The sequence below is a fragment of the Fluviibacterium sp. S390 genome (assembly GCF_049800695.1).
In the GTDB taxonomy this organism is placed as follows: Bacteria; Pseudomonadota; Alphaproteobacteria; order Rhodobacterales; family Rhodobacteraceae; genus Meridianimarinicoccus.
This window is the reverse complement of the sequence record NZ_JBNAFN010000008.1, coordinates 110,828-154,615: the sequence shown is the minus strand read 5'-3', so window position 1 is coordinate 154,615 and position 43,788 is coordinate 110,828. Positions and strand designations below refer to the sequence as shown.

Genomic DNA, 43,788 nt, shown 5'->3' with positions numbered 1-43,788 from the left:
GGTTTTGGGCGCTCAAGAGGTGGGTTCACGACCAAGATCCACCTCCGCGTCAACGCGGCAGGCCTGCCCATGAGAACCGAAATCACGCCGGGCCAGACGTCCGATTACATGGGCTTTGATCTGGTCATGGCTGACAATCTGTCCGAGCCAAGCGTCCTGTTGGCCGACAAGGGCTATGATGCTGACAGCATTCGCAAAACAATGGGCGCGCGGGATGTTTTAACCCAGATCCCGATGCGCAAATCCCGCAAAATGCGCGTCGGCGTGGATCACTCTCTGTATTCCCTACGCAACCTGGTCGAGCGATGCTTCAACAAGCTCAAGAATGCCCGCCGCGTCGCCACACGCTACGACAAAACGGCTGAGAGCTTCCTCGGTTTCATAGACATCACGTCAATCCGCCTCTGGGTCCGCCTTTTGTCAACATGACCTAGTGCGAGGGCCAGAAAGAGGGCGCACCACAGGGCCACCAACGGAAGTGTCATCGCCTTGGGCAAAGTGGCGAGCTGCAGTTCCTTTCGTGTTGTTTCCGGCAAGCCGAGCGTGGCGAAGAACCGCGCGACGGCTAGGACGAAACGCGCGCAAAGGACAAGTGCGCCGAAGAGAACCACAAGTAGGAGGGGGCCGCGCCACGCCCAAGGAACGACGATCTGAATGCCGGCGCCGGTTGTTTGAATGAACGTGTCCAATGGCTGTCCTGAAATCTGGGGGCGTGATCAAATTGCTCCCATGGTAAATGACTCAAACTTGATCTGTTAAGCCTGAATTAGCCCTGCACGCCTAAGGCTGGTGCCGAAGACCAGTTTCTGACGCAGAAAGGCACAGGCGTGACGATTTCCTCTTCTTTGAATGCCGGGGTCATGGGCCTGTCGGCCAATGCCAGCAAGCTGGCCGTGATCTCGGACAATATCGCCAATGCCGGGACCTATGGCTACAAGCGGTCGGTGGCGGATTTCCATTCGATGGTGATCGGCAGTTCCGACAACGCCTATTCGGCGGGCGGGGTGCGGATGACGCATCAGCGGCTGGTGGACGAACGTGGGGCGCTGATCGGCACCAGCAATTCCACCGATATCGCGGTGCGCGGGCGCGGCTTCTTCCCGGTCACCGACGCGGCGTCGGTCAATGTCTCCAACGGCGATCTGCCGATGATGCTGCAGACCACCGGCTCCTTCCGCACCGACGAGGAAGGCTATCTGAAAAGCCAGACCGGGCAGGTGCTGATGGGCTGGCCGGCGCTGGCCGATGGCACCATCCCCAACTATCCGCGCGACACCGTCGACGGGCTGGAGCCGGTGCAGATCAACATCAACCAGTTCGCCGGAGAGCCGACAACGCGGATGACGCTGGGCGTGAACCTGCCCGCGACCTCGACCAAGCCCGGCGCGGCGGGCGATACCGAGATCCTGTCGGTGGAGTATTTCGACAACCTCGGCACCTCGGAAAACCTGAACGTGACCTTCACGCCGGTGGTGCCGGCGGCGGGCTCGACCGTGGCCACCAACACCTGGACGCTGGAATTGCGCGACACCGGGTCGAACGGGGCGGTGATCGGCGAATACCAGATGACCTTCCACGACACCCGGACCGGCGGTGGCACCCTGGCTTCGGTCACAGCGATCTCGGGCGGGGCCTACAACCCGGCCACAGGCGAGGTCTCGGTGAATGTGGCCAGCGGGCCGCTGGACATCAACATCGGCCAGCTGAACAACCCTGACGGCATCACCCAGCTTTCCGACAGTTTCGCACCGGTGGCGATCACCAAGGATGGCTCGCCCGTGGGCAACATCATCGAGATCGACATCGACGCCAACGGCATGGTCAACGCGCTGTATGACATCGGGATTTCGCGCACCGTCTATCAGATCCCGCTGGTGGACATGCCAAATCCCAACGGGCTGATCGCGCTGGACAACCAGTCCTACGCCATTTCGAACGAAAGCGGGTCGTACTTCCTGTGGGATGCGGGCGACGGGCCGACCGGGGACATCGTGAACTACGCCCGCGAGGAATCGACCACCGATGTGGCCTCGGAACTGACCGAGCTGATCCAGACCCAGCGCGCCTATACCTCGAACGCCAAGGTCATCCAGACCGTGGACGAGATGCTGCAGGAAACCACCAACATCAAGCGCTGAGGCGCGGAAAGGACTGAGCGATGAGCATTTCCGGTGCCCTGGCCAATGCCCTGTCCGGGCTGAGCGCCGCCAGCCGATCGGCCAGCGTGGTGTCCGACAACCTCGCCAACGCCCTGACCGAAGGCTTCGGGCGCCGCGAGGTCGAACTGGGCGCGCGCGCCTCGGGCGCGGGCGGCGGCGTGCAGATCGTGTCGGTCGACCGGGTGCGCACCCTGACCCTGCTGACCGACCAGCGCGCCGCCTCGGCCGATCAGGCCGGCGCCGAGACCCGCAGCGCCTTTCTGGCTCGCGTCCAGGATCTGCAGGGGGAACCCGGATCGGGAACCGCGCTGACCGATCTGGTCAGCGGCGTCGAAACCGCGCTGGTGGCGGCGGTGGCGCGTCCTGATCAATCGGCCCGGCAGACCCAGGTTGTGGATGCGCTGTCGCTGCTGGTGGACCGGATTGCCCAGGTGTCCGACGGCATTCAGGCTGAGCGCGCCCGCGCTGACGACGGGATCGGACAGGCGGTGGCGCAACTGGAAACGGATCTGGCGCAGATCGCGCAACTGAACACCGACATCCGCAAGGCAACCATGCGTGGCGATGCGGCCAACGCCCTGAAGGACACGCGGCAGCGACTGGTTGACCGGGTCTCGGAACTGGTCCCGGTGCGCGAGGTGGATCGCGGCCACGGCATGATCGCGCTGATGAGCGAGGGCGGCCTATTGCTGGATGGCACGGCGCCGTCCTTCGACTTCCAGGCGACCCCGGTGATCACGCCGCATCACGCTTCTGGTGCCGGGCTGCTGTCGGGCATCCAGGTCAACGGACAGCCCGTCGACCTGACCCGCGACAAGCATCTGCTGTCGGGCGGGCGGCTGGCGGCCCTGGTGGCGGTGCGTGACGATCTTTCGGTGACTGCACAGGCGCAACTGGATGGGTTTGCCCGCGATCTGCTGGACCGGGTTTCGGCCAGCGGGGTGGATCCCTCGGTTGCGGCGGGCGCGCCCGGGCTGTTGACCGACGGAGGCGGGTCCTTTCTGACGACCAATGAGACCGGGTTGTCGCAGCGGCTGGCCCTGAACGCCGCCGTCGACCCGGCGCAGGGCGGGCAGGTCTGGCGCCTGCGCGACGGGTTGGGCGCCGCCGCGCCGGGTGCAGTCGGGGATGCGGCCGGTTTGGCGCGCTTGCGCGATGCGCTGGCGGCCTCCCAATCCCCGGCCTCTCCGGTGCTGTCGGGGGCCAGCCGCACCGCCGCTGGTCAGGCCGCCGATCTTTACACGGCACTGGGCACGGCACGGCTGTCACAGGATACCGCCCTGGCCCATGCCACCGCCCGCCAAAACGGGCTGAGCGCGGCACTGCAAGCCGAGGGCGTCGACAGCGATCGCGAGATGCAGAAGCTGCTGCTGATCGAACAGGCCTATGCCGCCAATGCGCGGGTGATTTCGGCCGCCCAGGGCATGCTCGACACCCTATTGGAGATCTGAGCGATGATGACAACCAACCTTGGCGACCTTTCCCGCGCCTTCCTGCTGCGGCGCCAGACCACCACGGTGAAGGCGGATCTGAACCAGCTTTCGGCAGAGCTTGGCTCGGGCCGGCTGTCCGATCTGCAAACCCGTCTGGACGGCAATTTCGGCGCTTTGGCGGGGATCGAACACGGGCTGCAACTGAACACGGGCTATGCCGCCAGCAACCGCGATGCCGGGCAATTCGCGGCGGCCCAGCAACTGGCGCTGACCGGGGTTCTGGACACTGTCACGCGCGCCGGTGCCGACTATCTGAACGTGGCCTCCACCGGAGAGGCGACGCAGCGCAACACAATCTACGCTCAGGCCGCGGACCAGCTTGACCAGCTTCTGGCGCGGCTGAACACCAGCTATGGCGACCGCAGCCTGTTTGCCGGTGTGGCCACCGATGCGCCCGCGGTGGCAGATGCCGCGACCCTTCTGGCGGGCCTGTCTACCGCGCTGAGCGGGCAGACCACCGCCGCCGGGGTGCAAACCGCGGCGGACGCGTGGTTCGACACCCCCGGCGGCGGCTTTGAAACCACCGTTTACCAGGGTGCCACCACCGATCTTGCCCCCTTCGACATCGGCGAAAACGCGCAGGTGGCGCTGACCACCCGCGCCGATGCCCAACCCCTGCGCGAGGTGCTCAAGCAGGTGGCGGTGACGGCGCTGATGGGGCAGGGGCTTCTGGCGGGGAATGTGGCCGAACAGAAGCGCCTGCTGGCCGACGCCGGGGCCGGGCTAATGAACAGCGCCGATGAGGTCACCGCGTTGAAGGCCGGCATCGGCTATGACGAGGAACGGATTGATACCGCGCGGATCCGGTCCGACAGCCAGGCGGCGGCGCTGCGCATGGCGCAGAACGCACTGGTCCAGGCCGATCCCTTCGAGACGGCGCTGCGGCTCAGCGAGGTCGAGGCCCAGCTGGAGACGATCTATACGGTCACCGCGCGCCTGTCCGGGCTGTCGCTCGTGTCGGTGTTGCGATGATCCGGGCGGGTCTGATCCTGATCTGGATCCTGCTGGCCGGAGCCCTTCAGGCGGGCGAAATCCGGCTGAAGGATCTGGTGGAATTCGACGGGGTGCGCGGCAACGACCTGGTGGGCTATGGCCTGGTGGTCGGGCTGAACGGCACCGGCGACGGCTTGCGCAACTCGCCCTTCACCGAAGAGATCATGGCCAACATCCTGGAACGGCTGGGCGTCAACGTGGCCGGAGAGCAGTTTCGGCCCAAGAACGTGGCCTCGGTCTTCGTGACCGCCACCTTGCCGCCGTTCTCGCGGGTCGGTTCGCAGATCGACATCACCGTCTCGGCCATTGGCGATGCGAAAAGCCTGCTGGGCGGGACGCTGGTGATGACGCCCCTGAACGCGGCGGATGGCCAGATCTACGCGGTGGCGCAGGGCACGGTGATCGCCGGGGGCGCCTCGGTCGAGGGCGAGGCCGCGACGGTGATCCAGGGCGTGCCGACCTCGGGCGTGATCCCGTCAGGCGCGCGGGTGGAACGGGAGGTGGAGTTCGATTTCTCGACCCTGTCGTCGCTGCGGCTGGCCCTGCGCACACCAGATTTCACCACCGCGCTGCTGATCGAGCAGGTCATCAACCGCCGCTTCGACCGGGGCGTGGCCGAGGCGATGGACGCAGGCACCGTAAGGCTGAACCTCGATGCCACGCGGGCCGGATCCCCGGCGCGGGCCATGGCGCAGATCGAAAACCTGCGGGTCGTGCCCCAGCGCCGCGCCCGCGTGGTCGTTGACCAGCGGTCGGGCACGATCGTCATGGGCGATGAAGTGCGCATCAGCCGCGTGGCCGTATCGCAGGGCAACCTGACGCTGAAAGTGCAGGAAACCCCGCTGGTGTCGCAGCCCAACCCGTTTTCCGACGGCGAAACCATCGTCGTGCCACGCACCGATGTCGCGATCGAGGAAGAGCCCGGCACCGGGCTGGCCGAAGTGCCGGACGGGACCACCCTGTCCGAGGTCATCGCCGGTCTGAACGCGCTGGGGGTCTCGCCGCGCGACATGATCGACATCCTGAAAAGCATCAAGGCGGCCGGGGCGCTGCATGCGGAATTCGTGGTGCGCTAGACGGCGGCCGGCGATTGCGGCGCGAACCGCGTGGGCGATCCCGGCCGGGCGTGGCTCAGGCGTCTGCCAGAACCGCGCCGGCCAGGTAGAGCGAGCCGCAGATCAGCACGCGGGCCTGCGGAGAGGTGGCGGCGATCCGGGCACAGGCGTCGGCGACATCGCGCGCGGGCGCGGCGGCCAACCCGGCTTGTTGTGCGGCGTGGGTGGTTTCCTCGGCGCTCAGGGTGGCTTCGGCACCGGGAATTGATACCGCCTGCACGCCCGTCACCTGGGTTGCCAGCGGACGCAGATAGCCACTGGCATCCTTGGTCCGCAGCATGCCGCAGATCAGGTGGGTTTCCCGGTCGGGCAGGCTGGCCAGATGGCGCGACAACGCTGCGCCCGCCGCGGCGTTGTGGCCGCCGTCGAGCCAAAGCTCGGCCTGCGGCAACAGCGTGTTCCACGAGGTGCCGGTCAGCCGCTGCATCCGGGCGGGCCAGTCGGGGCCGGTCATGGCGGCCTCCAACGCGGCCTCGCCAAACCCCAGGTGCCGCAACCCGGCCAGCGCGGCCCCGGCATTGGCGATCTGATGCGCGCCGGGCAGGGCCGGCAGCGGCAGGTCGCACAGCCCAGTTTCATCCTGGAAGACCAGGCGGCCACGTTCTTCCCAGACATGCCAGTGCTGGCCATGCACCAGCAGCGGCGCGCCGACGCGGGCGGCCCGGGCCTCGATCACCTCCAGCGCTTCGTCGGGCTGGGGTCCGACCACGCAGGGCACGCCGCGCTGCAGGATCCCGGCTTTTTCAAAGGCGATCTTGGCCAGTGTGTCGCCCAGAAACTGTTCGTGGTCCACCGACACCGGCGTGATCACGCAGAGCGCAGGTTTTTCGATCACGTTGGTGGCATCCAGCCGCCCGCCCAGCCCCACTTCCAGCAGGGTCCAGTCCGCGGGCGTGCGGGCAAAGGCCAGCAGGGCGGCCACGGTGGTGATCTCGAAATAGGTGATCGGGTCGGGGCCGTTACGCTCCAGACATTCGTCCAGCACCGCCGACAGCGCGGGTTCCGAAATCAGCTGTCCGGCCAGCCGCACCCGTTCGTGAAACCGCACCAGATGCGGCGAGGTATAGGCGTGGCAGCTTTGCCCGGCGCCCTCCAACCCGGCGCGCAGCATCGCCAGGGTCGAGCCCTTGCCGTTGGTCCCGGCGATGTGGATCACCGGCGGCAGCCGAGTCTCGGGGTGGTCCAGCCGCGCCAGCAGCCGCCAGACCCGGTCCAGCGTCAGGTCGATGATCTTGGGGTGCAGCGACATCATCCGATCCAGAAGGATGTCGGAGCCAACAGCCGTCACGGCTTGGATCCGGCCTTTGCGGCCTTGGCGACCTTCTTGTCGGCCGATCCCGGCGGCGGCAGTTCGCCCTTGATGGCGGGCGACTTGCGCAGCAGCAACCGCAGGATGGTGATCAGTTCCTCGCGCATGTCCTTGCGCGGGATCACCCGGTCCAGCATCCCGTGTTCCAGCAGGTATTCGGCGCGCTGGAAGCCTTCGGGCAGCTTTTCGCGGATGGTCTGTTCGATCACGCGCGGCCCGGCAAAGCAGATCAGCGCGTCGGGTTCGGCGATCTGGATGTCGCCCAACATGGCATAACTGGCGGTCACCCCGCCGGTCGTCGGGTTGGTGAGCACCACGATGTAGGGCAGCCGGGCCTCGCGCAGCATCTGGACTGCCACGGTCGAGCGCGGCATCTGCATCAGCGACAGGATGCCTTCCTGCATCCGTGCGCCCCCGGCAGCGGCAAAGACGATGAAGGGCAGGCCGCGTTCCACCGCCCGCTCGGCCCCGGCGATCAGCGCGTTGCCCACATGCATTCCCATGGAGCCGCCCATGAAGTCGAAGTTCTGCACCGCGACCACGGCGCCGGTGCGCCCCATCTCGCCTTCGGCCACCAGCATGGCCTCGGATTCGCCGGTCTTCTTCTGGGCGGCCTTCATGCGCTCGGGATATTTCTTCTGGTCGCGGAATTGCAGCGGGTCGGGCACCGGCGCGGGCACCGGAACCTCGACATAGGCGCCGCCGTCGAACAGCGAGAACAGCCGGTCGCGCGGACCAAGCGCCATGTGATGCCCGCAATTGGTGCAGACGTTCAGGCTTTCCACGAGTTCGCGGTGAAACAGCATGGTGCCGCAGCCGGGACATTTGGTCCACAGGTTCTCGGGCACCTCGCGCCGCGAGAAGAGCGAATTGATTGTCGGACGGACGTAATTCGAGATCCAGTTCATGGCCGGGCCTTTTTCCATGTTTGGGCCGAGATAAGACCCTGCAGGCGGAATTGCAATCAGCGCGGCAATATCCGGCGCAGGATCAGCCAGCTCAGCACCAGGGGAATCAGGTCGGTGAGGGTGCCTATCGGCGACCAGCCAAGGTCCTGAACCGTATAGGGCGTCACCCGCAGGCCCAGGCCGGTGATGGTGCCTGGCGTGGCCAGCAAGGCGATGGCGGCGGTGTTGTTGACGAAATGCAGCCCCCAGGCCGCGCCGATGCTGCCGGTGCGCGCGGTCAGATCGGCGGCCAGCAGGCCGAAGATCACCGCCGCGATTACCGCAGCAAGCGCGCCATCGCCCATCCGCGCCGGATCGTGATGCAGCGCCCCGAAGACCAGCGCCGGAAGCCCCGCCCAGATCAGCGGCCGGGCAAAGCGCACCGCCAGCTGGCCTTGCAGATAGCCGCGAAACACCAGTTCCTCGGCGAAGGTTTGCAGCGCGATGGCCGCCAGTGTCAGCGGCAGCAGCCGTGCCCACAGGCCCGGCGGCAGGTTTGGCTGGCTGTCCTGCGCCAGATGCCACAGCCCCAGCGCCGGGGTATAAACTGCCAGCCCCACCAGCCCCGCGATCCCGGCATGGCGCAGCAGCACCCCGCCCGGCCCGGTCAGCGAGCGCAGCGGCCGGCGATGCATCAGCCGCGCCGCCAGTGCCGCGCCCAGGGCCATCGGCGCAAAGCTGGCCAGCAGGATCAGCGCCGTCGCCGGGGTCGAGGCCACGGCGAGTTTCGCCAGCAGCATCTCGGCCCGGTCCCAGCCCGCGCTCAGCCCGTAGGCGGCCCAAATCGCGGCGTTCAGCCCCAGATAGACCACCGCCAACAGCAGCAGCCCCGGCGCCAGCCGCCACAGGGCAGGCCGGGCGCGGGCGGGGGCGATCATTGCGGCAAAGCGCGGGGGCAGGGGGCGGGCAGGCATCGGGCGATCCTTTTCGGATCGGTATAGCCCGACGCGACACGGGGGGAAGCCCTTGCACGCGGATGCGGGCCGCCCTATTCCGGTTTCCAGCCAGAATTCCCGGAGGATCCGATGCTCAAGCGCACGTTCGACAAGTCCAAACTTCCCAGCCGTCATGTGACCGAAGGCCCGGCGCGCGCGCCGCACCGGTCATATTACTATGCGATGGGCATGAGCGAGGAGGAAATTCACCAGCCGTTGATCGGTGTGGCCACCTGCTGGAACGAGGCCGCGCCCTGCAACATCAGCCTGAACCGACAGGCCCAGGCCGTGAAGATGGGCGTCAAGGCTGCCGATGGCACTCCGCGCGAATTCACCACCATCACCGTGACCGACGGCATCGCCATGGGGCACGAGGGCATGCGGTCCTCGCTGGCCTCGCGCGAGGCGATTGCCGACACCGTCGAGCTGACCATGCGCGGCCATTGCTACGACGCCATCGTCGGCCTTGCGGGCTGTGACAAGTCGCTGCCGGGCATGATGATGGCCATGGTGCGGCTGAACGTGCCGTCGGTCTTCATCTACGGCGGATCGATCATGCCGGGCCGGTTCAACGGCAAGGATGTGACCGTGCAGGACGTGTTCGAGGCCGTGGGCCGTCACCAGGCCGGGGCCAACTCGGACGAGGAACTGACCGCGCTGGAAAAGGTCGCCTGTCCGTCGGCCGGTGCCTGCGGTGGCCAGTTCACCGCCAACACCATGGCTTGTGTGTCCGAAGCCATCGGCCTTGCCCTGATGAACAGCTCGGGTGCCCCGGCGCCCTATGAGAGCCGCGATCAGTATGCCACCGCCTCGGGCGAAGCGGTCATGAACCTGCTTGAAAAGAGGATCCGCGCCCGCGACGTGGTGACCCGCAAATCGCTGGAAAACGCCGCGCGCGTCGTGGCCTGCACCGGCGGGTCGACCAACGCCGGCCTGCACCTGCCCGCGATTGCCCATGAGGCCGGGATCGACTTCAACCTCGACGATGTTTGCGACATTTTCCGCGACACCCCCTATTTCGTCGATCTCAAGCCCGGCGGTCAGTTTGTGGCCAAGGATCTTTACGAGGCCGGCGGCGTGCCGGTGGTCCTGAAGGAGCTGCGCCGCGCCGGTCTGATCCACGAAGACTGCATGACCGCCTCGGGCCGTGTCATCGGCGAGGAGTTGGACCTGATCGAGGGCGAGGCCGATGGCCGTGTCATCTATCCGGTGGACAAGCCGATCACCCAGACCGGCGGTGTGGTCGGGCTGAAAGGCAACCTGGCCCCCGATGGGGCCATCGTGAAGGTCGCGGGCATGAGCGACGAAGAGCAGGTCTTCACCGGCCCGGCGCGCGTGTTCGAATGCGAGGAAGATGCCTTCGAGGCCGTGAAAGCGCGCCAGTACAAGGAAGGCGAGGTTCTGGTGATCCGCAACGAAGGCCCCGCTGGCGGCCCCGGCATGCGCGAGATGCTGGCCACCACCGCTGCCCTGTCCGGTCAAGGCATGGGCAAGAAGGTGGCGCTGATCACCGATGGCCGGTTCTCGGGCGCGACCCGCGGTTTCTGCGTCGGTCACGTCGGCCCGGAAGCGGCCCATTGCGGTCCCATCGCGCTGTTGCAGGATGGCGACCAGATCACCATCGACGCGATCAAGGGCGAGATCTCGGTTGCACTGACCGACGAGGAACTGGCCGCCCGCAAGGAAGCCTGGACCGGCCCGCGCGACACCATCTATGCCGCCGGTGCGCTGTGGAAATACGCGCAGCTGGTGGGCGCGACCCGTCTGGGCGCGGTCACCCATCCCGGCGCGAAGGAAGAAAAGCACATCTATGCCGATCTTTGATCGCATGAGTGCCAAGGGGGCGGCTGTGGTGGCCGCCTTCGGCGTTCTGGCCCTGTCGGGCTGCGACGCCAACGGCGAATTTGCCGGACGTTCGGCCTTTGGCCACGGCCCGGTGACCGCCCTGCGCGTGGCGCAGAATTCGGTCACGGTGGTCGGCCCGTCGGGCTATTGCATCGACAAGTCCGGCAGCCGCGACCGCGAACGTGGATCTTTCGTGCTGCTGGGCAGCTGCGCCACGCTGAACGGCGAACCCGAAGGGCCCACGGCACCGGGGGTGCTGACCGCGCTGGTCTCGCCGGAAACCGATCAGCCGCAGGCGCCCACCGCCGCCCAGCTGGAACGCTTTTTGCGGTCAACCTCGGGCCGGGCGGCGCTGTCCCATGACAACCGGGCCGACACGGTCACGCTGCTGGATATCCGCCGCGACGGCGATGTGTTGCTGCTGAAGGTGCGTGATCGCAGCACCGGGCGGCCCGATGATTTGCAGGACACCTCGTGGCGGGCGGTTCTGGCGATGAAAAACCGACTGGTGGCCCTGTCGGTGCACTCCCACGAGGCGGTGCCGATGACCGACGCCCAGATGCGCCGGACGCTGGACCGCTTCCTGGCCGCCATGCGCGCCGCCAATGCCGCGCCGGTCTCTGATCAGGACGCCTGAGCGTCCGTGACGCCGCGTTGAGCGTGACAAACCCCGTGCGGGCAGGGAAACCTGTGGCCAGCAACGGGGGAGCCGCGCCAATGACAACCTATCCACATCTTCTGGCACCGCTGGATCTGGGCCATGTAACCCTGCCCAATCGGGTTCTGATGGGATCCATGCACACCGGCCTGGAAGAAACCGGCGACTGGGGCCGGGTGGCCGAGTTTTATGCCGAACGCGCCCGCGGCGGCGTCGGCCTGATGGTCACCGGCGGCATGGCCCCCAATCCCGAAGGCGCGGTTCTGAAAGGCGCGGCGGGGCTGTACCGGCCCGAGGAAATTCCCCATCACCGCATCGTCACCGACCGCGTGCATGACGCGGGCGGCCGCATCGCCATGCAGATCCTGCATGCGGGCCGCTATGCCTATTCCCCCGATTGCGTCGCCCCATCGGCGATCAAATCCCCGATCTCGCCCTTCCCGCCCGCCGAACTGGACGAGGCCGGCATCGAGAAACAGATCGCCGACATCGCCGCCACCGCCGGCCGCGCCCGCGAGGCCGGGTATGACGGGGTCGAGATCATGGGCTCGGAAGGCTATTTTCTGAACCAGTTCCTTGTGCGGCACACCAACCGCCGCACCGATCGCTGGGGCGGGTCGTATGAGAACCGGATGCGTCTGCCGCTGGAGGTCATGCGCCGCACCCGCGCCACCGTGGGGGCCGATTTCATCATCATCTACCGGCTGTCGATGATCGACCTGGTGCCTGATGGCTCCACCTGGGACGACGTCGTCACGCTGGCCCGCGCCATGGAAGAGGCCGGGGCCTCGATCCTCAACACCGGCATCGGCTGGCACGAGGCCCGCATCCCCACGATCGCCACCAGCGTCCCGCGCCGCGCCTTCACCTGGGTGACGAAGAAACTGATGGGCGAGGTCTCGATCCCGGTCATCACTTCGAACCGAATCAACACCCCCGAGGTGGCCGAGGCGGTGCTGGCCGAAGGCTGTGCCGACATGGTGTCGATGGCGCGGCCGTTTCTGGCCGATGCCGATTTCGTTGCCAAGGCCGCACGCGGGGATGCCGCCCGCATCGCCCCCTGCATCGCCTGCAACCAGGCCTGCCTGGATCACACGTTCTCGGGCAAGATCAGCAGTTGCCTTGTCAACCCGCGCGCCTGCCACGAGACCGAGCTGACGCTGCCCCCCACCGTCACCCCGCGCCGTATCGCCGTGGTGGGCGCCGGACCGGCAGGGCTGGCCACCACCATCGCCGCTGCGGGCCGTGGCCATGACGTGACCCTGTTCGACAAGGCCGACCGTATCGGCGGCCAGTTGAACCTGGCCCGCCAGGTGCCGGGGAAAGAGGAATTTCACGGCCTGGTGGACTGGTTCGCCACGGAACTGGCCGCCAGCACCGCGACGCTGCGTCTGAACCACGAAGTGTCCGCCGAAGACCTGACCGGCTTCGATGCAGTGGTGCTGGCGACCGGCGTCCTGCCGCGCGACCCGCAGATCCCGGGCCAGCAGGCGCCGCAGGTGATCGGCTATGCCGACCTGCTGGAAGGTCGTGCGACCGCCGGGCCGCGCGTGGCGGTGATCGGCGCGGGGGGCATCGGCTTCGACGTGGCCGAATACCTGGTCCATCAGGGCCACAGCCCGACCGAGGATCTCGATCTGTGGCTGCGCGAATGGGGCGTCACCGATCCCGGCCTTGCACCAGCGGGCCTTGCGCCCGAAGGCCCCCAGCCCGAACCGCCCGCGCGGCAGGTGACCCTGCTGCAACGCAAGGCGGAAAAACCCGGCAAACGGCTGGGCAAGACCACCGGCTGGATCCACCGGGCGACGCTGAAGATGAAGGGCGTGAACATGCTGGCCGGCGTTACCTATGACCGGATCGACGCCGCCGGGCTGCATATCACCCGCAACGATGTGTCGGAAACCCTGCCCGTGGACACCATCGTGCTCTGCGCCGGTCAGGTGCCCAACCGGTCGCTGGCGGATGCACTGACCGCTGCCGGGACCGAGGTGCATGTCATTGGCGGCGCCGACAAGGCCGCCGAACTGGACGCCAAACGCGCCATCGATCAGGGCACCCGCCTGGCCGCGCAGCTGTAGGACAGGCTGAGGCGCTGCCTGTTCGCGCCTCAAACGATCCCCGTTCGGCGGGAAAACGCGCCACGGGCGCGTTTTCGGTTCCGCCTCACCGTTTCCGGGACGGCGCTCATTCTTCTTGGCGAAAATACTCCGGGGGTGAATGGCCCGGCAGGGCCAGAGGGGGCAGCGCCCCCGCTACTCCGCCGGGGGCCGCAGCACCACCTCGACCCGGCGGTTGGCGGCCCGCCCCTCGGGGGTGGTGTTGGACACACGCGGCGCAAGAAAGCCCGCGCCATGGGTTTCGATCTGGCGCGCCCGCGCGCCCAACTCGCCAGTCAGGATCGCGCCCACTGCCTGCGCCCGTTGCCGCGACAGGCGCTGGTTGGCCTCGGCCGAGCCGGTCCAGTCGCTGTGACCCACCAGCGCCACGCGCCGCGCCGGATCGGCGGCAAGCCAGTCGGCCAGGTCGCGCAGAACCTGCGGGATCTCGGCCTCCATCTCGTTCTTGCCGGCCTCGAACCCCATGCCGTCCAGTGCCGCGTGGCCTTGGGTTTCCAGTCGCAGGCCAATATCGTCCCCCGCGTCCACTGGGGCCGCAACCACTGCGCCGACGGGATCGGGCGCCAACGGATCAACCACCTGCGTTTCCGGTTCCCCGCCCACCAGGGTCAGTTGCAGATAGGCACCGCCGGGCGCGGGGCTGGCGATCAGGCTGGCCAGCGCCACGCCGGTCTCATCTTCCCGCCGCAGCGCCAGATAGGCATAGCGCCCCAGGCTCACGAACATCTCGGGGCTGGGCAGCAGGGGCAGGGCATCGCGGAAATCGAAACCGCCGCAGGTGCGGCTTTCGCAGTCATAGATCACCTCGAACCCGTCCCCGGCCAGCCGCGCCTGCATCTCGGCCAGCAGGCGTGCGGCATCCGCCCCGGCGGGATCGCTGCCGCGCCAGCTGATGCGCTGGCGCGGGGCCACCAGAACCGCCTCCTCGGGTGGCTGGAACGGCGCGGCGGGGCCGATGGCAATGCCGTGGGGGGCGGCGGCGTCGCTGCGGGTGGCCAGTTGCCTGGTGCCGGCAGGCCCCGTCGTCTCGACGGCGGTGGCGGCCCCTGCAACAGCCAGCAGCAGGGCACCTGCCAGGCCCGACGGCCAGCCGGGGTTCATCTGGCGGTGCCGTGGTATTCCGGATTGGGCGCCATCGCCACGGCCGAGGCCATACGGTTGGACATGGCGAAGAACCCCGCGACCGAGGCGATGTCCCAGATGTCACGATCGGTGAAACCGTGGTCGCGCAGGGCCTGCCGGTCGGGCTCTTCGATGGTGCTGCTGGCCTCGGTCACCTTGACGGTGAAATCCAGCATCGCGCGGGTGCGCGGATCCAGATCGGCGGCGCGGTAGTTCATCACCATGGCCTCGCCCAGGGCCGGATCGCCGGACAACTCCCGCACGGCCGCGCCATGGGCCACCTGGCAGTACCAGCAGCGGTTCACGGAGGAGACCACCACCGCGATCATCTCGCGCTCCAGCTTGCTCAGGCCGCTGTTGCCCAGCATCAGATCGTTGTAGAGCGCGGTGAAGGTGGTCAGCTTCTCGATGTCGAAGGCATAGGCCCGCAGCACGTTGGGGACCAGTCCCAGCTTGTCCTCGCACAACTTGAAATAGGCTTCGGTTTCCTCGGGCAGGGGCGAGACTGCGGGCAGGTCTAGGGCGGTGGGGCCGGTCAGGGGCATCGGTTTATTCCTGTGTTCCAATGCGATAGGTGTAGCCGGGCCGCTCTTCCATGCCAAGCCCGCGATAGAAGGCACGCGCCACGGTATTGGCTTGCGTCACCGCCAGCGCCATGTGGTGGGCACCCTGTCCGGCCGCCCAGCGGGCCGCCTGTCCCATCAGCCGTGTTGCCACCCCTTGACCGCGAAACTCTGGCCGGATTTCCAGTGCGTGCACCATCGCCACGCCCCCGTGGCAGGCCACGAAGCCCGCGCCGGCGACCCGGTCGCATTCCCGGCCCATCAGGCTGCGGTGCGGGTCCTTGCAACGGGTCATCACCGCCAGTCGATCGGGACCGATCCCGGCCTCGGCCCAAAGCTCCTGCTGCACCGCAAGCGGCGGCCAGATGTCAAAGGCGGTCAGTCGCGGCACGTCGATGTCGCACAGCGGGGCCAGGTCGCAGGTCATGAACAGGGTCTCGTCCGCCACCGCATAGCCGCGCGCCGCAAGGGCGCGGTCCAGCGCCTCCTGACCGGGGGCCAGCTGGAACAGCGGCGGCTGACCGGCGGCGCGCATCGCAGTCTCGGCCCGATCCAGATCAGCGGGCGTGAAGGTCTCGGTCAACAGCCGCGCCGCGCGCACCCGTTTGCCGCCTCCGGGCGAGAGCTTCAGCAGGAAGGGGCCGTCCGTGCGGCAGGTTGCAGACGGCCATGTCGCGTCCAGAACCTCGGTTAGATGGGTGGTGGACAGGCTCATGCGGTCTCCGTCGGGAACAGCGCGTGCAGGCGGGTCATGGCGGCCCCCAGCCTGGCGGCATCCGTGCTGCGCGCCACGACGTTGGAGCCATAGGCGCCATTGCGGATGAACGGGTAGGAGCCGAAACTGACATCGTCGAATTCTGCGGCCAGGTCCGCCAGCGGCCCGGCGATATCGCCTTCGCCGCGATGCACGGTCAGCGACTGGCTGAGCATCTGCGGCCCGCCGGTGATCGTCGGCAGGACCGAGGCCACCATGGCCTGAAACACCGACGGCACCCCGGCCATCACATGCACGTTTTCCAGGGTGAACCCCGGCGCGGTGCTGACCGGATTGTCGATCAGGGTTGCGCCATCGGGAATGCGCGCCATGCGCAGACGGGCGGCGTTCAATTCCGATCCCTGGCGGTCGTAATGGGCCTGCAACAGGGCGCGGGCATCGTCGCGCACGTCCAGATGCGCGCCAAAGGCGGCGGCCACCGCATCGGCGGTGATGTCGTCATGGGTCGGCCCGATCCCGCCCGAGGTGAACAGGTGGTCGTAGCGCGCCGACAACTCGCGGATCGCCGCGACGATGACGTCGTGCGCGTCGCTGACCACGCGGACCTCGGCCAGCGGCACGCCGTGGCGGGTCAATTCGTTGGCGAGGTAATGCATGTTGCTGTCACGGGTGCGACCGGACAGGATCTCGTCGCCGATGACCAGCATCGCGGCCTGCGGTTGTGCCTTTGGGTCAGCCATGTCGGGTCTCCTTGCCGGACTGTTAATGGGGGTATAGGTCAGGCCCATGCGCTTTCAAACCCCACTGGTGCCCGGCCGCCTGATCCGCCGCTACAAACGCTTTCTGGCCGATGTCGAACTGGACAGCGGAGAAGTGATCACGGCCCATTGCGCCAACCCCGGCGCGATGCTGGGGCTGAAGGACGAAGGCCTGCGGGTCTGGCTGGAGCCCAACGACGACCCCAAGCGCAAGCTGAAATACGGCTGGCGACTGGCGGAACTGCCGGGGGGCCATTGGGCGGGCATCGACACTGCGGTGCCCAACCGCGTGGTGAGAGAGGCGCTGCTGGCCCGCGCCGTACCCGCGCTGGCGGCCTATGGCACCGTCCGGCCCGAGGTCAAATACGGCCAGAAAAGCCGCGTCGACTTCTTGCTGAGCGAGCCCGGGCTTCCAGATGCCTATGTCGAGGTCAAGAACGTGCACCTGCGCCGCGACGGCGACTGGGCCGAGTTTCCCGACAGCGTCACCACGCGGGGCGCACGGCATTTGCAGGAACTGTCCGACATGGTGGCGCAGGGGCATCGCGCGGTGATGCTATATGTGGTGCAGCGCACCGATTGTACGCGCTTCCGGCTGGCGGGGGACATCGATCCGGCCTATGCGGCGGCGTTTGATCGCGCGATTGCCGCCGGAGTTGAGATGATGTGTCACGGATGTACCATTTCGCAGGATGGGGTTATTCTGGCGGAAAACCTGCCCATTCCTGCCGCTACGGCAGAAGTGATCTGACCACCACTGGCATCCGCAGCGCCGCTGTATTACATGAATGCCAAATTTTTATCGCCCGGGAGAGACGTTTTTGGACGATCGCAGCCAGGGCCGTCTGACGAAAGACGGCATCAGGATCTATGAACCGGCGGACTTTGCCGGGATGCACAAGGCGGGCCGTCTGGCCGCCGAAATCCTCGACATGGTCGGGCCCATGGTCGTGCCGGGCGCCACCACGGCGGCGCTGGACGCGGCCATCGAGAAGGCGGTCGAGGATGCGGGCGCAAAGTCGGCCACCATCGGCTATCGCGGCTACCAGCATGCCTCGTGCATCTCGGTGAACCATGTGGTCTGCCACGGCATTCCCGGCGCCAAGGTGCTGAAGGATGGCGATATCCTGAACATCGACGTGACCGTCATCGTCGATGGCTGGTTCGGCGACACCAGCCGCATGTATGTGGCCGGCAAGCTGCCCCGCAAGGCCGAGCGGCTGATCCAGGTGACCCATGACGCGCTGTTCAAGGGCATCGAGGCGGTCAAGCCCGGCAACACCTTTGGTGACATCGGCCATGCCATCCAGGCCTATGTCGAGGCGCATCGCATGTCGGTGGTGCGCGACTTCTGCGGCCACGGCCTTGGCCGGGTGTTCCACGCGCCGCCCAACGTGCTGCACTATGGCCGTGCGGGCACCGGGCCGAAACTGGAAGAGGGCATGTTCTTCACCATCGAGCCGATGGTGAACCTGGGCCGTCCCGAAACCAAGGTGCTGGCCGACGACTGGACGGCGGTGACCCGCGACAAGTCCCTGTCGGCGCAGTTCGAGCATTCGATCGGCGTCACCGCCGAGGGCTGCGAGATCTTCACCCTGTCGCCCGCCGACCTGTTCTTCCCGCCTCAGGGCTGAGCCCCGCCGCGATCCCGACCCATCGGTGCCTTGGTGGCGCGGTCTGATCCGCGCGCGGCACGGCTTTCCACAGGAGACTTCGTCTTGACCCTTTCGCTTCGTCGCATCGCCCTGCCGCTGGTCCTTTCGGCGTTGGCCGGGATGGCCTCCGCCCAGGAGGTTACCCTGCGGTTCCAGCATTTCGTGTCGCCCAATTCGGCCAACCCGAAGTATTTCATCGGGCCGTGGGCGGAAAAGGTAGAGCGGGAGTCCGGCGGCCGGATCAAGGTCGAGATCTATCCCTTCATGCAGTTGGGCGGCAAACCCACCGCGCAATACGATCTGATCCGTGACGGCGCCATCGACGGCGGCTGGGTGATCCCCAGTTACCAGCCCGGCCGTTTCCCCGAGGCCGAGGCGCTGGAACTGCCGTTCATGACCTCAAAATCCGCCGAGGAATCAAGCCAGGCGGCCTGGGAGTTCACCCAGAAGCACCTGATGGACGATTTCGCCGATGTGCATGTGATCGTGGCGCATCTGCACGGGCGCGGGATTTTGCACACCAAGGGCGCGCCGGTGGAAACCGTCGCCGATCTGGACGGGTTGCGTATGCGCGGCCCGTCGCGCCCGGCCACGGCGCTGCTGAAGGAAGCCGGGGCCACCCCGGTCGGAATGCCGGTACCGGCCTTCCCCGAGGCGCTGGCCAAGGGCGTGGTCGATGGCGGGGTGATCCCGTGGGAGATCGCGCCCTCGCTGAAGCTGGACGAGCTGACCGACAGCCATACCGACGTGGCGGGTGACCAATCGCTGTATAACCTCTATTTCATCTGGGCGATGAACAAGGCTAGGTACGAAAGCCTGCCCGAAGATCTGAAAGCCGTGATCGACGCCAACTCGGGCGCCATGGCGGCGGCCTGGGCTGGACGCGCCCATGACCAGGGCGATGCCGAGGGCGAAGATGTGATCCGATCCGCCGGCCACACCATGGTGGTTCTGGACGAGGCCGAGACAGACAAGCTGCGCACCGTGGGCGCGGCCGTGACCGCCGGCTGGATCGAGGAAATGACCGCCAAGGGGCTGGATGGCGCCGGTCTTGTCGAAGATGTCCGCACGATGATGGGCACCTATTCGGGCACCGCCGGCGCGGGCAACTGAGGGCGGTTCCGGGCGCGCTGCGCCCGGGATTTTCTGCCTCCGACGGGAGTATTTTGACAAGAGTGAGCGCCGTCTTGCAATCGATCCGGGGGATCGATTGAGGTGCGAACGGGCGGAGCCCCAGCCGACCGGCACTTGCTCCGGCGGAGCTTCAAGCCGTGGGTCGGTCGGGCGGCAGGTCGCACCGACGCCTTCGGCCCGGCTCACCCCAGCGTCAGCAGCGTGACCTGCGTGTCGCCAAAGCGGCGCTGTGTTTCGACGGTGAACCCTTCGGGGGCGTCGTGGGGGGTGTTGTCCTCCCATAGGATCATGGCCTTGGGCGCGATCCAGCCGCTGGCGCGGGCGCTGGCCAGCGCCTGTTCGCCCAGCCCCTTGCCATACGGCGGATCGAGAAAGACAAGATCAGCGGGCGTGCCGGAACAGGGCGGCAGCCGCGTGGCATCCGCGCCCAGCAGGGTGCAGCGCGCCGCGCTGCGGGTCAGGGCGATGTTCTGACGGATCAGGGATTGCGATTTGCGGCCCTTTTCCACGAAAGTGGCGGTTGCCGCCCCCCGTGACAGGGCCTCAAGCCCCAGTGCGCCGGTTCCGGCAAACAGGTCGAGGACGTGCAGATCGTCGAAATCGCCCAGCCGGCTGGTCAGCATCGAGAACAGGCTTTCGCGCACCCGGTCGGGCGTGGGGCGCAGGTGGGCACCGGGATCGCCCTTGCCCAGAGCGGCCAGGCGCAGGCCGCGAAACTCTCCGGCGATGATGCGCATGGCTCAGCCCAGCAGCGATTTGAGATCGGTTGCCGGGTCGGCGACGGCGGCAGGATCGGCGCTTTGCCCGGCATCCACCAGCCGCTTGCCGATCATATAGGCGCGAGGGTCGTTCATGGCGTCCACCGCCAGAAGCTGATCGCCCGCGAAATACCAGTGCGAGATCGCGCCGTCGCGGGTGCCGGGACGGGTGACGATGCGGTCATAACCGGTGTTCAGCCCGGCGATCTGCAGTTTCACATCATATTGATCCGACCAGAACCACGGCTTGGGGATGTAATCGGCGCCCTGATCCAGCATGTCGCGGGCGGCGGCCTCGGCCTGATCGATGGCGTTCTGCACGCTTTCCAGCCGGATGCGCCCGCCGCGATAGGGGAAGGAGGCGCAGTCGCCCGCCGCCCAGATGCCGGGTTCGGTCGTGCGGGCGCGGGCGTTGACCGCGATGCCGTTGTCCAGCACCAGCCCCGCGCCTTCGGCCAGCGCGGTTTCGGGGCGCACGCCGATGCCGACGATCACCAGATCGACTTCCAGGGTGGTGCCATCGGACAGTTCCGCCGCGGTGACGGTGCCATCGGGGCCGGTCAGGCGGACAAGGCTGGTGCCTTCGCGCAGATCGACGCCTTCGGCCCGGTGGCGGGCAGCGAACCACTGGGCGGTTTGCGGGCAGGCGACGCGGCCAAGGATGCGGTCGGCGGCTTCGACCAGCGTGACGTCCATGCCGGATTTGCGGGCCACGGCGGCAGCCTCCAGCCCGATGTAGCCGCCGCCAACCACCAGCGCGCGGGCGCCGGGTTTCAGGTGGGGGGCGATGGCATCGGCATCGGCCAGATCGCGCATGGTAAACACCCCGTCCAGATCGCCGCCGATGGCGGCGGGCAGGCGCAGGGGTGCCGCGCCCAGGGTCAGGGCCAGCTTGTCATAGGCCAGGGTCTCGCCGCCCTTCAGGGCCAGCTTGCGGGCGCCGGGGTCGATACCGATGACGCGGGTGCCGGTGCGCAGGGTGACGTTCAGATCCGCCCAGGCCTCGGCCGGTTTCAGGTACAGCCGGTCCAGCGGCATCTCGCCCAGCAGATAGGCCTTGGACAGGGGCGGTCGCTGATAGGGCGGCACGGGTTCCTGCCCGATCAGGGTCACCGGCCCGTCGTGGCCCGCACCGCGCAGCGCCAATGCCAGCGAAGCCCCGGCCTGACCGGCCCCGATGATGACAATTGAGGTGTCCATGCTGCTCTCCGCTGGTTTGGCCCGCTGGCTGCACTATAGTCGCCACACCTGCAAGTGAAACACGAAGCGAGGACACCCATGCCGATTTCCCAAGGCGACACCCTGCCCGAAGCCACCCTGATGCGTCTTGGGGCCGAGGGTCCCGAAACCGTCGAACTGAGCAGCCTGACCAAGGGCCGCAAGATCGTGCTGGCGGGCCTGCCCGGTGCCTATACCGGCCCCTGCACCGAGGCCCATATCCCCAGCTATATCCGCACCATCGGCGATCTGAAGGCCAAGGGTATCGATGATATTGTTTGCGTGATCGTCAACGATCCCTTCGTTGCCAAGGTCTGGGGCGACACCACCGGCGCGACCAAGGCCGGGATTCGCATCCTGTGCGACCCGGAATGCACCTTCATCCATGCGCTGGGGCTGGAGTTCACCGCCCCGGCCATCGGTCTGATCGACCGGTCGCAGCGATTCGCCATGATCGTCGATGACGGCAAGGTCAGCCTGCTGAACGTCGAGCCCGACGGCGGCGTCTGCAACGTCTCGGCGGGCGAAACCCTGCTGGACGTTCTGTAAAACCGATCTGGCGGGTCAGAGGCTGTCCATCTTGCCCGCCAGCACCACATCCAGCGCCGACAGACCGCCCGCATCATGGGTGGTCAGGGTGACGGTGACGGTGCGATAGACATTGTGCCATTCGGGGTGGTGGTTCATCGCCTCGGCCACAAGGGCCGCGCGGGTCATCCAGCCGAACGCCTCGATGAAATCGGCGAACCTGTAAGTCTTGGTGATGGCGTCGCGCCCGTCCACAAGGTCCCATCCGGTGGCGAACAGCGGCTCCAGCGCACTGCGGTCGGTCAGTTTGTCTTGCATGTCTTCTCCTGTCACGGATCGACCGAGGGGTCGGATTTCCTGAACGGGCCATAGGCGGTGAGAACCTCGATCTCTTCCTCGACCGCAGCGCCTTCGGCCTCCAGATAGCGGGCGATGGCCTTGGCAAAGCCGGGATCGCCGACCCAGTGCAGCGAATGGCACGTCACCGGCAGATAGCCGCGCGCCAGCTTGTGCTGGCCCTGCGCGCCGGCCTCGACCCGCGCCAGACCGTGGGTGATGGCGAAGTCGATGGCCTGATAGTAGCACAGCTCGAAATGCAGGCAGGGGTGATCTTCCAATGCGCCCCAGTAGCGGCCGAACAGCGCGTCACGGCCGATGAAATTCAGCGCGCCGGCGACGGGGCGGTCGTCGCGCAGAGCCAGCACCAGCAGCATGTCGTCGCGCAGGCTTTCCTGGGCGCAGTCGAAGAAGGCGCGGGTCAGATAGGGGGTGCCCCATTTGCGCGCCCCGGTGTCCTGATAGAATCGCCAGAACCAGTCCCAGTGTTCGGGCTCGATGTCCTTCCCGGTCAGGGCGACGATCTGGCCGCCGAAGCCCTGGGCGGTGGCGCGCTCCTTGCGGATGTTCTTGCGCTTGCGCGAGGACAGGCTGGCCAGGAAGGCGTCGAAATCCGCGTAGCCGTCGTTGAGCCAGTGAAACTGCTGACTGCGCCGCCGCATCAGGCCCATTTGCGCGCCGGCTTCGGCCTCGGCCTCGGTGCAAAAGGTGATGTGGACCGAGGAGACCTCGTTGTTGGCGGCCAGTTGCACGGCGCCCTGCACCAATGCGGCCTGTCCCAACTCGGTGAAGGCGGGGTGGGCCAGAAGGCGGCGACCGGTGGCCGGGGTGAAGGGCACCGCGATCTGCAGCTTGGGATAATAGGCGCCGCCCGCGTTTTCATAGGCGTGCGCCCAATTGTGGTCGAAGATGTATTCGCCCTGGCTGTGCCCCTTGACGTAAAGCGGGGCCACGGCGATCACCTGCCCGTTGTGGTGCACCGCCAGATGGCGCGGCTCCCACCCGGTGCCACGCCCGACCGAACCGCTGTCTTCCAGTGCCTTGAGAAACCGATGCGTGGTGAACGGATCGAGCGGGCGTGCGCCATCGGCGGCCTCGGGGCAGGCGCAGGCATCCCACTCCGCTTGCGGGATCTCGTCAATCGACAGGTGGACAGTGACTTCGGTGGGGCTGTGCTTCATCGGGCAACCTGTGGCGGGCTCGCCCTGAACCTGACACTGCCAGCGCCAAGGTCAAGGCATGGCCCGTACACGGGCGCGCGATCAGGAGATCTGAAAGACGCCGTCGATTTCGACCGCCACGCCAAAAGGCAGTTGCGCCACGCCGACGGCAGAGCGCGCATGTTTGCCCGCGTCACCCAGCACCTCGCCCAACAGGTTCGAGGCGCCGTTGACCACCGCCGGCTGGTCGGTGAAATCGGAGGTCGAATTGACGAAAGCGTTCAGCTTGACCACCCGCAGCAGCCGCGACAGGTCGCCGTCGCAGGCGGCCCTGACCTGCGCCAGCAGGCTGAGCGCGCAGCGTGCGGCAGCCTTCTGGCCGGCCTCCACATCCAGATCCTTGCCCAACTGGCCCACTATCAGCCCCTCGGCGTTCGCGGACACCTGTCCGGACACATGCAGCAGATCGCCGGTGCGGACGAAGGGCACATAGGCGGCCAACGGGGCGGGCGCATCGGGCAGCGTCAGGCCAAGGGCGGCAAGGCGGGATTCGATCGGGTTGGTCATGGGTCTTTTTCCTGTTGGTCGGGCCGCGATCAGCTTTCGCGGAAGGCTTTGACGAAATAATCGGCCAGCGGTTTCACCAGATAGGCCATAGGCGTGCGATCGTCGGTGCGCAGGAAGGCTTCGACCGGCATGCCGGGCAGCAGGGTGATGCCTTCGGGCAGCTTGTCGATCTCGCCTTCCAGCAGTTCCAGTTCGGCCAGGTAGAAGCTGAAACCGGTGGACTGGTCGGTGAAGGCATCCGCCGAAATCTGGGTGACGCGGCCGGTCAGTTCCGGCGTGGTGCGGCTGTCCAGCGCCGAGAAGCGCAGCGTGACCTCCTGACCGGGAAAGACCTGGTCGATGTGGATCGGCTCCACCCGCGTCTGGATCACCAGCGGGCGATCCTGCGGGATGATGTAGAGCACCGGGTCGGCAGGGCGGATGACCGAGCGTTCGGCAAAGACCTGCAGGTCATAGACGATGCCGGCAACCGGGGCGCGGATGTCCAGCCGTGACAGCCGGTCCAGAAGGGCGCGGCGCTGTTCGGCCAGTTCGGCCTCGCGGCTCTGGATGTCGCGCAGGCGCGAGATGGCTTCCTCGCGGCGGGTGTTCTCAAGGCCAAGGATCTGGATGTCGATCTCGGTGATGCGGCCCTCGGCCTCGGCCTTCGAGGCCTGCAATTCGCCCAGCGTGCCGCTGAGACTGGATTCCTCGCGCAGAAGCGCCAGCAAACGCGGTTTCTGGGCCAGGCCGCCGGCCAGCAGGGTTTCGGCGTCGGCGACCTCTTCCTTCATCAGTTCCAACTGGCGGGCCAGGGCGTCCTGCTGCGCCTCGATCCCTTCGATCTGGCTGCTGATCTGGCTGCGCCGCTTGCCAAGCTGTTCGACTTCACGGGCCAGCGACTGGGTGCGCGCCTCGAACAGGCGCTGCTGGCCGCGCATCAGGCTGGCCACTTCGGGACGGGTGGCCGCGACCTGCAACAGAATCGGGTCGTAGGAGATCGCGTTCAGTCCGTCCTGCTCGGCCTCAAGCCTTCCGCGCCGGGCCATGAGTTCGTAAAGCTGGCCTTCGACGATGGACAGTTCCGAAGCCAGGATGCTGTCGTCGAGATGGATGAGTATATCGCCCGAGGCCACCCGGTCGCCCTCGTCCACAAGGATCTCGTCCACAATGCCGCCATCCAGGTGCTGCACGACCTGACGGTTCTGATCGACCTCGATCCGGCCGCTGGCGATGATCGCCCCGGCAATCTCGGTAAAGACGGCCCAACCGCCGAAGCCGCCGACAAGCACGATCAGCACAAGGATGCCCAGCGTCAGGGGCCGCCGCGCCGACCATGCTGCCGAGGTATCGGCGGGGGGCAGTTGCGGGGCCGCCGGGGCGGTGGTCGCCAGAGCGCCATTGCCCTTGGTGGGATCGGGTTTGGGTGTCGGGGCTTGACGCGGTGGCGGGGTGCCGGCGGTCTTGAGTTGCGCTTCCATCACCTTCTTGGCCAGTTCCGGTGGCATGGCGGCACTGGCCTTGCGGGCAAGGGTCGTGGCCTTGTCGCCCTTGGGTTGGGCGCTGGCCTTGTCGCCCGTTGGTTGGGCGCTGGCAGGGTCGCCCGCTGGCCGGGCGCTGGCCGGGTCGCCCGCTGGTTGGGCGCTGGCAGGGTCGCCCTTGGGTTGGGTGTCCGCGGCGTTGTCTGTCGATTGGGCATCGTCTGCCGTGGCCGGCGTGGCGGGCTTTGATGCGTCGGTTGCCGGGGTTCCCGCCGCAGCGGTGGCCTTGGGATCTACGGGCTTGGGGGTCTGGTCGTCGGTGCTCATGTGATGCCTCCCTGGCCTTGTGAGGCTTTGATCTCATTGGCGTTCTTGACCATCTTGCTCAGCACCTCGTCGCGCGGGCCGGTGGCGCGCACGATGCCGCCATCCAGAACCAGCAGCAGGTCGCATTCCTGAATCGCCGCCGGACGGTGCGCCATGATGAGCACCGCCTTGCCTTCGCGCTTCATCCGCCGGATCGCCTCGTTCAGGGCAATGGAACCTTCGTTGTCGAGGTTCGAGTTCGGCTCGTCCAGCACCAGGATCACCGGATCGCCATAGAGTGCGCGGGCCAGCCCGACGCGCTGGATCTGGCCGCCGGACAGGTGGCCGCCATCCATCGCCAGATAGGTGTCATAGCCGTTGGGCAGGTTCAGGATCATCTCGTGGGCCGCGGCTTCCTTGGCGGCAGCAACGATGTCGGCGTCGCGGGCGTTGGGATCAAGACGGGCGATGTTCTCGGCCACGGTGCCGTCGAACAACTGCACCTTCTGGGGCAGATAGCCGATGTAGCGGCCCAGCAGGTCGGGTTCGTATTGATCCAGCGTGGCACCATCAAGACGGACGGTGCCGCCCGCCGGACGCCAGGCGCCGGTCAGCACCTTGGCCAGCGTAGATTTGCCAGCGCCCGACGGGCCGATCACGCCCATGGCCTGCCCCGGATCCAGCCGGAACGAGACCATGCGCAGCGTTGCCTGCTGTTCGCCCGGCGGCAGGGCGGTGACCTGGCTGACCTCAAGATGCGCCTTGGGGGCGGGCAGTTGGGTCAGCGGCGGTTTCGGCGGGTGCTCGGTCAGCAGGCGCGCAAGGTTGTTCCACGCGCGCGAGGCCGATTGTACCAGCGCCCATTGGCTGACCGCGATCTCGATCGGGGCCAGCGCCCGGCCCATCAGGATCGAGGCGGCGATCATCGCGCCCGGCGTCACCAGGTTCTGCAGCACCAGATAGGCGCCCAGACCCAGCATTGCCGATTGCAGGAACAGCCGGAAGGTCTTGGTGGCCGCCGCGAAGGAACCCTGTGCATCACTGGCTGTCACCGAAAGCCCCAGCGACCTGTTGCGGATCGCCTGCCAGCGGGTGAACGCCGAATTGCGCATGCCGAGGCTTTGCACCATCTCGGCCTCGGTCTTGAGCCGTTCGGACATGCGGTCGGCCTCGGCCGAGGCCACATGTGATTCGACCACCGGGCGGCGGGTCATCGCCTGGTTCATCACCGTGATCGCCACCAGAATCAGCCCGCCCCCGATGGCCAGCATCCCCAGCCACGGGTGGAAAATGAAGATGCCGAACAGGAAGACAGGGGTGAAGGGCACGTCGAACATGGCGCTCAGCACTGGCGAGGACAGGAACTTCTGCACCGTCTCAAGGTCGCGCACCCCGGCGGCGGCGGCGCTGCGGTTGGATTTTGCGGCGTCGTCGATGGCTGCCGTGAACACCCGGCGATCCAGTTTGGCCTGGAACCGCGCGCCGATCCGGGTCAGCACCCGCCCGCGCACGTAGTCCAGCAGACCCATCATCAGGTAAAGAAAGGCCACCAGCGCAGCCAGCGCCACCAGCGTCGCCTCGGACCGACTGCCCAGCACCCGGTCATAGACCTGCAGCATGAACAGCGGCCCGGTCAGCATCAGCAGGTTCACGAAGGTCGAAAAGACGGCGACGAACCAGAACAATCCGCGGTTTTCGGCCCGCGCGGCGCGAAGCTCGTTTCGGCCCGCCTGGTCAGTTTTCTGCATGGATTGTTCCTCTGGATGCGGTCTGCGAGGCCACGATAGCGTGTCGCGCCGGAAATACCTCTGGCGGAAAACCCTCACGGCCTCGCGAGGTGGTGGCATCTTCTTTCCGGGTCTACTATGTGTGGTCGCGTGCTTACAAGAGGGTGATCCCCCCAGTGCAACACGTACGCAAGTGGTCGGCCATTGCTCGCCGACATGTCATCAAAGCCCTTGTTTTACCGGTGTTTCTGGCCGGTTGCGCGACATCTGGTCCCGAGGGCTCTGTCGTCGACGACCCCTATGAGAACGTGAATCGCAAGGTCCACGAGTTCAACAAGGACTTCGACACGGTGCTGTTTCGCCCGTTCTCGCAGGCGTATGGCGTGTTGCCGCGCTATCTGCGGACGCGGGTGAACAATGTTCGGGCCAATCTGGAGCTGCCCGGCGACATCGTCAACGATGCCCTGCAGGCCAAGCCCGAGGATTTCGGCCACAACCTGTTCCGGTTCCTGGTCAATACCACCGTGGGCGTGTTCGGCATCTTCGACGCCGCCGGCGCCTGGGGGATGGAGCGCCGGTCAACCGACTTTGGCGAGACCCTGTTCGTCTGGGGCGTCGAGGAAGGGGCCTATGTCGAGGTGCCGTTCTTCGGTCCCTATACCCAGCGATCCCTCACCGGCGAGGTCGTGGACCTGTTCCTGAACCCGTTGACCTTCGTTGGACTGACGCCGCCCGAGAGCTACATTCCGCCTACAACCTATGTGCTTGAGAAATCCGACTACCGGTACGAGTTCTCGAGCACGGTGGACGAAGTTCTGTACGATAGCGCCGACAGCTATCTGCAGACCCGCCAGATCTATCTTGATACCCGCCGATTCGAGCTGGGGGATACCCCGGACGACGGCGGTGTCATCGACCCCTATGAGGAGCTCTTCAGTGAATGATATTGCCCTGACCCGCCGCCATCTTCTGGCCGCGCTGGCCGCCACGGCCGTGCTGCCGTCTGCCGCCTTCGCCGCGACCAGCCCGGCCGCTGCCGAAGCCATGGTCAACAAGATGGTTGCCGAAGTGCAGAAGGCGATCAACTCGGGCCAGTCCGAATCGCGGATGATCAAGGACTTCGAGGCCCTGTTCAAACGCTATGCCGATGTGCCCACCATTGCCCGCTTCTCGCTGGGCGTCGCCGCCCGCTCGGCCAGCAGTTCCGAGCTGAGGGCCTATACCAATGCCTTCACCGGCTATTTCTCCCGCAAGTACGGACGCCGGTTCAACGAGTTCAAGGGCGGCACGGTGAAGGTCGTGCGCGCCCGCGCCGACAAGAAGGTGACGGTGGTGGATGCGGTGGCCAAAGTGCCCGGGCATTCGGATGTGAAGGTGGAATTCCACGTCTCGGACGGGTCCGGGTCGGACAAGGTGTTCAACGTGATCATCGAAGGCATCAACATGCTGACCACCGAACGTACCGAGATCGGCGCATTGCTGGACAAGTCCGGCGGCTCGATCTCGAGGCTGACGCAGACCCTGAAGAACACCTGATACGAAAAAGGGCGGCCCCGGAGGCCGCCCTTTTTCTGTCGTGATTTCGCGATCTAGCCGCCGAAGATCGATCGCAGCACATTGTTGATGGCGCGTTCGGTGTTGCGCACGGCATTGTCGACATTGTTGCTCAGACCCTGCGCCGACTGTCCCACGTTCTTGGTCGGGCTGCCGCCGCTGCCGCTGCCGCTGCCGCTGTCGCCGGCCATCTGGCCGGGGCGGACGCCGGCGGGGATCTCCATCGGCAGTTGCGAGATCGGCACGCCTTCGTGCACCCGCACCATGGTCTCGCGCCAGATTTCGGCCGGAAGCCCGCCGCCGGTGACACCGCTGAGCGGCGTGTTGTCGTCGTAGCCCATCCAGACACCGGCCACGTAGTCGCCGGTGAAGCCGATGAACCACGCATCCCGCGCGGCCTGCGTGGTGCCGGTCTTGCCCGCCGCCGGACGATCGCCCAGCTTGGCGCGCTGGCCGGTCCCGTTTTCGATGACCTGGTTCATCATGTAGACAAGCTGCCGCGCGGCTTGTGGCGCGATCACCCGCTCGCCGATGCCGCCTTCCTGCCCGAACAATGGCTGGCTGTCGCCCAGCAGGCGCAATTCGGTCAGCCCGTAGGGCGTCACCGACGAGCCGCCGTTCAGGATGCCCGAATAGGCCGCCGTCATTTGCAGCAGCGTCGCCTCGGACACGCCCAGGGCCAGCGCCGGACCGGCGGCCAGATCGCTGCTCAGGCCGAAATCGGCGGCGATGCGGCGCACGTTCTCGCGGCCCATTTCCTCGGACACCTTCACGGCGGGGATGTTGTAGCTGTGTGCCAGCGCCTGCGTCAGCGTCACCTTGCCATGATACTTGCGATCATAGTTCTTGGGGGACCATGCGCCGGACCCGGGCACGTTGATGGTCAGCGGTTCATCCACCACCTGCGCGTTGGGGGTGAAGCCCCAGTCAAGGGCCGCGGCATAGACGAAGGGCTTGAACGCCGATCCGGTCTGGCGCAGCGCCTGCGTCGCGCGGTTGAAGGCGCCCGAAACCTTGGTCTTACGGCCGCCGACCATGGCGCGCACGGCGCCGTCGGCATCCATCACCACGATGGCCGCCTGCGCCTTGGAGCCTTCGCGGACCTTGTTTTCGAACACCCATTGCAGCGCCTCTTCCGCGGCCCGTTGCAGGCGCGCATCGAAGGTGGTGCGGATCAACACATCTTCGGTGGTTTGCGAGCTGAGGAAGGACGGCGTGCTTTCCATCACCCAGTCCGCGAAATAGCCGCCCGCGCGGGCCTCGGCGGCCTCGGACAGGGTGGCGGGATTGGCGACGGCCAGCGCGGCCTCGGTCGCGGTCAGATAGTCTTCTTCCTCCATCAGGCCGATGATGATGTTGGCCCGATCCTGCGACCGCTGCAGGTCGGCGGTCGGCGCATAGCGCGTGGGCGCTTTCAGCAGACCGGCCAGCATCGCGGCCTCGGCCGGGTTCACCTCGGCAGCGGATTTGCCGAAATAGCGCTGGCTGGCGGCCTGGAAACCGCGCGCCCCGGCACCCAGGTAGGCCCGGTTCATATAGATCGTGAGGATTTCGTCCTTGGTATAGCGCGCTTCCAGCGCCATCGCGTACAGCGCCTCGCGGATCTTGCGACCCATCGAGCTGCGGCGGCAGTCGGCCTCATAGGCGGCTTCGTCGTTCTTCCATTCGTCGGGCTTGTAGGGCCGGCCAAGACACAACAGCTTGGCGGTCTGCTGGGTGATGGTCGAGCCGCCGTGCCCCTCAAGCGCGCCGCGCCCTTCGCGCAGGTTGATGGCGATGGCACCGGCCACGCCGCGCGGGCTGACCCCGAAATGGCGGTAGAACCGGCGATCCTCGGTGGCGATGATCGAATGTTTCAGATGCGGTGACACGGTGTCGGCGGTGATGACACCGCCGAACTGGTCACCGCGCCATGCGTAGACCTCGCCGTAGCGGTCCATCATGGTGACCGACCCGCGCGCACGGCCATCGACCATTTCCGAGGCATCGGGCAGCGTGGCATAGATCGACCCCACGGCCAGCGCCAGAATCAGCCCCATGACCAGCCCGAACCGCCAGCCGATGCGCCAGAACAGGCGCAGGATCCAGCTGATGATACGCCGGAAGAATCCGATGATACCGCCGCCGCCGCCGCGACCGCCCCGGCGTTGCTTGCGCGCCGCCGGTTTCGCCTTGCGCCGCTTCGCGGGCGCCGCCTTGCCTTTTTTCGCCGGTGCCGGGCGTTTCTTGGCGGTGGTGCCCGCATAGCGCTGATCGGCCCGCAGAATGCGCGGGGATTTCTGGGATCTGCTCATCTTGCGCCCTTCTTGGGGGTTCTGCCTTGCCGCAGTGTACCTCGGTTTGACGGTCATGTGGACCCGTTCCCCCTGTTGCGCAAGATTCTCGAGTGCCCAAAATTTCATCATGGCGCACAAATTGTGCAAAATTTGGGCGTTTGTCGGCCGAGCTGCCGCATTTCCAAGGCCGGTTTTCTTGAGGCCGCCCGTGTTTTGCGGCGTCAGTGCCTGTGTGAATTCTGGCGGGCCAGGCCCGCTGCAAGGAAGGGAAAGAACGTGAAACTGATCATTGCAGCAATCAAGCCGTTCAAGCTGGAGGAGGTTCGCGAAGCTCTGACCTCGATCGGCGTCCGCGGCATGATGGTGAACGAGATCAAGGGCTTCGGGTCGCAGTCCGGCCACACCGAGATCTACCGGGGGGCTGAATACGCCGTGAACTTCGTGCCGAAGGTCAAGCTGGAAATCGTCGTCAGCGCGGCGATGGCAGACCAGGTGGTCGACACCATCCAATCCACAGCCAGGACCGACAAGATCGGCGACGGCAAGATTTTCGTCCTCGACGTGGCCCAGGCCGTTCGCGTCCGCACGGGCGAAACCAATGAAGACGCCCTCTAAGCCAGCGCGACCGTAAAGGGGAATCCTTGAAATGAAACTGACCAACACTCTCATGCTGGCCGCGGCTGCGGCGGCGATGCCGGTCCTCGGCTTCGCGCAGGAGGCCGACGTGCCCACTGCCGTGCCGACGGACACCGTCTTTATCCTCAACTCGCTGTTGTTCCTGATCGGCGGCTTCATGGTGTTCTTCATGGCAGCAGGGTTCTGCATGCTGGAAGCCGGCCTGGTGCGCGGCAAGAACGTGACCATGCAGCTGACCAAGAATGTCGTGCTGTTCTCGCTGGCGTCGATCTTCTACTACCTGATCGGCTATAACCTGATGTACCCGCTGGGGGATTGGGCCATCGAAGGCATCCTTTCGGGCCTGTTCCCGTCGGTGGGTGTCCTGGAAGCAGTGGGCGTGACCGCCGAAACTGCAGACGACTATTCCTATGCCGCGACCGGGTCGGACTTCTTCTTCCAGCTGATGTTCTGCGCCGCGACAGCCTCGATCGTGTCGGGGGCCGTGGCCGAGCGCATCAAGCTGTGGCCGTTCCTGATCTTCACCATTGTGCTGACTTCGGTCATCTACCCGCTGCAGGCATCGTGGAGCTGGGGCGGCGGCTTCCTGTCGGAAGCAGGTTTCTCGGACTTCGCGGGTTCGTCGATCGTGCACTCGGTGGGTGGCTGGGCCGCCCTGACCGGGGCCTTGATCCTGGGGCCGCGCATCGGCAAGTACAAGGACGGCGCCGTGCATCCGATGCCGGGGTCGAACCTGCCGCTGGCCACGCTGGGCACGTTCATCCTGTGGCTGGGCTGGTTCGGCTTCAATGGCGGCTCGCAGCTGGCCATGGGCTCGATCGGAGACGTCGCGGACATTTCGCGGATCTTTTCGAACACCAACGCCGCCGCAGCCGGTGGCGCCGTGGCCGCGATGATCGCCTCGCAGATGATGTTCCGCAAGCCGGACCTCACCATGGTGCTGAACGGGGCGCTGGCCGGCCTCGTGTCGATCACCGCCGAGCCGCTGGCACCCACGCTGGGGCTGGCCACCATCATCGGTGCCGTCGGTGGCGTGATCGTGGTCTTCACGGTTCCGATGCTGGACAGGCTGAAGATCGACGACGTGGTCGGTGCGATCCCGGTGCACCTGATCTGCGGCATCTGGGGCACCCTGGCCGTGGTTCTGTCGAACGGTGACGCAGCCCTGGGTACCCAGCTTTACGGCATCGCCACCATCGGCATCTTCACCGTGGTCGCCTCGGCCGTGGTCTGGTTCATCCTGGCGGCTGTCATGGGCATCCGCGTCAGCGAAGAAGAAGAGATCAACGGTCTCGACATGGCGGAGCTGGGCATGGAAGCCTATCCGGAATTCGGCAAGGGCTGATCGCCCACCTCCGAACCCGAGGTTTGATCCGGGCGCTGCGGCGCCCGGATTTTTCATGCCGGTGACGATTCTGGCAACGGTGTCGGTGGCTGCCCGGATCAGCGGCGGCGCGGCTTGCGGGCGCGGTGCGGTTTGGGGCCGGGTTTGCGTGCCGGGGCTGCCACCTGAAGTTCGCGCCATTGACCCGGTGCCAGCCCGTCCAGCGACCAGTCTCCGATTTTCCAGCGGATCAGCCGCAGGGTGGGGTGGCCCACGGCGGCGGTCATCCGGCGCACTTGCCGATTGCGGCCTTCGCGGATGATCAGTTCGATCCAGCGGTCGGGCACGGATTTGCGCACCCGGATCGGCGGATCGCGGTCCCACAGGTTTGATGGGAGCGGGATCAGCCGGGCCTGCGCGGGCAGGGTGGGGCCGTCTTTCAGGTCCACGCCTTCGCACAGGGCCGCGATGGCTGCTGGGTCGGGGGCGCCCTCGACCTGCACCAGATAGGTTTTGGGCATCTTGTGCCTGGGATGGGCGATCTGCGCCTGCAGGCCGCCGTCATCGGTCAGCAGCAGCAAGCCTTCGCTGTCACGGTCCAGCCGTCCGGCGGCATAGACGCCAGGCAGGTCGATGTGGTCGGAGAGGGTTTGCCGGGGACTGTCGCCGCTGCCGGTGTCGGTGAATTGCGACAGAACCCCGAAGGGCTTGTTGAACAGAATCAACCGGGCCATGGCCGCGCTCAGGCGGTGCCGACCTCCAGGTCGCCATACATGCCCCATTCGGCCCAGGAGCCGTCATAGAGCGAATGATCCGATTTCCCCAGCCGCTCCATCGCCAGGTTCAGGACCGAGGCGGTGATGCCGGACCCGCACGAGGTGATCGCCGGTTTCGACAGGTCGATCCCGGCGGCTTCGAACGCGGCTTTCAGACCGGCGGCATCCTTCATGGTGCCATCGGCGTTCAGCAGGGTTCCAAAGGGCAGGTTCTTGGACCCCGGAATATGGCCCGCGCGCAGGCCGGGGCGGGGTTCGTCCACCTGTCCGGCGAAACGGTCCGGGGACCGCGCGTCGATGATCTCGTGATCGCCCAGTTTCGAAGCCGCCGCCACCTGTGTGACATCGCGGATCAGACTGGCCTGGCGGCGCACGGTCATGTGACGATCGCGGATCATTGGCGGCAGGTCTTCCAACTCGCGGCCTTCGGCGATCCACTTGGGCAGGCCGCCGTCCAGAACCGCGACGTCTGTCTTGCCCATCAGCCGGAACAGCCACCAGACTCGGGCGGCCGAGAACAGGCCGGCCCCGTCATAGATCACCACCTGATGGCCGTCGCCGACGCCCATCTTGCGCAGGCGGGACATGAATTTTTCCACCGGCGGCGCCATGTGCGGCAGGTCCGAGCGTTGATCCGAGATCTCTTCGATGTCGAAGAATCGCGCACTGGGGATGTGGCCGGCCTCGTATTCGGCGCGCGGGTCGCGATTCTCGGCGGGCATGTACCACGAGGCGTCCAGAATCCGCAGGTCCGGGTCGCGCAGGTGGGATGCCAACCAGTCGGTCGAAACGAGGGTCTTGGGATCAGAATTCGGCATGAAAGGCTCTCGGTTACCGGTGTAAACTTATTGCTAGACGGCCCTTGTGCGGGGCGCAAGCCCGTGCCCGCGCCGTTGCGTCAACTGGCCCGTCGCGGCGGGCGGGTCAGGTGTCGTGGCGCAACAGGCGCTGTTTCTGGCGTTGCCAGTCGCGTTTGGCCTCGGTGGCGCGTTTGTCGTGTGTTTTCTTGCCCTTGGCGATGCCGATCTTCAGCTTCACGAAGCCCTTGTGATTGAAGTACAGCACCAGCGGCACAAGGGTCATGCCCTCGCGCTGGGTGGCTGACCACAGCCGCGACATCTCGCGCTTGTTGACCAGCAGCTTGCGGCGGCGGCGTTCTTCATGGCCCCAGGTCTTGGCCTGCGCGTAGGGCGCGATATAGCCGTTGACCAGCCACAGTTCGCCGTTTTCGACGGCGGCATAGCTGTCGGCGATATTGGCGCCGCCCTGGCGCAGGGATTTCACCTCGGAGCCCTGCAGCACGATCCCGCATTCGAGGTCATCCTCGATGGCGTAATCATAACGGGCCCGCCGGTTCTCGGCGATCACCTTGTAGTTGGGGTTGGTTTTATCTTTGGCCATGGTCGTGGGGATATAGGCGCTTTGACGGCGCGCGCCAAGCGCCGATCAGCCCAGCTTGTCCTGAAGCGCGGGCGGCACGTCGATGGTGGGCAGCCAGGGGCGCAGATCGACCAGCGGGGTCCCGTCGAAACAATCGATGGCGTCAATGTCCAGCCGCCCGGTGGCGGGATCGATGCCGGTCAGCACCACGGTCGACAGCGCCAGCGTGTTGGGCCGGTTCGGCGAGCGGATGGCGAAGGTGCCGCGCGGACTGTCCACATGGCCGGGGTTTTGCAGGATCAGGTCGCGCCGGGCCCGGTCCATCCAGTAGATCAGGATCAGCGCGCGGCCCGGTTCCAGACCGGTCAGACCGTCCAGATAGGCCGGGTCCATCTCGATATGGGCCGGCTCGCCGCTGTCGCGCGCCATCCGGATGTTCTTGGGGCAATTGCCGCGCGACCACGGTGTGCGGATGCGCCCGATGAAGGTCAGGCCGGCTTCGACCCGGTCGCCCGGATCGAAGTCGAGGGTCTTTTCGCCGGGGCGGACCGGGTTTGCCATGCTCAGACCAGCCCGGCGTGGGCCAGGGCGGCATCAATGGCGTCGCGGACCGGCTGGGTGACCGGCAGCAGCGGCAGGCGCACCTCTTCCCCGCACAGGCCCAGTTTCGACAGGGCGTATTTCGCCCCCGACAGGCCGGGTTCAAGAAAGATCGCCTGATGCAGGGGCATCAGCCGATCCTGGATCGCCAGCGCGGCGGCGTAATCGCCGTTCAGCGTGGCCTCCTGGAACTGGGCGCACATGGCCGGGGCCACGTTGGCAGTGACCGAGATGCAGCCAACGCCGCCATGGGCATTGAAGCCTAGCGCCGTGGCATCTTCGCCCGACAGTTGCAGAAAGCCGGTGCCGCAGGTGGCGCGCTGCTGGCTGACGCGGGCCAGATCGCCGGTGGCATCCTTGACACCGACGATGCGCGGCAGTTTCGCCAGTTCGCCCATGGTGGCAGGTGACATGTCCACCACCGACCGGCCGGGAATATTGTAGATGACGATCGGCAGGGTGCTGGCATCATTCAGTGCGGTGAAATGCGCGATCAGCCCGGCCTGTGTCGGCTTGTTGTAGTAGGGCGTCACCACCAAAGCCGCCGCCGCGCCCGCCTTTTCGGCGTGCTGGACAAGGCTGATCGCCTCGGCGGTGGAGTTCGAGCCCGCGCCTGCCACAACCGGCACCCGCCCGGCGGCGGCTTCGATCACGGTTTCGACGATCAGGCGATGCTCTTCGTGGCTGACCGTGGGGCTTTCCCCGGTGGTGCCCACCGGCACCAGCCCGTGCGAGCCCTGCTCGATCTGCCAGTTCACCAGTTTCTTGAGCGTCTCCAGATCCACCGCACCGTCCTTGAACGGGGTTACCAGGGCTGGAAGGGACCCTTTGATCATGACACGCTCCTATGATTCAGGCCGGGGGCGATGTGTCCCCGGCGGATTGCGCGCGGACCCTAGCGGGGGTTTGGGCAATTGCCAAGATTTTGAGTTGCGCCCCGGTCGCCTGTGGCTACCGTGCCGCGGACAGGGATCGAAAGGATGTGTGATGGTCGATGGCGCCGTGCGAAACGGGATCTTGTCGGGAATGCTGGTGCTGATGCTGGGCATCGTGCCGGCGCAGGCGGATCTGACCGCGGCCATGGCCGAGGTGCGCGCCAGCGACTGGGCCGGCGCGCGGGCCGCGGTGCGCAATGACAGCCCCGCCGTGCAGGCGGTGGTCGAATGGTATCGGCTGCGCGGTCGCGACGGTGACTTCCGAGACTACCTTGCCTTCCGCGAAACCTATGGCGACTGGCCGGGCCTGCCGCTGTTGCTGCGGCGGGGCGAGACCACGATCCCCGCAAATGCCGACCCCGAAGCGGTGCTGCGCTATTTCGGCGATCAACTGCCGCAGACCGGCGTCGGTTCGCAGCGGCTGTCGGCGGCCCTGGATGCGCTGGGACGCGGCGATGTGGCCGGGGCCGAAGCGATTCGGGCGTGGCGGGTGCTGCGCCTGACGGCGGGTGAGGAAAGCACGATGCTGGCCCGCTATGGCCAGGTGCTGGCCGATCACCACGTCGCCCGTATGGACATGCTGTTGTGGAACGGCTGGCTGACCGAAGCCGCGCGGATGCGCCCGCGCGTGCCCGAGGGCTGGCGCCGTCTGCACGATGCCCGCGCCGGGTTGCGGCGGGACGCCGACGGGGTCAACAGCCTGATCGACCGGGTGCCGCTGGAATTGCAGGACGATCCGGGGCTGGCCTACGAGCGCGCCGAATGGCGGTTCCGCAACGGTCACGAAGAGCGGGCGCTGGAACTGGTGCTGCAACGGTCGGGCAGCGTTGAAAGCCTGGGCAAGCCCGAGAAATGGGCCAAGCGGCGGCGGGCTCTGGGGCGCCAGTTGATGCGCAACGGGCAGGCGCGCGAGGCCTATCTGCTGGTCTCGCAACATCACCTGACCGAAGGCTCGGACTTTGCTGATCTGGAATGGTTGTCGGGATTTCTGGCGTTGCGCAAACTGGACACTCCGGGCGCCGCGCTGGACCATTTCCAGCGTTTCCGGCTGGCGGTGCAAAGCCCGATCAGCCTGGGCCGCGCCGGATACTGGGAAGGCCGGGCTTTCGAGGCCATGGGAGACAAGGCCTCGGCGCAGGCGGCGTATGAGTTCGGCGGCGAGTTCCAGGGCACCTTCTATGGCCAGTTGGCCGCCGAAAAGGCCGGGCTGGCCATGGATCCGGGGCTTCTGGGGCAGACCAAGTACCCGGTGCGGCGAAACTCTCCGCTGCGTCAGAATTCGGTCTACCTTGCCGGGGTGGCGCTGGATCAGGCGGGCGAACTGGCGGTGTCGGGCCGGTTCTTTGCGCATCTGGCCGAAAGCCTGAACCGCGGCCAGATCGGCGAGCTGTTGTCGCTGACCGAGGAATTGGGCGAGCCCTATTACCAGTTGCGCATCGCCAAGCGGGCGGCGGCAGAGGGGCACACACTGAACCGGGCCTATTTCCCGATGTTTACGATCTCGGTCGCCGGGCGACCGGGGGTGGAGCCGGAGTTGGCGCTGGCCATTGCCCGGCGTGAAAGCGAGTTCAACCCGGTGGTCATCAGTCCGGCCGGTGCGCGCGGGTTGATGCAGGTGATGCCCGGCACCGCCAAGGACACCGCCGCCGAGGTCGGGCTGCCCTATTCGCTGGGACGGCTGACGTCGGATCCGTCCTACAACGCGCGGTTGGGGACGGCCTATCTGTCGAAGCTGAAAGGCCGCTTCGGGGTCAATGATGCGCTGGTGGCAGTGGGGTACAACGCCGGTCCGGCGCGGCCGCCGCAATGGATCGAGCGCTATGGCGATCCCCGGTCATCGCAGGTGGATGCGGTGGATTGGGTCGAACACATCCCCTTCACCGAGACCCGGAACTACGTGATGCGGGTGACCGAATCGCTGCTGCCCTATCGCGCGCAACTGACGGGCCGGCCGCAGCAGTTGACCCTGTCGCAGGATCTCAAGCGGCGCTAGGGCGTATGGGGTGGGTGCCTCCGGCGGGAGTATTTTCGCCAAGAAGAATGGGCGGGATCAGCGCGTTTGCCGTTCCCGCCACAGGGTGAAGACGCCGGCGGTGACGATGATGGCCGCCCCGGTGGCGACGTTGGGGCGCAGGGCTTCGTTGAAGAGCACCATGCCCAGGATCGCCGCGAAGGGCAGTTGCATGTAGGCGAAGGGCTGGACCGCGCTGGCCTCGGCCACGGCATAACTGCGGATCAAAAGCCAGTGCCCCAGCAGACCCGAGAGACTGAGGGCGGCCATCCAGATCCAGTCGTCGGGAGCCATCGGTTCCCAGACCCACAGGCCGATGCCGGTCATGGCGACGGCACCCGACACCCCGGTCCAGAAAAAGCAGGTGCGGGCGCTGTCCTTGCGCGACGCGTAGCGGGTGAGCAGCGCGTAGGTGGCAAAGGTTGCGGCGGCGACGAGCGGGATCACGGCGGCCGGTTGCAGGGCGCCGCGCCCCGGTTGCAGGATGATGAGAATGCCGACAAAACCGGCGGCGATGGCCGACCAGCGGCGCCAGCCGACCTTTTCGCCCAGCACCGGGCCCGAGAGCGCGGCGACGATCAACGGGTAGGCGGTGAAAGCCGCATGGGTTTCCACCAGCCCGAGACGGACGAAGGCCAGCGCCATGATCACGATTTCGGCGGCCAGAAGCAGTCCGCGCAGGATCTGGAGTACCGGTTGCGAGGTGCGGGCGGCGCCGCGCAGCCCGCCGGGCGCGCGGGTGGCAAGGACGATCACGAACAGGCCGAACGCCCAGTAGCGGATCATCACCACCATCAGCGGGCTGTAGTTTTCCGCCAGATGCCGCGTCAGCACGTCCTGGATCGAGAACACCAGCGTGGTTGCAATCATCAGCAGGATGCCGAGGCGGTTGTCCTGTTGCGTGACAGAGGTTTCGACGTTGGGGATCATGGCATTTGCCCCTGGGTCATGTGGCGTTTGCGGCCATAGCCTGCCGTGCGGGTGACGGTAAAACCGGCCTCGACCAGATTGCGGCGCACGAAGCCCGCTGCCGTATAGGTGGCGCAGGTGCCGTGCGGCGCGGTGTGGCGGGCGACTTGTGCCATCAGGTCGGCCTCCCAAAGCTGTGGATTGCGGGCCGGGGCAAAACCGTCGAGGAACCAGGCGTCGGCCTGTCCGGACCAGTCCGGCAAGGTGGTGCGGGCGTCGCCGATGACGATCTCGGCCTGCAGGACCGGGGTCTGGACGCAGGTTTCGCCGCGCGACCAGGCGTCGAGCAGTGGGGCGGCCACGGCATGGGCCTCGGGGAATCGGCGCAGGGCGCGGTCGAGGTCCGGTGCGGTCATCGGGTAGGCCTCGAACCCGGTGTAGCGCAGCGGGCCGGGCGTGCCGCTGTCCTGCCAGGCAAGCAGTGCCGCCAGCAGGTTAAGCCCGGTGCCGAAACCCAGTTCGGCGATGTGAAAGCCGGGCCGGAAGCGGGCGGGCAGATCGTTGCCCGCCAGAAACACGTGGCGGGTTTCAGCCAGTCCGTTGTCCAGCGAGAAATACGGATCGTCGAAGTGCCGGGAGACCGGAACGCCATCGGGTTTCCATTCGAGATCGGCCGGCGGCGCCTTCATGCTGGTGTCCGTTCTTGGGTTGGAGTAACAGCCCGGTGCTGTCCCGTCCTCCATGGCCATTTTGCCGGCAATGTCAATTTCGCGGGACCGAAATCGTGAAGGGCGTGCCGATGACTTCTGCCAGTATCACCATTCACGGGGCCGGGATCTTCGGGCTTTCGGTGGCGTATTTCTGTCTGAAGAAGGGCGCGCGGGTGATCGTGGTCGATCCTGGCGGGGTCGGCGCCGGGGCCAGTGGCGGTGTGGTCGGCGCGCTGTCGCCGCATACGCCCGAGAACTGGAACCCCAAGAAGGCCTTTCAGTTCGAAAGTCTGATGATGGCGGCGCCGTTCTGGCAAGACGTGGCGCGGTTGAGCGGGCGCGATCCGGGCTATGGCCGTGTCGGGCGGTTGCAGCCCCTGGCCGATGACCGCGCGGTGTCTCTGGCCAGGGCGCGGCAGGAAACGGCAGACGCGTTGTGGCAGGGCAAGGCGGTCTGGGAAGTGATCGAGGCGGATCTGGTCGGCGATTGGGCACCGGTGTCCGAGACCGGGCTGTTGATCCGCGACACGCTGAGCGCGCGTCTGCATCCCCGTCAGGGCTGTGCGGCGCTGGCGGCGGCGATCGTGACGCTGGGCGGTGAAATCACGGACTCGGCCCCGGCGGGGCAGGACGTGACGGTTCTGGCCACCGGTTACACTGGCCTGCTGGAGCTGGCCAAGGAACTGGGGGTCCCGGTAGGCAGCGGGGTGAAGGGGCAAGGGGCGCTGCTGGACCTGGATCGCGCCGGGGCGCCGCAGATTTTCGCTGAAGGCGTACATATCGTGCCGCATGGCGACGGGACGGTGGCAGTAGGTTCGACCAGCGAGCGTGCGTTCGACGCGGCCACCGCCACGGATGCGCAACTGGACGCGGTGCTGGAAACGGCTGTTCAGGTCTGTCCGGCGCTGGCGGACGCGCCGGTTCTGTCTCGCTGGGCCGGGGTCCGGCCACGGGCGCGCAGCCGGGCGCCGATGCTGGGCGCGCATCCGCGCCGCCCGGCGACCTTCATCGCCAACGGCGGCTTCAAGATCGGCTTCGGCGTGGCGCCGAAGGTCGGGCAGGTCATGGCCGATCTGATCCTGGACGGCGTGGATGCGATCCCCGAGGGGTTCCGGGTGTCGGACAACCTGTAGGACCGGGGGCTGGGGAAGCTCCCGCCCCCGCGGCGGCGGGCCATGCCCTTGCCCGGCGTTGGGCCGGGCAGTCGCGCCCCGGTTGGGGCCCGACTGCGGGTGCGCCTAGAAATGCCATTCCAGTCCGAGAGTGGGACCGAAGATGCGCAGTTCCGACAGCTCGGGGTCGTCGAACCCCACTTGCAGGTGGCGATAGCCTGCTGTTGCCCAGACCCCGCCGCGCAGTCGGTAGCGGGCGTCAACGCGCAGATCGAACTGGGTTTCGATCACGCCCGCGCTGTAGCCGCCGGCCGTGAGTGTACCGGCGAGTTGCCAGCGATCGGACAGCGCCGCTTCGCCGTAGACCCCGACAAAGGGCACCGTGTCGCGCTCTGAAGTCCGCACTTGCCCCGCCGACCCAAGTTCAATGTCGAAATTGACGTTCCAGTACCGGGCACCGGCAACAAGCTCGGCCCTCATGGACAGGCTGTCGTGAAACGCATAGCCGTAGGACAGCGCGGCCATGTTGCCATAGAGGCGCATGTCCGGATCCAGAATGCCGAAATAGGGACCGGCCTGGTCCGAGATGCTGACGCCGATGTATTCAGCCCAAAGGCTGTGACGGCCCTTGCGCAGCTCGCCCACCAGGGGCAGGGCGTACCAGCCGATTTCCGAGAACGGGCCTTCGTAGTCCTCGACCGGCGCGCCTTGCAGGGTGCTGTCCAGCGCCAAACCGGTCTTCCAGTAGTAGGTCGCGATACGGCCCGTCCAACGCTCTGCCGCAGCGGGGCAGGCGGCAAGGGCCAGCCCTGCCGCAAAGGCCGAGATGCGCCTCACCGGGAGGTGGGAACCATGAGAGGCAGGAAAACCTCGACCGCGACAGCCGCAACCTGAACGGTGCTGCCGGTGTCTGGATCGGTGCTGGTCAGCCCGCCTTCGGCCACGACGACCTGGGTGGATACCGGCGAGAACTGCGCAGCAACCGCCGTTGCATCGACTTGCGCAGGATCGCTGACACCCAGCGAAACCTTGATGCGCGCGCGGTGCCGCGCCTCGGGCAGCTTGTCCAGGAAATGCAGGGTGGAGTGGCTTTCGGCATCCAGAAGGCCGTGGGCCACGGCCGCGTCGATGCTTTCGCCGACGCCCATGCCCATCTTGATGATCACGCGCTGGTCGGTCATGCGTTGTCTGCCATGTCAAAGGAAACGGAAATGGCCGCATTGGCGATAACGGTGGGTTTGCCGCCATCGTTGCGCGGAATGTCCAGCCCGCCCAGCGTGACCGTCACGGTCGGCTGGCCATAGGGAAACACGGCCATCAGCGCGGTCTTGTCCACCGCCTCGGGCGCTTGCACGCCGATCTCCACGTCGATCAGCATGTCATCCTTGGGGCGGCCCAGAAGCTCGGCCAGGTTGATCGAATTGTGCCACAGCGCATTGCGCAGGGCGCGGACGGCGGCCTCGGTATAGTCCTGACGGCGCAGCGAGGTTCCCATGCCGTATTCGGTCAGCAAGCGTTGTCGGGGCATCAGTATTCCACTCCGATCTGCGCCTTGATCCCGGCGCGGAACGGGTGCTTGACCAGTTCCATCTCGGTGACCAGATCGGCGGCCTCGATCAGCGGCTCCTTGGCGTTGCGGCCGGTCAGGACCACATGGGTCATCTCGGGCTTTTCGGATTGGAGGAAGGTCACGACTTCCTCGACATCCAGATAGTCATAGCGCAGGGCGATGTTGATCTCGTCCAGCAGCACCATCTTGTTGGCCGGATCGCGGATCAGCTCCTTGGCCTTTTCCCAGGCGGCTTGCGCCATTTCCATGTCGCGGGCCTTGTCCTGGGTTTCCCAGGTGAAGCCCTCGCCCATGGTGTGGAACTGGCAGATGTCCTGGAACTTCGACAGGATCAGGTCCCGCTCGCCGGTGGACATGCCGCCCTTGATGAACTGCACCACGGCGCAGGGCATCTGGTGGGCGATGCAGCGGAAGATC

44 protein-coding genes (1 of these 44 running past the window's edge) are annotated in these 43,788 nt (G+C 66.6%); 18 read left to right on the top strand and 26 right to left on the bottom strand.

Annotated elements, in window-relative coordinates; translation table 11 throughout:
• The 5 genes from ACP15K_RS09030 to ACP15K_RS09010 form a co-directional block, all read left to right on the top strand.
• Positions 1-429, top strand: a 429-nt coding sequence (locus ACP15K_RS09030; RefSeq protein WP_424990092.1) for an IS5 family transposase, incomplete at its 5' end; no start/stop codon positions are given.
• Positions 430-827: 398 nt separating this feature from the next.
• Complete coding sequence (locus ACP15K_RS09025) at positions 828-2,138, top strand: flagellar hook protein FlgE (protein WP_193140064.1); 1,311 nt, start codon at positions 828-830, stop codon at positions 2,136-2,138.
• A gap of 20 nt (positions 2,139-2,158) precedes the next feature.
• A complete protein-coding gene (gene flgK / locus ACP15K_RS09020) occupies positions 2,159-3,610 on the top strand; it encodes a flagellar hook-associated protein FlgK (RefSeq protein ID WP_193140062.1) in 1,452 nt (483 codons plus the stop codon).
• A 3-nt stretch (positions 3,611-3,613) separates the two neighbouring features.
• Positions 3,614-4,624: a flagellin gene (locus tag ACP15K_RS09015; protein WP_193140060.1), complete on the top strand. Its 1,011-nt coding sequence runs from the start codon at positions 3,614-3,616 to the stop codon at positions 4,622-4,624.
• The gene (locus ACP15K_RS09010) at positions 4,621-5,721 is read left to right on the top strand and encodes a flagellar basal body P-ring protein FlgI (protein ID WP_193140058.1); all 1,101 of its coding nucleotides are present in this window, start codon (positions 4,621-4,623) and stop codon (positions 5,719-5,721) included. Before ACP15K_RS09015 ends, ACP15K_RS09010 begins: the two co-directional genes overlap by 4 nt.
• Before the next feature lie 55 nt (positions 5,722-5,776).
• On the opposite strand, the gene ACP15K_RS09005 is transcribed toward ACP15K_RS09010, so the two are convergent.
• The 3 genes from ACP15K_RS09005 to ACP15K_RS08995 are packed head-to-tail and all read right to left on the bottom strand — an operon-like array spanning position 5,777 to position 8,930.
• Complete coding sequence (locus ACP15K_RS09005; RefSeq protein WP_424990333.1) at positions 5,777-7,048, bottom strand: bifunctional folylpolyglutamate synthase/dihydrofolate synthase; 1,272 nt, start codon at positions 7,046-7,048, stop codon at positions 5,777-5,779.
• Positions 7,045-7,977, bottom strand: coding sequence for an acetyl-CoA carboxylase, carboxyltransferase subunit beta (gene accD, locus ACP15K_RS09000; RefSeq protein WP_193140054.1), 933 nt, complete (start codon positions 7,975-7,977; stop codon positions 7,045-7,047). Before accD ends, ACP15K_RS09005 begins: the two co-directional genes overlap by 4 nt.
• A 56-nt stretch (positions 7,978-8,033) precedes the next feature.
• On the bottom strand, positions 8,034-8,930 hold the full coding sequence (locus tag ACP15K_RS08995; protein ID WP_424990332.1) for a lysostaphin resistance A-like protein: 897 nt from the start codon (positions 8,928-8,930) through the stop codon (positions 8,034-8,036).
• 111 nt (positions 8,931-9,041) lie between these two features.
• Between ACP15K_RS08995 and ilvD the strand changes: the two genes are divergently transcribed.
• The 3 genes from ilvD to ACP15K_RS08980 all read left to right on the top strand — a co-directional run bounded on the left by ilvD (position 9,042) and on the right by ACP15K_RS08980 (position 13,532).
• Complete coding sequence (gene ilvD, locus ACP15K_RS08990; protein WP_424990331.1) at positions 9,042-10,775, top strand: dihydroxy-acid dehydratase; 1,734 nt, start codon at positions 9,042-9,044, stop codon at positions 10,773-10,775.
• Complete coding sequence (locus ACP15K_RS08985) at positions 10,762-11,433, top strand: hypothetical protein (protein ID WP_424990330.1); 672 nt, start codon at positions 10,762-10,764, stop codon at positions 11,431-11,433. Before ilvD ends, ACP15K_RS08985 begins: the two co-directional genes overlap by 14 nt.
• 80 nt (positions 11,434-11,513) lie before the next feature.
• Entirely contained in the window at positions 11,514-13,532 is a 2,019-nt protein-coding gene (locus ACP15K_RS08980; protein ID WP_424990329.1) for an FAD-dependent oxidoreductase, read from the top strand.
• 174 nt (positions 13,533-13,706) lie between these two features.
• Here ACP15K_RS08980 and ACP15K_RS08975 read toward each other — a convergent pair whose 3' ends face one another.
• Genes ACP15K_RS08975 through ACP15K_RS08960 form a run of 4 tightly spaced genes read right to left on the bottom strand, consistent with a single transcriptional unit; the run spans position 13,707 to position 16,711 of the window.
• Positions 13,707-14,672: an OmpA family protein gene (locus tag ACP15K_RS08975; RefSeq protein ID WP_424990328.1), complete on the bottom strand. Its 966-nt coding sequence runs from the start codon at positions 14,670-14,672 to the stop codon at positions 13,707-13,709.
• Entirely contained in the window at positions 14,669-15,238 is a 570-nt protein-coding gene (locus tag ACP15K_RS08970) for a peroxidase-related enzyme (RefSeq protein ID WP_424990327.1), read from the bottom strand. The genes ACP15K_RS08975 and ACP15K_RS08970 overlap by 4 nt, the downstream gene beginning before the upstream one ends.
• Positions 15,239-15,242: 4 nt before the next feature.
• Positions 15,243-15,971 carry a GNAT family N-acetyltransferase gene (locus tag ACP15K_RS08965; protein WP_424990326.1) on the bottom strand — a complete coding sequence of 243 codons (729 nt, stop codon included), beginning with the start codon at positions 15,969-15,971 and terminating at the stop codon, positions 15,243-15,245.
• Positions 15,968-16,711: a competence/damage-inducible protein A gene (locus ACP15K_RS08960; RefSeq protein ID WP_193140039.1), complete on the bottom strand. Its 744-nt coding sequence runs from the start codon at positions 16,709-16,711 to the stop codon at positions 15,968-15,970. The genes ACP15K_RS08965 and ACP15K_RS08960 overlap by 4 nt, the downstream gene beginning before the upstream one ends.
• Before the next feature lie 46 nt (positions 16,712-16,757).
• Here ACP15K_RS08960 and sfsA point away from each other — a divergent pair, with 46 nt between their 5' ends.
• From sfsA to ACP15K_RS08945, 3 genes are all read left to right on the top strand, one after another.
• Complete coding sequence (gene sfsA / locus ACP15K_RS08955; protein WP_424990325.1) at positions 16,758-17,480, top strand: DNA/RNA nuclease SfsA; 723 nt, start codon at positions 16,758-16,760, stop codon at positions 17,478-17,480.
• Between the two features lie 70 nt (positions 17,481-17,550).
• The gene (gene map, locus ACP15K_RS08950) at positions 17,551-18,363 is read left to right on the top strand and encodes a type I methionyl aminopeptidase (RefSeq protein WP_394355440.1); all 813 of its coding nucleotides are present in this window, start codon (positions 17,551-17,553) and stop codon (positions 18,361-18,363) included.
• Positions 18,364-18,504: 141 nt separating this feature from the next.
• The gene (locus tag ACP15K_RS08945) at positions 18,505-19,497 is read left to right on the top strand and encodes a TRAP transporter substrate-binding protein (RefSeq protein ID WP_193140147.1); all 993 of its coding nucleotides are present in this window, start codon (positions 18,505-18,507) and stop codon (positions 19,495-19,497) included.
• A 203-nt stretch (positions 19,498-19,700) separates the two neighbouring features.
• On the opposite strand, the gene rsmD is transcribed toward ACP15K_RS08945, so the two are convergent.
• Together rsmD and ACP15K_RS08935 are read right to left on the bottom strand one after the other, a co-directional pair.
• Positions 19,701-20,255, bottom strand: a complete 555-nt coding sequence (gene rsmD, locus ACP15K_RS08940; protein ID WP_424990324.1) for a 16S rRNA (guanine(966)-N(2))-methyltransferase RsmD — start codon at positions 20,253-20,255, stop codon at positions 19,701-19,703.
• A gap of 3 nt (positions 20,256-20,258) precedes the next feature.
• Entirely contained in the window at positions 20,259-21,476 is a 1,218-nt protein-coding gene (locus ACP15K_RS08935) for an NAD(P)/FAD-dependent oxidoreductase (RefSeq protein WP_424990323.1), read from the bottom strand.
• Positions 21,477-21,554: 78 nt separating this feature from the next.
• Between ACP15K_RS08935 and ACP15K_RS08930 the strand changes: the two genes are divergently transcribed.
• Positions 21,555-22,043: a peroxiredoxin gene (locus tag ACP15K_RS08930; RefSeq protein WP_193140029.1), complete on the top strand. Its 489-nt coding sequence runs from the start codon at positions 21,555-21,557 to the stop codon at positions 22,041-22,043.
• Positions 22,044-22,058: 15 nt separating this feature from the next.
• Here ACP15K_RS08930 and ACP15K_RS08925 read toward each other — a convergent pair whose 3' ends face one another.
• From ACP15K_RS08925 to ACP15K_RS08905, 5 genes are all read right to left on the bottom strand, one after another.
• Positions 22,059-22,340 carry a 4a-hydroxytetrahydrobiopterin dehydratase gene (locus ACP15K_RS08925; protein WP_193140028.1) on the bottom strand — a complete coding sequence of 94 codons (282 nt, stop codon included), beginning with the start codon at positions 22,338-22,340 and terminating at the stop codon, positions 22,059-22,061.
• 11 nt (positions 22,341-22,351) lie between these two features.
• Complete coding sequence (locus ACP15K_RS08920) at positions 22,352-23,539, bottom strand: GNAT family N-acetyltransferase (protein ID WP_193140026.1); 1,188 nt, start codon at positions 23,537-23,539, stop codon at positions 22,352-22,354.
• Between the two features lie 81 nt (positions 23,540-23,620).
• Positions 23,621-24,085 (bottom strand): RidA family protein, encoded by a 465-nt coding sequence (locus ACP15K_RS08915; protein WP_424990322.1) that lies wholly within the window; start codon positions 24,083-24,085, stop codon positions 23,621-23,623.
• 29 nt (positions 24,086-24,114) lie between these two features.
• Positions 24,115-25,545 (bottom strand): HlyD family type I secretion periplasmic adaptor subunit, encoded by a 1,431-nt coding sequence (locus ACP15K_RS08910; RefSeq protein WP_193140145.1) that lies wholly within the window; start codon positions 25,543-25,545, stop codon positions 24,115-24,117.
• 323 nt (positions 25,546-25,868) lie between these two features.
• On the bottom strand, positions 25,869-27,599 hold the full coding sequence (locus ACP15K_RS08905) for a type I secretion system permease/ATPase (protein ID WP_193140022.1): 1,731 nt from the start codon (positions 27,597-27,599) through the stop codon (positions 25,869-25,871).
• A 155-nt stretch (positions 27,600-27,754) separates the two neighbouring features.
• On the opposite strand from ACP15K_RS08905, the gene ACP15K_RS08900 reads away from it, so the two are divergent.
• Both ACP15K_RS08900 and ACP15K_RS08895 read left to right on the top strand, forming a co-directional pair.
• Entirely contained in the window at positions 27,755-28,522 is a 768-nt protein-coding gene (locus ACP15K_RS08900) for an MlaA family lipoprotein (protein WP_424990321.1), read from the top strand.
• Entirely contained in the window at positions 28,515-29,114 is a 600-nt protein-coding gene (locus ACP15K_RS08895; protein WP_424990320.1) for an MlaC/ttg2D family ABC transporter substrate-binding protein, read from the top strand. The genes ACP15K_RS08900 and ACP15K_RS08895 overlap by 8 nt, the downstream gene beginning before the upstream one ends.
• A 53-nt stretch (positions 29,115-29,167) precedes the next feature.
• Here ACP15K_RS08895 and ACP15K_RS08890 read toward each other — a convergent pair whose 3' ends face one another.
• Complete coding sequence (locus ACP15K_RS08890; protein WP_424990319.1) at positions 29,168-31,426, bottom strand: transglycosylase domain-containing protein; 2,259 nt, start codon at positions 31,424-31,426, stop codon at positions 29,168-29,170.
• Between the two features lie 258 nt (positions 31,427-31,684).
• Between ACP15K_RS08890 and ACP15K_RS08885 the strand changes: the two genes are divergently transcribed.
• The gene (locus ACP15K_RS08885) at positions 31,685-32,023 is read left to right on the top strand and encodes a P-II family nitrogen regulator (protein WP_193140016.1); all 339 of its coding nucleotides are present in this window, start codon (positions 31,685-31,687) and stop codon (positions 32,021-32,023) included.
• A gap of 31 nt (positions 32,024-32,054) precedes the next feature.
• Positions 32,055-33,389 carry an ammonium transporter gene (locus tag ACP15K_RS08880; RefSeq protein ID WP_193140015.1) on the top strand — a complete coding sequence of 445 codons (1,335 nt, stop codon included), beginning with the start codon at positions 32,055-32,057 and terminating at the stop codon, positions 33,387-33,389.
• Positions 33,390-33,487: 98 nt separating this feature from the next.
• Here the strand turns inward: ACP15K_RS08880 and ACP15K_RS08875 are convergent, their stop codons facing one another.
• From ACP15K_RS08875 to dapA, 5 genes are all read right to left on the bottom strand, one after another.
• Positions 33,488-34,102, bottom strand: coding sequence for a pseudouridine synthase (locus ACP15K_RS08875; protein WP_424990318.1), 615 nt, complete (start codon positions 34,100-34,102; stop codon positions 33,488-33,490).
• A gap of 8 nt (positions 34,103-34,110) precedes the next feature.
• The gene (gene sseA, locus ACP15K_RS08870; RefSeq protein WP_424990317.1) at positions 34,111-34,962 is read right to left on the bottom strand and encodes a 3-mercaptopyruvate sulfurtransferase; all 852 of its coding nucleotides are present in this window, start codon (positions 34,960-34,962) and stop codon (positions 34,111-34,113) included.
• Between the two features lie 106 nt (positions 34,963-35,068).
• Entirely contained in the window at positions 35,069-35,545 is a 477-nt protein-coding gene (smpB, locus tag ACP15K_RS08865; RefSeq protein WP_193140012.1) for an SsrA-binding protein SmpB, read from the bottom strand.
• 45 nt (positions 35,546-35,590) lie between these two features.
• A complete protein-coding gene (locus ACP15K_RS08860) occupies positions 35,591-36,085 on the bottom strand; it encodes an SAM-dependent methyltransferase (RefSeq protein ID WP_193140011.1) in 495 nt (164 codons plus the stop codon).
• 2 nt (positions 36,086-36,087) lie between these two features.
• Entirely contained in the window at positions 36,088-36,960 is an 873-nt protein-coding gene (dapA, locus tag ACP15K_RS08855) for a 4-hydroxy-tetrahydrodipicolinate synthase (protein WP_193140010.1), read from the bottom strand.
• Positions 36,961-37,111: 151 nt separating this feature from the next.
• Between dapA and ACP15K_RS08850 the strand changes: the two genes are divergently transcribed.
• The gene (locus tag ACP15K_RS08850) at positions 37,112-39,052 is read left to right on the top strand and encodes a lytic transglycosylase domain-containing protein (protein WP_226925636.1); all 1,941 of its coding nucleotides are present in this window, start codon (positions 37,112-37,114) and stop codon (positions 39,050-39,052) included.
• Positions 39,053-39,109: 57 nt separating this feature from the next.
• Here the strand turns inward: ACP15K_RS08850 and ACP15K_RS08845 are convergent, their stop codons facing one another.
• Together ACP15K_RS08845 and mnmD are read right to left on the bottom strand one after the other, a co-directional pair.
• Positions 39,110-40,000, bottom strand: a complete 891-nt coding sequence (locus tag ACP15K_RS08845; RefSeq protein ID WP_193140008.1) for a DMT family transporter — start codon at positions 39,998-40,000, stop codon at positions 39,110-39,112.
• Positions 39,997-40,668, bottom strand: a complete 672-nt coding sequence (gene mnmD, locus ACP15K_RS08840) for a tRNA (5-methylaminomethyl-2-thiouridine)(34)-methyltransferase MnmD (RefSeq protein WP_424990316.1) — start codon at positions 40,666-40,668, stop codon at positions 39,997-39,999. The genes ACP15K_RS08845 and mnmD overlap by 4 nt, the downstream gene beginning before the upstream one ends.
• Before the next feature lie 110 nt (positions 40,669-40,778).
• Between mnmD and ACP15K_RS08835 the strand changes: the two genes are divergently transcribed.
• The gene (locus ACP15K_RS08835; protein ID WP_424990315.1) at positions 40,779-41,822 is read left to right on the top strand and encodes an NAD(P)/FAD-dependent oxidoreductase; all 1,044 of its coding nucleotides are present in this window, start codon (positions 40,779-40,781) and stop codon (positions 41,820-41,822) included.
• 105 nt (positions 41,823-41,927) lie between these two features.
• Here ACP15K_RS08835 and ACP15K_RS08830 read toward each other — a convergent pair whose 3' ends face one another.
• The 4 genes in view from ACP15K_RS08830 to cobO are tightly spaced (each overlapping or abutting the next) and all read right to left on the bottom strand, a layout consistent with a single transcriptional unit that may run on beyond the window.
• Positions 41,928-42,638 (bottom strand): hypothetical protein, encoded by a 711-nt coding sequence (locus ACP15K_RS08830; protein WP_424990314.1) that lies wholly within the window; start codon positions 42,636-42,638, stop codon positions 41,928-41,930.
• A complete protein-coding gene (locus ACP15K_RS08825; RefSeq protein WP_424990313.1) occupies positions 42,635-42,982 on the bottom strand; it encodes a Lin0512 family protein in 348 nt (115 codons plus the stop codon). The genes ACP15K_RS08830 and ACP15K_RS08825 overlap by 4 nt, the downstream gene beginning before the upstream one ends.
• The gene (locus ACP15K_RS08820) at positions 42,979-43,329 is read right to left on the bottom strand and encodes a Lin0512 family protein (protein WP_193139997.1); all 351 of its coding nucleotides are present in this window, start codon (positions 43,327-43,329) and stop codon (positions 42,979-42,981) included. The genes ACP15K_RS08825 and ACP15K_RS08820 overlap by 4 nt, the downstream gene beginning before the upstream one ends.
• Positions 43,329-43,788: the 3' portion of a cob(I)yrinic acid a,c-diamide adenosyltransferase gene (gene cobO, locus ACP15K_RS08815; protein ID WP_424990312.1), read on the bottom strand. The gene runs 164 nt beyond the window's last position; only the last 460 of its 624 coding nucleotides appear in the window; the start codon falls outside the window, past its right edge; the stop codon is at positions 43,329-43,331. Before cobO ends, ACP15K_RS08820 begins: the two co-directional genes overlap by 1 nt.

Bases quoted from the DNA above. Each gene is read 5' to 3' on its own strand.
- accD (WP_193140054.1), bottom strand. From the start codon at position 7,977: ATGAACTGGATCTCGAATTACGTCCGTCCGACAATCAATTCGCTCTTC.
- ACP15K_RS08995 (WP_424990332.1), bottom strand. From the start codon at position 8,930: ATGCCTGCCCGCCCCCTGCCCCCGCGCTTTGCCGCAATGATCGCCCCC.
- ACP15K_RS08825 (WP_424990313.1), bottom strand. From the start codon at position 42,982: ATGACCGACCAGCGCGTGATCATCAAGATGGGCATGGGCGTCGGCGAA.
- rsmD (WP_424990324.1), bottom strand. From the start codon at position 20,255: ATGCGCATCATCGCCGGAGAGTTTCGCGGCCTGCGCCTGGCCGCTCTG.
- ACP15K_RS08935 (WP_424990323.1), bottom strand. From the start codon at position 21,476: ATGGACACCTCAATTGTCATCATCGGGGCCGGTCAGGCCGGGGCTTCG.
- sseA (WP_424990317.1), bottom strand. From the start codon at position 34,962: ATGCCGAATTCTGATCCCAAGACCCTCGTTTCGACCGACTGGTTGGCA.
- ACP15K_RS08975 (WP_424990328.1), bottom strand. From the start codon at position 14,672: ATGAACCCCGGCTGGCCGTCGGGCCTGGCAGGTGCCCTGCTGCTGGCT.
- ACP15K_RS08930 (WP_193140029.1), top strand. From the start codon at position 21,555: ATGCCGATTTCCCAAGGCGACACCCTGCCCGAAGCCACCCTGATGCGT.
- ACP15K_RS08860 (WP_193140011.1), bottom strand. From the start codon at position 36,085: ATGGCAAACCCGGTCCGCCCCGGCGAAAAGACCCTCGACTTCGATCCG.
- ACP15K_RS08820 (WP_193139997.1), bottom strand. From the start codon at position 43,329: ATGCCCCGACAACGCTTGCTGACCGAATACGGCATGGGAACCTCGCTG.
- ACP15K_RS08925 (WP_193140028.1), bottom strand. From the start codon at position 22,340: ATGCAAGACAAACTGACCGACCGCAGTGCGCTGGAGCCGCTGTTCGCC.
- ACP15K_RS08945 (WP_193140147.1), top strand. From the start codon at position 18,505: ATGGCCTCCGCCCAGGAGGTTACCCTGCGGTTCCAGCATTTCGTGTCG.
- ACP15K_RS09010 (WP_193140058.1), top strand. From the start codon at position 4,621: ATGATCCGGGCGGGTCTGATCCTGATCTGGATCCTGCTGGCCGGAGCC.
- ilvD (WP_424990331.1), top strand. From the start codon at position 9,042: ATGCTCAAGCGCACGTTCGACAAGTCCAAACTTCCCAGCCGTCATGTG.
- ACP15K_RS08835 (WP_424990315.1), top strand. From the start codon at position 40,779: ATGACTTCTGCCAGTATCACCATTCACGGGGCCGGGATCTTCGGGCTT.
- ACP15K_RS08965 (WP_424990326.1), bottom strand. From the start codon at position 15,971: ATGAGCCTGTCCACCACCCATCTAACCGAGGTTCTGGACGCGACATGG.
- dapA (WP_193140010.1), bottom strand. From the start codon at position 36,960: ATGATCAAAGGGTCCCTTCCAGCCCTGGTAACCCCGTTCAAGGACGGT.
- ACP15K_RS08915 (WP_424990322.1), bottom strand. From the start codon at position 24,085: ATGACCAACCCGATCGAATCCCGCCTTGCCGCCCTTGGCCTGACGCTG.
- ACP15K_RS08850 (WP_226925636.1), top strand. From the start codon at position 37,112: ATGGTCGATGGCGCCGTGCGAAACGGGATCTTGTCGGGAATGCTGGTG.
- ACP15K_RS08845 (WP_193140008.1), bottom strand. From the start codon at position 40,000: ATGATCCCCAACGTCGAAACCTCTGTCACGCAACAGGACAACCGCCTC.
- ACP15K_RS09015 (WP_193140060.1), top strand. From the start codon at position 3,614: ATGATGACAACCAACCTTGGCGACCTTTCCCGCGCCTTCCTGCTGCGG.
- flgK (WP_193140062.1), top strand. From the start codon at position 2,159: ATGAGCATTTCCGGTGCCCTGGCCAATGCCCTGTCCGGGCTGAGCGCC.
- ACP15K_RS08890 (WP_424990319.1), bottom strand. From the start codon at position 31,426: ATGAGCAGATCCCAGAAATCCCCGCGCATTCTGCGGGCCGATCAGCGC.
- ACP15K_RS08960 (WP_193140039.1), bottom strand. From the start codon at position 16,711: ATGGCTGACCCAAAGGCACAACCGCAGGCCGCGATGCTGGTCATCGGC.
- ACP15K_RS08910 (WP_193140145.1), bottom strand. From the start codon at position 25,545: ATGGAAGCGCAACTCAAGACCGCCGGCACCCCGCCACCGCGTCAAGCC.
- sfsA (WP_424990325.1), top strand. From the start codon at position 16,758: ATGCGCTTTCAAACCCCACTGGTGCCCGGCCGCCTGATCCGCCGCTAC.
- ACP15K_RS08905 (WP_193140022.1), bottom strand. From the start codon at position 27,599: ATGCAGAAAACTGACCAGGCGGGCCGAAACGAGCTTCGCGCCGCGCGG.
- smpB (WP_193140012.1), bottom strand. From the start codon at position 35,545: ATGGCCAAAGATAAAACCAACCCCAACTACAAGGTGATCGCCGAGAAC.
- ACP15K_RS08875 (WP_424990318.1), bottom strand. From the start codon at position 34,102: ATGGCCCGGTTGATTCTGTTCAACAAGCCCTTCGGGGTTCTGTCGCAA.
- mnmD (WP_424990316.1), bottom strand. From the start codon at position 40,668: ATGAAGGCGCCGCCGGCCGATCTCGAATGGAAACCCGATGGCGTTCCG.
- ACP15K_RS08980 (WP_424990329.1), top strand. From the start codon at position 11,514: ATGACAACCTATCCACATCTTCTGGCACCGCTGGATCTGGGCCATGTA.
- ACP15K_RS08970 (WP_424990327.1), bottom strand. From the start codon at position 15,238: ATGCCCCTGACCGGCCCCACCGCCCTAGACCTGCCCGCAGTCTCGCCC.
- ACP15K_RS08985 (WP_424990330.1), top strand. From the start codon at position 10,762: ATGCCGATCTTTGATCGCATGAGTGCCAAGGGGGCGGCTGTGGTGGCC.
- ACP15K_RS08880 (WP_193140015.1), top strand. From the start codon at position 32,055: ATGAAACTGACCAACACTCTCATGCTGGCCGCGGCTGCGGCGGCGATG.
- ACP15K_RS08920 (WP_193140026.1), bottom strand. From the start codon at position 23,539: ATGAAGCACAGCCCCACCGAAGTCACTGTCCACCTGTCGATTGACGAG.